Annotated in this window: 45 protein-coding genes and 2 pseudogenes (2 of these 47 cut by a window edge); 30 read left to right on the forward strand and 17 right to left on the reverse strand. The window is 59.9% G+C overall.

What is annotated here, in order from left to right; translation table 11 throughout:
• The 10 genes from BLP65_RS06200 to truD form a co-directional block, all read left to right on the forward strand.
• On the forward strand, nucleotides 1-299 hold the 3' portion of the coding sequence (locus BLP65_RS06200) for a hypothetical protein (protein WP_092994065.1). Its footprint begins 643 nt before the window's first position; the window shows 299 of its 942 coding nt (coding positions 644-942); its start codon lies beyond the left edge, outside the window; its stop codon occupies nucleotides 297-299.
• Between the two features lie 181 nt (nucleotides 300-480).
• Nucleotides 481-1,443 (forward strand): acetyl-CoA carboxylase carboxyltransferase subunit alpha, encoded by a 963-nt coding sequence (locus BLP65_RS06205; RefSeq protein ID WP_092994068.1) that lies wholly within the window; start codon nucleotides 481-483, stop codon nucleotides 1,441-1,443.
• Between the two features lie 135 nt (nucleotides 1,444-1,578).
• Nucleotides 1,579-2,925 (forward strand): tRNA lysidine(34) synthetase TilS, encoded by a 1,347-nt coding sequence (gene tilS, locus BLP65_RS06210; RefSeq protein WP_175452465.1) that lies wholly within the window; start codon nucleotides 1,579-1,581, stop codon nucleotides 2,923-2,925.
• Nucleotides 2,926-2,995: 70 nt separating this feature from the next.
• Nucleotides 2,996-4,630 (forward strand): CTP synthase, encoded by a 1,635-nt coding sequence (locus tag BLP65_RS06215; RefSeq protein WP_092994371.1) that lies wholly within the window; start codon nucleotides 2,996-2,998, stop codon nucleotides 4,628-4,630.
• The gene (kdsA, locus tag BLP65_RS06220) at nucleotides 4,630-5,466 is read left to right on the forward strand and encodes a 3-deoxy-8-phosphooctulonate synthase (RefSeq protein WP_092994374.1); all 837 of its coding nucleotides are present in this window, start codon (nucleotides 4,630-4,632) and stop codon (nucleotides 5,464-5,466) included. Before BLP65_RS06215 ends, kdsA begins: the two co-directional genes overlap by 1 nt.
• 161 nt (nucleotides 5,467-5,627) lie before the next feature.
• Nucleotides 5,628-6,923, forward strand: a complete 1,296-nt coding sequence (eno, locus tag BLP65_RS06225; protein ID WP_092994074.1) for a phosphopyruvate hydratase — start codon at nucleotides 5,628-5,630, stop codon at nucleotides 6,921-6,923.
• A 244-nt stretch (nucleotides 6,924-7,167) separates the two neighbouring features.
• Nucleotides 7,168-7,440 (forward strand): cell division protein FtsB, encoded by a 273-nt coding sequence (gene ftsB / locus BLP65_RS06230; RefSeq protein ID WP_092994077.1) that lies wholly within the window; start codon nucleotides 7,168-7,170, stop codon nucleotides 7,438-7,440.
• A gap of 31 nt (nucleotides 7,441-7,471) precedes the next feature.
• On the forward strand, nucleotides 7,472-8,182 hold the full coding sequence (ispD, locus tag BLP65_RS06235) for a 2-C-methyl-D-erythritol 4-phosphate cytidylyltransferase (protein ID WP_092994080.1): 711 nt from the start codon (nucleotides 7,472-7,474) through the stop codon (nucleotides 8,180-8,182).
• Nucleotides 8,179-8,655, forward strand: a complete 477-nt coding sequence (gene ispF, locus BLP65_RS06240) for a 2-C-methyl-D-erythritol 2,4-cyclodiphosphate synthase (RefSeq protein ID WP_092994082.1) — start codon at nucleotides 8,179-8,181, stop codon at nucleotides 8,653-8,655. Before ispD ends, ispF begins: the two co-directional genes overlap by 4 nt.
• Nucleotides 8,652-9,677: a tRNA pseudouridine(13) synthase TruD gene (gene truD, locus BLP65_RS06245; RefSeq protein WP_092994085.1), complete on the forward strand. Its 1,026-nt coding sequence runs from the start codon at nucleotides 8,652-8,654 to the stop codon at nucleotides 9,675-9,677. The genes ispF and truD overlap by 4 nt, the downstream gene beginning before the upstream one ends.
• 44 nt (nucleotides 9,678-9,721) lie before the next feature.
• On the opposite strand, the gene BLP65_RS06250 is transcribed toward truD, so the two are convergent.
• Nucleotides 9,722-10,630, reverse strand: a complete 909-nt coding sequence (locus tag BLP65_RS06250; protein ID WP_092994088.1) for a hypothetical protein — start codon at nucleotides 10,628-10,630, stop codon at nucleotides 9,722-9,724.
• Between the two features lie 421 nt (nucleotides 10,631-11,051).
• Here BLP65_RS06250 and BLP65_RS06255 point away from each other — a divergent pair, with 421 nt between their 5' ends.
• Nucleotides 11,052-12,473 carry a mannose-1-phosphate guanylyltransferase/mannose-6-phosphate isomerase gene (locus BLP65_RS06255; protein ID WP_175452466.1) on the forward strand — a complete coding sequence of 474 codons (1,422 nt, stop codon included), beginning with the start codon at nucleotides 11,052-11,054 and terminating at the stop codon, nucleotides 12,471-12,473.
• A complete protein-coding gene (locus tag BLP65_RS06260; protein ID WP_245688249.1) occupies nucleotides 12,433-14,046 on the forward strand; it encodes a phosphomannomutase in 1,614 nt (537 codons plus the stop codon). The genes BLP65_RS06255 and BLP65_RS06260 overlap by 41 nt, the downstream gene beginning before the upstream one ends.
• Here BLP65_RS06260 and BLP65_RS06265 read toward each other — a convergent pair.
• Nucleotides 14,019-14,564, reverse strand: a complete 546-nt coding sequence (locus tag BLP65_RS06265; protein ID WP_092994097.1) for a Smr/MutS family protein — start codon at nucleotides 14,562-14,564, stop codon at nucleotides 14,019-14,021. The two genes, BLP65_RS06260 and BLP65_RS06265, sit on opposite strands and share 28 nt — an antisense overlap.
• Before the next feature lie 105 nt (nucleotides 14,565-14,669).
• On the opposite strand from BLP65_RS06265, the gene surE reads away from it, so the two are divergent.
• The 5 genes from surE to rpoS all read left to right on the forward strand — a co-directional run bounded on the left by surE (nucleotide 14,670) and on the right by rpoS (nucleotide 18,729).
• On the forward strand, nucleotides 14,670-15,428 hold the full coding sequence (gene surE, locus BLP65_RS06270; protein WP_092994100.1) for a 5'/3'-nucleotidase SurE: 759 nt from the start codon (nucleotides 14,670-14,672) through the stop codon (nucleotides 15,426-15,428).
• The gene (locus tag BLP65_RS06275) at nucleotides 15,425-16,099 is read left to right on the forward strand and encodes a protein-L-isoaspartate(D-aspartate) O-methyltransferase (protein ID WP_092994103.1); all 675 of its coding nucleotides are present in this window, start codon (nucleotides 15,425-15,427) and stop codon (nucleotides 16,097-16,099) included. The genes surE and BLP65_RS06275 overlap by 4 nt, the downstream gene beginning before the upstream one ends.
• A complete protein-coding gene (locus BLP65_RS06280; protein ID WP_092994106.1) occupies nucleotides 16,099-16,680 on the forward strand; it encodes a YqaA family protein in 582 nt (193 codons plus the stop codon). Before BLP65_RS06275 ends, BLP65_RS06280 begins: the two co-directional genes overlap by 1 nt.
• A 487-nt stretch (nucleotides 16,681-17,167) precedes the next feature.
• Complete coding sequence (locus BLP65_RS06285) at nucleotides 17,168-17,764, forward strand: peptidoglycan DD-metalloendopeptidase family protein (protein WP_245688250.1); 597 nt, start codon at nucleotides 17,168-17,170, stop codon at nucleotides 17,762-17,764.
• Between the two features lie 8 nt (nucleotides 17,765-17,772).
• Entirely contained in the window at nucleotides 17,773-18,729 is a 957-nt protein-coding gene (gene rpoS, locus BLP65_RS06290; protein ID WP_092994112.1) for an RNA polymerase sigma factor RpoS, read from the forward strand.
• Nucleotides 18,730-18,973: 244 nt separating this feature from the next.
• Here the strand turns inward: rpoS and BLP65_RS06295 are convergent, their stop codons facing one another.
• Nucleotides 18,974-19,381, reverse strand: a complete 408-nt coding sequence (locus BLP65_RS06295) for an Mth938-like domain-containing protein (protein ID WP_092994377.1) — start codon at nucleotides 19,379-19,381, stop codon at nucleotides 18,974-18,976.
• Nucleotides 19,382-19,625: 244 nt separating this feature from the next.
• Here BLP65_RS06295 and alaC point away from each other — a divergent pair, with 244 nt between their 5' ends.
• From alaC to lysS, 7 genes are all read left to right on the forward strand, one after another.
• On the forward strand, nucleotides 19,626-20,813 hold the full coding sequence (gene alaC, locus BLP65_RS06300; RefSeq protein ID WP_092994115.1) for an alanine transaminase: 1,188 nt from the start codon (nucleotides 19,626-19,628) through the stop codon (nucleotides 20,811-20,813).
• A 17-nt stretch (nucleotides 20,814-20,830) separates the two neighbouring features.
• Nucleotides 20,831-22,141: a homoserine dehydrogenase gene (locus BLP65_RS06305; protein WP_092994380.1), complete on the forward strand. Its 1,311-nt coding sequence runs from the start codon at nucleotides 20,831-20,833 to the stop codon at nucleotides 22,139-22,141.
• A gap of 92 nt (nucleotides 22,142-22,233) precedes the next feature.
• Nucleotides 22,234-23,316 (forward strand): threonine synthase, encoded by a 1,083-nt coding sequence (thrC, locus tag BLP65_RS06310; protein ID WP_092994118.1) that lies wholly within the window; start codon nucleotides 22,234-22,236, stop codon nucleotides 23,314-23,316.
• On the forward strand, nucleotides 23,313-24,290 hold the full coding sequence (locus BLP65_RS06315) for a hypothetical protein (RefSeq protein ID WP_139181434.1): 978 nt from the start codon (nucleotides 23,313-23,315) through the stop codon (nucleotides 24,288-24,290). The genes thrC and BLP65_RS06315 overlap by 4 nt, the downstream gene beginning before the upstream one ends.
• Complete coding sequence (gene recJ / locus BLP65_RS06320; RefSeq protein WP_092994124.1) at nucleotides 24,290-26,086, forward strand: single-stranded-DNA-specific exonuclease RecJ; 1,797 nt, start codon at nucleotides 24,290-24,292, stop codon at nucleotides 26,084-26,086. Before BLP65_RS06315 ends, recJ begins: the two co-directional genes overlap by 1 nt.
• Nucleotides 26,087-26,305: 219 nt before the next feature.
• Nucleotides 26,306-27,404, forward strand: a protein-coding gene (gene prfB / locus BLP65_RS06325) for a peptide chain release factor 2 (RefSeq protein ID WP_139181435.1) whose coding sequence is annotated in 2 segments (ribosomal slippage) — nucleotides 26,306-26,380 and nucleotides 26,382-27,404 — 1,098 coding nt in all. Because the reading frame shifts where the segments join, the coding sequence is not laid out codon by codon here.
• An 86-nt stretch (nucleotides 27,405-27,490) separates the two neighbouring features.
• Nucleotides 27,491-28,996 carry a lysine--tRNA ligase gene (lysS, locus tag BLP65_RS06330; RefSeq protein WP_092994130.1) on the forward strand — a complete coding sequence of 502 codons (1,506 nt, stop codon included), beginning with the start codon at nucleotides 27,491-27,493 and terminating at the stop codon, nucleotides 28,994-28,996.
• A gap of 33 nt (nucleotides 28,997-29,029) precedes the next feature.
• Here the strand turns inward: lysS and BLP65_RS06335 are convergent, their stop codons facing one another.
• Nucleotides 29,030-29,800 carry a hypothetical protein gene (locus BLP65_RS06335; RefSeq protein ID WP_139181436.1) on the reverse strand — a complete coding sequence of 257 codons (771 nt, stop codon included), beginning with the start codon at nucleotides 29,798-29,800 and terminating at the stop codon, nucleotides 29,030-29,032.
• A gap of 204 nt (nucleotides 29,801-30,004) precedes the next feature.
• Nucleotides 30,005-32,251: a CHASE2 domain-containing protein gene (locus BLP65_RS06340; protein WP_092994136.1), complete on the reverse strand. Its 2,247-nt coding sequence runs from the start codon at nucleotides 32,249-32,251 to the stop codon at nucleotides 30,005-30,007.
• Nucleotides 32,252-32,517: 266 nt separating this feature from the next.
• Between BLP65_RS06340 and BLP65_RS06345 the strand changes: the two genes are divergently transcribed.
• From BLP65_RS06345 to BLP65_RS06355, 3 genes are all read left to right on the forward strand, one after another.
• Nucleotides 32,518-34,149: a ShlB/FhaC/HecB family hemolysin secretion/activation protein gene (locus tag BLP65_RS06345; RefSeq protein ID WP_092994140.1), complete on the forward strand. Its 1,632-nt coding sequence runs from the start codon at nucleotides 32,518-32,520 to the stop codon at nucleotides 34,147-34,149.
• A 574-nt stretch (nucleotides 34,150-34,723) separates the two neighbouring features.
• Nucleotides 34,724-37,936, forward strand: a complete 3,213-nt coding sequence (locus BLP65_RS06350) for a filamentous hemagglutinin N-terminal domain-containing protein (RefSeq protein ID WP_175452468.1) — start codon at nucleotides 34,724-34,726, stop codon at nucleotides 37,934-37,936.
• Nucleotides 37,933-38,754 carry a FecR family protein gene (locus BLP65_RS06355; RefSeq protein WP_175452469.1) on the forward strand — a complete coding sequence of 274 codons (822 nt, stop codon included), beginning with the start codon at nucleotides 37,933-37,935 and terminating at the stop codon, nucleotides 38,752-38,754. The genes BLP65_RS06350 and BLP65_RS06355 overlap by 4 nt, the downstream gene beginning before the upstream one ends.
• 87 nt (nucleotides 38,755-38,841) lie before the next feature.
• Here the strand turns inward: BLP65_RS06355 and BLP65_RS06360 are convergent, their stop codons facing one another.
• Entirely contained in the window at nucleotides 38,842-40,341 is a 1,500-nt protein-coding gene (locus BLP65_RS06360) for a protein adenylyltransferase SelO (RefSeq protein WP_245688251.1), read from the reverse strand.
• A gap of 270 nt (nucleotides 40,342-40,611) precedes the next feature.
• On the opposite strand from BLP65_RS06360, the gene BLP65_RS06365 reads away from it, so the two are divergent.
• The 3 genes from BLP65_RS06365 to BLP65_RS06370 all read left to right on the forward strand — a co-directional run bounded on the left by BLP65_RS06365 (nucleotide 40,612) and on the right by BLP65_RS06370 (nucleotide 43,101).
• Nucleotides 40,612-41,865: a DEAD/DEAH box helicase gene (locus tag BLP65_RS06365; protein ID WP_092994149.1), complete on the forward strand. Its 1,254-nt coding sequence runs from the start codon at nucleotides 40,612-40,614 to the stop codon at nucleotides 41,863-41,865.
• A 123-nt stretch (nucleotides 41,866-41,988) separates the two neighbouring features.
• Nucleotides 41,989-42,138 carry a hypothetical protein gene (locus tag BLP65_RS16885; RefSeq protein WP_175452470.1) on the forward strand — a complete coding sequence of 50 codons (150 nt, stop codon included), beginning with the start codon at nucleotides 41,989-41,991 and terminating at the stop codon, nucleotides 42,136-42,138.
• Between the two features lie 111 nt (nucleotides 42,139-42,249).
• On the forward strand, nucleotides 42,250-43,101 hold the full coding sequence (locus BLP65_RS06370) for a PA4780 family RIO1-like protein kinase (RefSeq protein ID WP_092994152.1): 852 nt from the start codon (nucleotides 42,250-42,252) through the stop codon (nucleotides 43,099-43,101).
• A 42-nt stretch (nucleotides 43,102-43,143) separates the two neighbouring features.
• Here BLP65_RS06370 and BLP65_RS06375 read toward each other — a convergent pair whose 3' ends face one another.
• The 11 genes and pseudogenes from BLP65_RS06375 to BLP65_RS06430 form a co-directional block, all read right to left on the reverse strand.
• The gene (locus BLP65_RS06375; RefSeq protein ID WP_092994386.1) at nucleotides 43,144-43,680 is read right to left on the reverse strand and encodes a VIT1/CCC1 transporter family protein; all 537 of its coding nucleotides are present in this window, start codon (nucleotides 43,678-43,680) and stop codon (nucleotides 43,144-43,146) included.
• Between the two features lie 90 nt (nucleotides 43,681-43,770).
• Nucleotides 43,771-46,179 (reverse strand): glycoside hydrolase family 65 protein, encoded by a 2,409-nt coding sequence (locus tag BLP65_RS06380; RefSeq protein ID WP_092994155.1) that lies wholly within the window; start codon nucleotides 46,177-46,179, stop codon nucleotides 43,771-43,773.
• Between the two features lie 25 nt (nucleotides 46,180-46,204).
• Nucleotides 46,205-48,934: a cation-translocating P-type ATPase gene (locus tag BLP65_RS06385; RefSeq protein WP_092994158.1), complete on the reverse strand. Its 2,730-nt coding sequence runs from the start codon at nucleotides 48,932-48,934 to the stop codon at nucleotides 46,205-46,207.
• A gap of 15 nt (nucleotides 48,935-48,949) precedes the next feature.
• Nucleotides 48,950-49,723 carry a trehalose-phosphatase gene (gene otsB, locus BLP65_RS06390; RefSeq protein ID WP_092994161.1) on the reverse strand — a complete coding sequence of 258 codons (774 nt, stop codon included), beginning with the start codon at nucleotides 49,721-49,723 and terminating at the stop codon, nucleotides 48,950-48,952.
• A 6-nt stretch (nucleotides 49,724-49,729) separates the two neighbouring features.
• On the reverse strand, nucleotides 49,730-50,488 hold the full coding sequence (locus BLP65_RS06395) for an HAD family hydrolase (protein WP_092994164.1): 759 nt from the start codon (nucleotides 50,486-50,488) through the stop codon (nucleotides 49,730-49,732).
• Between the two features lie 401 nt (nucleotides 50,489-50,889).
• A pseudogene (locus BLP65_RS06400) lies at nucleotides 50,890-51,875 on the reverse strand (type I glyceraldehyde-3-phosphate dehydrogenase).
• A gap of 39 nt (nucleotides 51,876-51,914) precedes the next feature.
• Nucleotides 51,915-52,847 (reverse strand): 1-phosphofructokinase family hexose kinase, encoded by a 933-nt coding sequence (locus BLP65_RS06405; protein ID WP_092994167.1) that lies wholly within the window; start codon nucleotides 52,845-52,847, stop codon nucleotides 51,915-51,917.
• Between the two features lie 165 nt (nucleotides 52,848-53,012).
• Nucleotides 53,013-54,134, reverse strand: a complete 1,122-nt coding sequence (locus BLP65_RS06410; RefSeq protein WP_092994170.1) for a CFI-box-CTERM domain-containing protein — start codon at nucleotides 54,132-54,134, stop codon at nucleotides 53,013-53,015.
• A 236-nt stretch (nucleotides 54,135-54,370) separates the two neighbouring features.
• A pseudogene (locus tag BLP65_RS06415) lies at nucleotides 54,371-55,585 on the reverse strand (cation:proton antiporter).
• Nucleotides 55,586-55,679: 94 nt separating this feature from the next.
• Entirely contained in the window at nucleotides 55,680-56,816 is a 1,137-nt protein-coding gene (locus BLP65_RS06425) for a CgeB family protein (RefSeq protein ID WP_217631918.1), read from the reverse strand.
• Between the two features lie 36 nt (nucleotides 56,817-56,852).
• On the reverse strand, nucleotides 56,853-57,671 hold the 3' portion of the coding sequence (locus BLP65_RS06430) for a glycosyltransferase family 4 protein (protein ID WP_092994179.1). 327 nt of this gene lie beyond the right edge of the window; only the last 819 of its 1,146 coding nucleotides appear in the window; its start codon lies beyond the right edge, outside the window — the gene reads right to left on this strand; it ends in the stop codon at nucleotides 56,853-56,855.

The raw sequence follows: 57,671 nt of genomic DNA on the forward strand, positions 1-57,671 counted from the left end.
ATGAATCGGAACTGGATCTGTTGGAGAAGACGCCCACTTTCTATCAAAAGGTCGTGAAACGTCGTCTCGAGGACGAATTCGACCACGTCGATGCCTTCCTGGATGCGCACGCCAGGGTCCGCTGGGGCCAGGAGGAGGAACCTTTTCACCTGGCTATCGACCGAAACCTGCAATACCTGGAACAGATCCTGGCCACCGACAAGTCTCACTACCGAAACTGGTTACGCCGCGGCGACGTGGTGGCCTCTCTGCCACGGGAACCGCAGGATTCCGGTAAGGATGCCCCCGAGTCGCAGTAATCTCTGCCACGGTCCGCGGCAGACGATGCAGGGAGTATCGGATTCCCTCAATCTCTTCGCCTTTACCCGGCTTTTTCGGGCCCTTTTGCCCTCTTTGTGACGAGCGGTTTGTATGCGATTCGTGTAAGCCGGTAAACTACGCCGAATCCCGATAGCAGGTCGGCCTCGAAGAACTACATCTATGAATCTGAATTTTCTGGAATTTGAACAACCGATAGCCGAGCTGGAGGCGAAGATCGAAGAGCTTCGCTATGTCGGCGATGATAATGAAGTCAATCTGTCGGAAGAGATCGACAAGTTGCGCTCAAAGAGTCGCAATCTCACTGAGCAGATCTTCTCCAATCTCAACGCCTGGCAGGTCTCCCAGCTGGCCCGACACCCGCAACGACCCTATACACAGGATTACGTGGAACGCATTTTCACGGAATTCGAGGAATTGCACGGGGATCGCGCCTATGCCGATGATGCTGCGATCATCGGTGGTGTGGCTCGTCTGGAAGGTCGGCCGGTGATGGTAATCGGTCACCAGAAGGGGCGCGACACTACGGAAAAAGTGCGCCGCAACTTCGGCATGCCGCGTCCGGAGGGCTATCGGAAGGCGCTTCGCCTGATGGAGATGGCCGAGCGCTTCAAGATGCCGGTTCTCACCTTTATCGATACACCGGGAGCATACCCCGGGGTCGGGGCCGAGGAGCGCGGGCAGAGCGAGGCGATTGCCCGGAATCTGTTTGCCATGTCCAGGCTCAAGACGCCGATTATTTGTACGGTTGTTGGTGAGGGCGGCTCTGGCGGGGCGCTTGCCGTCGGCGTCGGCGATCGGGTGATGATGTTGGAGTACAGCACCTACTCCGTTATTTCTCCGGAGGGATGCGCCTCGATTCTGTGGAAGAGTGCCGAACGGGCTTCCGATGCGGCAGAAGCGCTTGGGGTCACCTCCGAGCGTCTCAAGCAGCTGGGGCTTATCGATCAGATCATCAGCGAACCGCTGGGTGGGGCGCATCGTGACGTAAATACGATGGCGACCCGCCTTCGCACCGCGCTGGTCGAGAGTCTGGATGTATTGACGGGTATTCCTATCGACAAACTGCTGGAGCAACGCTACGAGCGGCTGATGGGCTTCGGTAATTACGAAGACAAAGGCTGATTGCCAGTGCTGTCACAATCAGGTTCCTGCGGGAATCGGGTGACGGTGGCGAGTCTGGAACCTCGCGGATTTTCGTCCGTTTCCCGGTCAGCGCGTGCCGCCATCGAGGGCGGTGAATAGACGATGTATGGAGCAGTGCCTGGTTCCGACAGACTGACAAATCCTGATTGGCTGCTCGAGCGGCTGGGTAAGCTGCCAGTCCCGTCCCGCTACCGGGTCGCTTTTAGCGGTGGCCTGGATTCCACTGTACTTCTTCACCTGATGGCTTCGGTCCGGGAGCGGCTGACAGTCCCCCTGGATGCTGTTCACGTTGATCATGGACTGCATCCCCATTCCGGCGAATGGGCCCGGCAGTGTGAGGCCGTCTGCCGTCGGTTGGGCGTCCCGCTGGAGCAGGTCAAGGTCGATGCCCGCCCCCGATTGGGTGAAGGGCCGGAGGCGGCCGCCCGGGAGGCGCGCTATCGGGCCTTTGTCGAAGGGCTGGAACCGGATGCCTTTCTGTTGACTGCACACCATGAAGACGATCAGGCGGAGACCCTCCTGCTGCAAATGCTTCGCGGCGCCGGACCCCGGGGGTTGGCGGGCATGCCGGAGTACCGACCGCTCGGTAAGGGATGGCTGGTTCGTCCCCTGCTTGCGCTCTCCCGCTCGGAACTCAGGGGGTGGGCCGAAGCGGTCGGGTTGGTCTGGATAGAGGACCCGGGTAATTTCGACACCGGTTTTGATCGAAACCGCATCCGACACGATATCCTTCCCGGCTTGACACAGTGCCGGTCCGGCGCAGCACATGCCATAGCCCGCAGCGCCATGCATTGTGCCGAGGCCTCCGAACTGCTCGATGAACTGGCGACCGCGGACCTGGAGGGCAGCGAAGCCGCTCCGGGGATTTTGGCTGCCGAGCCGTTACGGACCTTGTCGCCGGCGCGCCTGCGTAACGTCTTGAGGGTCTGGATCCGTCTTCAGGGCCTTCCCGTCCCCGACACGGCCAACCTGAACCGGATCTCCGAAGAAGTGATGTCGGCACGGGGTGATTCGGAGCCGCTGGTCCATTGGCCAGGTGCGGAGGTGCGCGGTTACCGCGGCCATCTCTACGCCATGGCCCCGCTGGAACCCGTTCCGAAGGGTTGGCAGATGGAATGGTCGGGAGCAGGGAAACTGGTCCTCCCGGCGGGTTTGGGTGAATTGAGCCTGCGTCCCGTGCAGGGACGTGGACTGAAGGCTGAACTGTTTGCCAGAGGTAGTGTTTCCGTCCATTTCAGAAAGGGCGGTGAGCACTGCCGGCCCGCCGGACGGGGCCACAGTCACTTGCTCAAAAAGCTTTTTCAGGAAGCCGGTATCCCACCGTGGGAGCGGGGCCGGATACCGATTCTTGGCGTGCGCGGGGAATCGGCAGCGGTGGCCGGTCTCTGTTATGGAGAGGCGTTTGTCGCTGCGGTCGGGGAAGCCGGACTCGAACTGCTCTGGAATCGTGGACGCCATTGAAAAGCATTCCAAAAAAAACGACAATGATTGCGGCCTTGAGCCCCCCTTTCACCTAAGACCCCGAATCTTCATGACGAAGTATATTTTTGTTACGGGCGGTGTCGTATCTTCCCTCGGGAAGGGCATCGCTGCCGCGTCTCTTGCGGCCATTCTCGAAGCACGCGGCCTGAAGGTCACACTTCTCAAGCTGGATCCGTACATCAATGTCGACCCGGGCACCATGAGCCCGTTTCAGCATGGCGAGGTCTACGTGACCGAAGATGGCGCGGAAACCGACCTGGATCTGGGCCACTATGAGCGCTTCGTCCGTACGACGATGGGCCGGCGCAACAACTTCACCTCCGGGCGGATCTACGAGAACGTCATCCGCAAGGAGCGCCGCGGGGATTATCTGGGCGGGACGGTCCAGGTCATCCCGCACATCACCGACGAGATCAAGCAGTCGATCGTCAGGGGTGCCGAAGGGGCCGATGTGGCCATGGTGGAGATCGGCGGTACCGTGGGCGACATCGAATCGCTACCATTCCTGGAGGCCATTCGTCAGATGAGCGTCGAGGAGGGGCATGACAATGTACTGTTCATGCACCTGACGCTGCTGCCCTATATCCCTACCGCCGGCGAGCTGAAGACCAAGCCGACCCAGCACTCGGTCAAGGAATTGCGATCGATCGGGATACAGCCCGACATTTTGATCTGTCGCGCTGATCGCATGGTTCCCGAAGAGGAGCGGCGCAAGATTGCGCTGTTTACCAATGTCGAGGAGCGGGCCGTTATTTCCTCCATCGACGTGGACAGCATCTACAAGATCCCGCTGTTCCTGCATCAGCAGAAGCTGGACAGTATCGTGGTCGACAAACTGCGTCTGGATTGTCCGGAGGCGAACCTGTCGGAGTGGCAGGAAGTGGCCGATGCCATGGATCATCCGGAGAAGGAAACCACCATCGCCATGGTGGGCAAATACGTGGACCTCACCGAGGCCTACAAGTCGCTCTCCGAGTCGCTGCTGCACGCCGGCATCAAGACCCGCACCAGAGTCAAAATTGTCTATATCGATTCCGAAGAAATTGAGCGCTCCGGTACCGCCTGTCTGGAAAGGATGGATGCGATTCTGGTCCCGGGCGGTTTTGGCGAGCGTGGGGTCGAGGGCAAGATCGAGGCAGTCCGCTTCGCCCGTGAACGGCGGGTGCCGTACCTGGGTATTTGCCTGGGCATGCAGGTCGCGTGTATCGAATTTGCACGGAATGTGGCCGGTATTTCCGATGCCCACAGCACCGAGTTCGACCGAAAGGCGAAGCAGCCGGTTATCGCCCTGATTACCGAATGGATGGAAGCCGACGGCACTATCGAAACCCGCAGCGAATCCTCTGACCTGGGAGGTACGATGCGCCTGGGTGGACAGGATTGCCGGCTCGAGCATGGCAGCCGCGTTCGGGAAGTCTACGGCCGGGACGTGATTCACGAGCGACATCGTCACCGGTACGAGTTCAATAACAATTACCGTGAACGACTCATCGGAGCCGGTTTACAGGTGACCGGCATCTCCGGCCACGGCAACCTGGTGGAAGTGGTTGAGCTGGTGGATCATCCCTGGTTCATTGCCTGCCAGTTCCACCCCGAATTCACCTCCACGCCCCGCGACGGCCATCCGCTGTTCTCCGGTTTCGTGCGCGCGGCCATCGAATACCGGGAGCGGAACGTCGTTTGATAGACCTGTGTGGATTTGAGGCCGGAATTGACCGGCCACTGTTTCTGATTGCCGGGCCCTGCATGATCGAGAGCGAAGCGCTGGTGCTGGAATCGGCCACCGAACTCAAGGCGATAACCGAGCGGCTCGGGATTCCCCTGATTTTCAAGTCGTCCTTCGACAAGGCCAACCGCACTTCGGCGGATAGCCCGCGCGGACCGGGTCTGGAGGAGGGCCTTCGGATCCTCGAGAGGGTGCAGCGGGAGCTCCAGTTGCCGGTGCTGACCGATGTCCATGAGTTCACGCCGCTGGATGAAGTGGCCGAGGTCGTGGATGTACTGCAGACGCCGGCGTTTCTCTGCCGCCAGACGGACTTCATCCAGGCGGTGGCGCGACAGGGTCGCCCCGTGAATATCAAAAAGGGCCAGTTTCTTGCCCCCGGGGATATGGCCCACGTGGTGGAGAAGGCCCGTGTCACCGGCAATGACCGGATTATGATCTGCGAGCGCGGCGTGTCGTTTGGCTACAATACCCTTATCTCCGATATGCGGGGGTTGGCGAGCATGCGTGAGACTGGCGCACCCGTAGTCTTCGACGCCACGCATTCGGTGCAGCAGCCGGGCGGGCAGGGCGGCCGTTCGGGTGGCCAGCGCCAGTTTGTTCCGGTACTGGCCCGGGCAGCCGTGGCCGCCGGGGTTTCCGGCCTGTTTATGGAGACCCATCCGCATCCGGACAGCGCCCTGAGCGATGGGCCCAACATGTGGCCCCTGGGAGAGATCGAGCGGCTGCTCGGCACCCTCAAGGCGCTCGATGACACGGTAAAACAACACGGTTTTATCGAACAGCCATTGATGTAGGAGCGGCGGAAGCCGCGAAGAACTGCAAAATCAGTCTGGGGCGACTTCCGTTCGATTGAGCCGCCGCCTGTTGGCTCCGCCCTCGCGGCTTCTGCCGCTCCTGCACGAATCATCAGATTTGCGATGAATTTCATCTAACAAAAACGAAAACGGGAAGGACGATGAGCACACTGAAGACTCAGATTCGTGATATCAGGGGCCGGGAAATCCTCGACTCCCGCGGCAACCCGACCGTGGAAGCGGACGTTTTCCTGGTCGACGGGACGCTTGGCCGCGCGGCCGTACCTTCCGGAGCCTCTACGGGATCACGTGAAGCCATCGAGCTGCGGGATGGCGATAGCAATCGCTACCTCGGGAAGGGTGTTCGCCAGGCTGTGGATAATATCAACGGTGAAATCCGCCAGAAGCTGGTCGGCTTCGATGCCAATGATCAGGAGGCCCTCGATCGCCTGCTGATCGACCTGGACGGCACGCCCAACAAGGCGCGCCTCGGGGCGAACGCTCTGTTGGCCGTCTCCCTGGCCGCCGCCAAGGCGACTGCTGCCGCCCACGAACTGCCGCTTTATCGCAACCTGTCTCTGGCACAGGAGTTCACGATGCCGGTGCCGATGATGAATATCGTCAATGGCGGCGCCCACGCGGACAACAGCGTGGACCTGCAGGAGTTCATGATCATGCCGGTTGGTGCTCCCAGCATGGCGGAGGCGGTGCGTTACGGTGCCGAAATCTTCCATGCCCTCAAGAAGGTACTGGCGGAAAAGGGCATGAGTACGGCGGTCGGCGATGAGGGCGGGTTTGCCCCCGACCTGCCTTCCAACGAGGCGGCGATCGAGGTGATCCTCGAGGCCATCAAACAGGCAGGCTACACGGCGGGTGAAGACATCATGCTGGCCGTGGACGCCGCTGCCTCCGAGTTCTACAAGGATGGCAAATATGTCCTCGAATCCGAAGGCAAAAGCCTCAGCTCCGAAGAGTTCGTCGATTATCTGGCCGCCTGGGTCGACAAGTACCCGATCATCTCCATCGAAGACGCCATGGATGAGAGCGACTGGGAAGGCTGGAAGATCCTGACCGAACGGCTCGGCGACAGGGTGCAGCTGGTCGGCGACGACCTGTTCGTTACCAATACCGAGATTCTGAAGGAGGGCATCGACAAGGGGGTCGGTAACTCCATTCTGATCAAGGTGAACCAGATCGGCACTTTGACCGAGACACTGGCAGCCATCAAAATGGCCAAAGAGGCAAACTACACGGCGGTCATCTCCCATCGCTCCGGCGAGACGGAAGACACCACCATTGCCGACCTGGCGGTGGCCACCAATGCGGGTCAGATCAAGACCGGCTCGCTCTCCCGCTCCGATCGCGTGGCCAAGTACAATCGCCTGCTGCGCATCGAAGAGGCACTGGGCAAAAAAACCAGTTATCCCGGTCGCGGTGCTTTCTACAACCTGAAGTGATTCGAATGTGACGGCTGGGGTTGCCCGGACAGGTCTCTCCGGGCATCCTTGGATGCACCCACCCGATGGATGGGAACACCGCAAAGGCGCTGCGGGTGTCGAGGTTCGCTGATGAAGACGCTTGTCGATGGATTTCCTGTCTGTCGCACCCTAATCAGCAATTTTGTAAACCTCGGCATGTTCGGCGTCTCTGCGATGCAAATACCGCTATCTTCGGTGTATCTGCTGAGTATCTGGTCCCGTCATGAGACTGCTTGCCACAACCCTCATCCTCTTGCTGGCGCTCCTGCAGTACAAGCTGTGGTTGGGAGACGGCGGATTGCTCAAGGTTCGCCAACTCAATGCCGCTATCGAATCCCAGAGTGCGGAAAACGCCGGATTACGCGAGCGCAACCGGGCGCTGGAGGCGGAGGTTCGTGACCTGAAGAAGGGCCGAGAGGCCATCGAGGAGCGGGCGCGCACCGAGCTGGGAATGATCAGAGAGGGTGAGACTTTCTATCAGGTGGTGGAAGAGTGAACGAACCCTTCTTGCGGCATCGCGAGGCGCGATGAACTCCCCATATTCTATTGCCGATTGGTGGGCAGTGGTGCCCGCGGCCGGTGTCGGCCGGCGCATGAATGGCGAAAGGCCCAAGCAGTACCTGGAACTCAATGGCCATCGAGTGATTGACCATACCCTGCATCGCCTGGGGTCTCATCGGGGCTTGCGCGGCCTGGTGGTTGCCATCAACACCGAGGATGAATATTGGTCGGCACCAAAGGTGCCCGTGGCGTTGGAAACGGTACCGGGAGGCGAGGAACGCTGCCATTCCGTCCTTAACGGTCTGGAACAGCTGGCCGGACGGGCCGATGATGATGACTGGGTGTTGGTGCACGATGCGGCACGTCCCTGTCTGAGGGCCGAGGACCTCGATGCCCTGCTGTCCGAGCTGGCGGGACATCCGGTGGGTGGCCTGTTGGGGCTGCCGATTGCGGATACGGTGAAGCGGACCGATAGCCGGGGGGATGTCCTGGAGACCATATCCCGGGAAGGGCTCTGGCGCGCTTTGACACCGCAGATGTTTCGCTTTGGTTTGCTACGGCAAGCCCTTTGGGCGGCCCTGGAAGCCGGCGAATGGGTCACCGACGAAGCGGCAGCCATCGAACGGGCCGGATATCGACCGAAGATGGTCGAAGGTCACGGCGACAACATCAAGATCACCCGTCCCCAGGATCTACCCCTGGCGGCACTCTATCTGGCTCAGCAGGAGGAGGCATGAGGATTGGCCACGGTTATGATGCGCACCGCTTTGCTCCGGAGCGCCAGCTGGTGCTGGGGGGCGTTCGGGTCGAGTTCGAGAAGGGCATGGCGGCGCACTCCGACGGGGATGTGGTTCTGCACGCCCTGTGTGATGCATTGCTGGGTGCGGCCGGGCTCGGCGATATCGGCAAACATTTCCCCGATACCAGTGACGATTTCAAGGATATCGATAGTCGCATTCTGTTACGGCGGGTGGTTGCAACCCTCACCACCAGGGGGTTCAGCGTCGGCAATGTCGATCTGACCATCATTGCCCAGACCCCCAGACTCTCGGAATACATCGAGAACATGCGCGTGAACATTGCCGCGGACCTCGACATCGAACCGGGTCGGGTGAACGTCAAGGCAACCACTACCGAAAAAATGGGTTTTACGGGCCGTGCCGAAGGGATCGCCACCCACGCCGTGGCCTTGCTCGAGGAGCGCCCATGACCTCCTGGCCCATGGAGTGGGCCTTCGCGCACGGCGGTCCCGCCGGAACCGGTGTGATTCGCACAGCGCCGGAGGATTTTCGCGTCGATGAAATCCCCCTGGTCACGCCTGATGGCGCTGGCGAACACGTCCTGCTGCATGTCGAAAAGCGTGGTGCGAATACCGACTTCGTTGCCCGTTTGCTGACCCGGCTCGCCGGTGTACGGCCGGTGGATGTCAGTTTCGCCGGGATGAAGGATCGCCATGCCGTCACCACCCAGTGGTTCAGCGTGCGGCTGGGTGGCAGCGATGAGCCGGACTGGTCCGCACTGGAGAGTGATGAAGTCCGGATCCTGGATAGCATTAGGCATGGACGCAAATTGCGCCGCGGTGCGCTGAAGGGCAACCGTTTCTCCCTGGTGGTACGCGAGGTCGAAGCCGACCGGGGTGAGTTGCAGGAGCGCCTCGAAATCATTAAAGCGCAGGGTGTCCCGAACTACTTTGGACCCCAGCGGTTCGGGCGAGGTGCCGGGAACCTGGACCGGGCCGAAGCCCTGTTTCGCGGCGAGTTTCGCGAACGTAACCGTACGAAACGGGGGCTCTATCTCTCGGCCGCCCGCTCCTGGCTGTTCAATCGCGTACTCTCGGAGCGGGTCCTGACCAACACCTGGAATCGCCCGCTCACCGGCGAGGTACTGATGCTGGACGGACGTAGTGCCGTCTTTCCCGGCGAGGCCGACGACAGTGCGCTTCCCGGCCGCGTGGGAGCGGGAGAGATCCATCCCACCGGACCTCTCTGGGGAGAAGGACACCGTATGCCTGCAGAGGATGCGCTGCGGCTGGAAGACCAGGTGTTGACCGGCCTGGATAGCTTCAAGGAGGGTTTGGAAGCTGCGCGACTGAAGCAGGAGCGCCGGGCACTCCGCCTTCCGGTCCGCCATCTTGAGTGGAATCTGCAGACCGACACCTTGGAAATCGCCTTTCAGCTGGACCCCGGCACCTACGCCACCACGGTGCTTCGGGAACTGCTTGAGGTCGAATAGAAGCCGGTCCGAAGGGCTCCCGCTTCCGGGCGGGAGCCCCAGGCTTACTGTACGGATACGTTTGTCGGAGGGTTCGGGGCCACGGAGACACAGCCGATCGGTTGGGTAGAGATCACAAAGGCGTCCAGATAGCGCTTCTGATCCGCGGGTGAACTGCTGTTCCAGTAGTTTTCGAGCATGACGGAGTTGATCCCGTAATCATCCCAACGGCCCACCCAGTTCAGGTCGGTGCGGCTGGCCTGCAGTTTGCCGTCGATCCGGTACTCGAATATCCCATCCGCCTTCCCCGGGCTATTCAGCTTGATACGTGATTCGACGCAGTGCCACTTCCCGGCCTGCAACGGTGTGGTTCCTTTTCGCGCGCCCAGCCAGGTGAGATTGCTGAAGTCATTCCATTTTGTCGTGACAAGGCGGTCGTCCTCGATGCCGGAGGCCGGGTCCATCTTCAGATAGGCGCGATCACTGGAGTCCGACCAGATATGCCCGATCATCGCCTGGGCCCGGTTACCATTGGCAAAGATGGTGACCCGGGAACTCTTGTCCGGGTATCCGATAAACCCGTCCTGCAATTTGGTGTAGTAGCGCCAGTAGATTTCCCTGAAATCGGAACTCCCGTGGCTTTGGCTGCCCAGCGGGTTGCGCCCGAAATGCCTGTAGAGCCATCCGGCGCTCACTTCTCCGGACTGAAAGCGCGCTTGCAGCGCATATTTTCCATGGGCGTTCTGGGAGGTCGTCCGCCGGAAGTCACCGTCATCGTCGTTATATTCGGCATAGTTTTCGGCGACAGTTCCCTTGGGCCCCAGATCCTCATCCTCGAAGCTGTCGCACCAGAGGACAGCCGGATCCGGGTCACTCCCCTTCGGGCAGAAGCTTTCCGCGGCTGAAACGGCGCTACTGGACAGGGCCAGACCCACAGCAAGCAGCAGTGGGGAAACTGTGCGGTGTATTAACATCAAACCTTCTCCGCTAGTCAATGTTGGATCGTTCCAAAGAAGAATCGGCCTAGTGGGTCTGTCCGAGAATAGCAATGGGCTCCAAAATGCAGGTTGGCGCTGAGGAACGAAGCCCAACAAAATCAGCGTCGGGGTTCGCATAACTCATCCCAACCTGCAAAAACGATGTTCTCGAACAGGCTCCTGCCAAATCTGCAGTGGGAAGATAACGGTATCCAGTTCCCGGTGTTGCCGCATGGTTCGCAAAAAGAGGGTGCATTCCCTACCAGAAACGGGCTTGTTAGTCGTTTCTTGAACCGTGAATGCTTTTTGTCTGTCTTCGCCGAAGGGAATATTCAATCTATACTGGAAGAAGATAGCGTCAGCAGAAAAAATTTCGTGCTAACGCCACATTCAGGAAGAAAAACATGGATTGTTTGTCATGGTTCCGGTAATTCTCGCAGGCGGTGCAGGAAGCCGTCTCTGGCCCCTGTCGCGTTCGTCACACCCCAAACAGTTCCTGCCCCTTGTCGGCAACAAGACCATGTTGCAGACAACAGTGGAGCGGCTGGAGGGGATCGATGGCGGGCGGCTCCCGACGGTCATCTGCAATGAACAGCATCGGTTTCTGGTGGCTGAACAGTTGCGGGAACTCGGTATCGAGGAGGGCGAGATTATCCTCGAGCCCTTCGGACGCAATACAGCACCCGCCATCGCCATTGCAGCCATGGCTGCCCGTGAAAAGGATCCCGACGAACTGCTCATCGTGCTCCCGGCCGATCACTTGCTGGTGGATACAGCTGCATTTCGTAAAGCGGTCGCCCAGGCGGCGACGGCAGCTGAAGAGGGTGCCCTGGCGACTTTCGGAATCGTGCCCACCCGGCCGGAGACCGGTTACGGCTATATCCGGGCGGTCGAGGGCGGCCGCGTGTCGCAGGTTTCCCGATTTGTCGAGAAGCCCGATGCGTTGACGGCTGAAGCATACCTGGACTCGGGTGACTACTACTGGAACGGCGGTATGTTTCTATTTCGTGCCGATCGCATTCTCGAGGAACTCGAGTTGTGGGCCCCGGAGATCGTGAGGGCCTGTTCCGAGGCCTACCAATCGGGAACCCGTGACCTGGTTTTCACGAGGCTGGACCCGGCCGCCTTCACCACCTGCCCCAATGTCTCGATCGATTATGCCGTCATGGAGCACACCGATTCGGCGGTAGTGGTTCCCCTCGAAGCTGGATGGAGCGACATCGGTTCCTGGTCGGCACTCTGCGATGCCGAAGAGAGCGACGGGCACGGCAATGTGATCAAGGGTGATGCTCTGACCGTAGATACCACAGGGAGCTACATCCGTGCCGAAGATCGGCTGGTGGCAACGATTGGCCTGAAAGACTGTATCGTCATTGAAACCCCCGATGCGATTCTGGTTGCCGACAAGCATCGTAGCCAGGAGGTCAAGCTGATTGTCGAACAATTGAAAGCGGCCGGGCGTGACGAGTGCGATTTTCACCGTCGGGTACATCGACCGTGGGGCTTCTATGAAGGAGTAAGCCGCGCTGATCGTTTTCAGGTGAAAAAGATCATCGTCAATCCGGGCGCCGCCCTTTCACTGCAGATGCACCACCATCGGGCTGAGCACTGGATTGTCGTGCGAGGTACGGCCAGAGTCATTTGTAATGAGGAGACTCACCTGATCAGCGAGGATCAGTCGACCTATATTCCGTTGGGCACACTCCACCGCCTGGAGAATCCGGGCAAGATTCCGTTGGAGCTTATTGAAGTCCAGACCGGTAGTTATTTGGGTGAAGACGACATCGTCCGTTTTCAGGATGACTACCAGCGTATGTCTGAAACCGGCGACCGGGCTTGAGGGAATGATGGAGCGGCACTGGGAAATCGAGCAACTCATGGTCCGCAGCGGGGTCGGGTTCGGGACGAGTGGCGCCCGCGGGACTGTTGCAGCTATGACCGACGAAGTCTGCTACGCCTATACCCTGGCCTTCCTCCAGCATCTGGAGCAGCAGGGACAAACCGGCCCCGGCAAGCTTGCGATTGCCGGTGACCTGCGTTCCAGCACGGTTCGCATCATGGCGGCTGTAGCGACGGCTGCCCGGTCCAGAGGGTACCAGGTGATCAACAGCGGCTTCGTACCTTCGCCGGCCCTGGCGCTTTACGGTATGTCCAACGGACTACCCGCCATCATGGTCACCGGAAGCCATATCCCGGATGATCGAAACGGCCTGAAGTTCAATACACCCTCGGGCGAGATCCTGAAATCCGACGAAACCGCGATCCGGGCGCAGATGGTTGCGATACCGGCAAGCCGCTTCGACAGAGCTGGCAGTCTGTCGGTGCCCCCTGAACTGCCGAAGGTCGATCCCGCCGCATTCGAACGCTATGTCCGGCGCTATCTGGATTTCTTTCCGGCCGGGTGTCTTGACGGCTTTAGGGTCGGGATTTATGAACACTCGAGCGTGGCGAGTAAAGTTCTGAAACGGGTGCTGACGACCCTGGGTGCCGAGGTCATTGCCTTGGGCTATTCAGAGCGCTTTGTGCCGGTTGATACCGAGGCCATCAGGGCCGAAGATCGGGTACTGGCCCGGCGTTGGTCGACCGAGTACCGCCTCGATAGTGTCGTATCGACCGATGGCGATGGCGACCGCCCCATGGTCAGTGATGAAAATGGCGACTGGATACGGGGAGATGTTGCCGGAATCCTTTGTGCCCGCTACCTCGGCGCGGATACGGTGGTCACTCCGGTCAGCTCCAACACCGCTGTGGAGAAAACCGGGGCATTCAGCGAGGTGCTGCGAACGCGGATTGGTTCGCCGTTTGTCATCGAGGCAATGAATCGTGCATGCCGCGAAGGTGCCAAAACCGTCGTCGGCTACGAGGCTAACGGTGGATTTCTGACTGCAACCCGGATTGATCGTGAAGAGCGCTCGTTGTCGCCATTACCGACGCGGGACGCGGTGATCGTGGTGCTGATCCTGCTTCGCCTGGCCCGGGAGAGCGGTGGTGTATCCCGACTGGTCGCCTCACTGCCAGACCGTCATACGGCCAGCGATCGGATCCAGGGGTTTCCTGCAGAGTGGGCGAGGCTAAAGCTGGACTCCCTTTCCCCTAACGGGGCAGATGACCCGGGAGGGTTTGTAGAAATATTCGGGATTGGCGGTTCGCCGGTCGGGTCGGATATCACCGACGGTCTGCGGGTTACCTTCGAAAATGGCGAGATCATTCATCTCCGCCCGTCAGGCAACGCCCCGGAAATTCGCTGCTATGTGGAGTCGGATTCCGAACAGCGCAGTGCCCGTCTCCTGGCCCACTGCCTGCGGACGTTGGAGAGCTGGAAAGAGGATTTTATGCATCGGTCGCCGCCCGGGGCGGAGGATCGTGTAGCCGGTCAACCCGTTGATCAGCGGGGCCTGCGTAGCAGGACGTAGACGGCACCCGTGCCGCCGTCCGTCGGAGTGGCCGATGCGTAGGCCAGAACATCCTCCCGCTGCCGCAGCCAGTGGGCCACCTTTCGCTTGAGGATCGGCTCCCGATTCATGGAGCCGTTGCCCTTTCCGTGAATGATGCGTACGCACCGGATATCCTGTCGGTGACAATCGGCGAGAAATTCCACCACGGCCTGCCGCGCCTCTTTGGAGGTCAGACCGTGCAGGTCCAGTTCGGCCCGGATACTGTAATGGCCACGGCGGAGCTTGCGGGTTACCGTGTGCTGCAGGCCGGCACGGGCGAAAAGCAGCTCATCGCCGGTTTCCAGATCGGCGGGATCCAGCGGATCGGAAAGCAGGTCACGAAGCACTTCCCGGTCATCGCGCTCCTGTTGCTGGGGGTGAGGTCGAGGGCGCTGGCGATAGGGCGACACACGGTCGTCGCAAAGCGGTACTGCATCGCGTACCGTCTCGCGGAACAGGGCCTGCTCCTCTTCGGTTATTTGATATTTGCTCGCCATGACATGAACCTTAAAGTCGGAGTCTATCACGACCGCTCTCCGGCTGCTTCCGCCCCTCTGTTCGGGTATAGTACGCGTCTTCGAAGAAGCGTAAGTCAGCAAGGAATGAAGATTCTCGTCAGCAATGATGATGGCTACCAGGCACCGGGTCTGCGTTGTCTCGCCGAGTCGCTAAAGCAGTTGGGAGATGTCACTGTCGTGGCCCCGGAACGGGATCGTAGCGGGGCCAGCAATTCGCTGACCCTGGAAAGGCCATTGCGGGCTCACCGGGTAGCGCCCGACGTGATTCGTGTCGACGGCACCCCGACGGACTGTGTTCACCTGGCGGTCACCGGCTTCCTCGATGAGGAGCCGGATATGGTGGTGTCGGGGATAAATGCCGGGGCCAACATGGGTGACGACGTGCTCTATTCCGGCACCGTTGCTGCGGCCATGGAAGGGCGCTTCCTCGGCCTCCCTGCCATCGCGGTCTCCCTGACCAGTCACCAGCCGCAGCACTTCGAGACTGCCGCCCGGGTGGCGGTCGAGCTTATCAAGCGCCTGCGCGAGGCGCCGCTTCCGGCGGATACGATCCTGAACGTGAATGTCCCCGACCTGCCTTGGGATGCGCTGCAGGGTATCGAGGCAACTCGACTGGGCCGACGGCACAAGTCCGAACCGGTCATTCGCGACACCGACCCGCGTGATCGGACCATATACTGGATTGGTCCGGCCGGTGCGGAGCAGGACGCGGGTCCGGGGACCGACTTTCACGCTACTCGAAGCGGCCGCGCTTCCGTTACGCCCATTCAGGTGGACCTCACTCGCTACAATGCCATCGAGGCCATTGCGCGCTGGCTGCCACCGATAGGAACTCTTCGATGAATCGTCACGTGGGCATTGGCATGACCTCACAGCGTACCCGCGAACGGCTGGCGCAAAGGTTGTCCGAACAGGGCGTGACCGATAAACGTGTGCTCGATGTGATGCGAAGCCTTCCCCGGCATATCTTCGTCGATGAGGCCCTGGAGACCCGCGCCTATGAGGACACGGCATTGCCGATTGGCAGTGGTCAGACTATCTCGCAGCCCTACATCGTTGCGCGCATGACCGAACTGGTCATGCAGGGGGCGCCCCGAACGGTGCTGGAGGTGGGCTCCGGCTGCGGTTATCAGACGGCGGTCCTCGCCCAACTGGTCGAGAAGGTGTACGGCGTGGAACGCATCGAGGCTCTCTACCACAAGGCCAGGCGCCATCTTCGTGAACTTTCCATTTACAACGTCTCATTGCGTTTGGGTGACGGTTACGATGGCTGGACTCAGCATGCGCCGTTTGATGCCATTCTGGTCGCCGCGGCGCCAGCCGAGATTCCGGAAGCACTGCTATATCAGTTGGCCGATGGCGGACGGATGGTTCTGCCGGTAGGGGAGGGTGAGCAGCAGGAGCTGGTGGTGATTACCCGTCACGGCGACGTCTGCGAGCAGGAGGTGGTCGAATCGGTGAGTTTCGTCCCGATGCTGAAGGGCCTGGTAGGTCGCTCACAGGTGGTCAGCTGATGTTTTCCGCCATCTACAGCAGGGTCATGCGCTGGGCAGTTCACCCGTATGCACCTCGCTATCTGGCGGGGATGAGCTTTGCCGAGTCCTCCTTTTTTCCGATTCCACCGGACATGATGCTGGCGCCCATGGCGCTGGCCAATCCCTCCAAGGCATGGCGGTATGCCGGTATCACCACCATTGCGTCGGTGATCGGGGGGCTGTTTGGATATCTTATCGGCCACTTCCTGTTCGAATTGATTGAACCGATGCTGCATCAGGCGGGATACTGGAGCAAATATCAGGAGGTGCGAGGCTGGTTCGCCGAGTGGGGTTTCTGGGCGGTTTTCCTGGCCGGTTTTTCCCCGGTTCCCTACAAAGTGTTTACCATCGCCGCGGGAGTAACAGGCATGCCCCCACTGGCTTTTGCGCTTGCTTCGCTGATTAGCCGCGGGGGTCGATTTTATCTGGTGTCCGCACTCATGGTGTGGGGAGGGGCGCGCATGGAGCGTACCCTGAGGCTCTATATTGATCGCATCGGCTGGGTGACTGTCGCATTGGCGATTATCGCGTATCTGGTCTTGAACGGTACTGATGTCTAGTGTACTGCTGCATGCTTGGCGATACTTTCAGAGCCCCCCAAAAACGTCAGGACAAGGCGCAGCGCGCAGGCAATGGTTATTCCCTTGTCAAGCGCTGCAACGCCGTCATTGCGTTTTTTGGGGGGCTCCCTTCGGGCAAGCCGCTGGCCGGCCATCTGCGGCGTTGCGCTTGCTTGAAAGGGCCCGCCATTCCTGTGCAAGCGCGCCTAGCAGCTGGCCGGCCAGCGGCTCGCTGAAAGCACCGCCAAGCATGCAACAGTACACTGGCGGGTGGTTTCGGATTTTCGTAGTCGGTAGTGTCCTGCTGGGCCTTTCCGCTTGCAGCATGCCCCAGATGCGGGACACGGGGTATCACCAAGTCCGACCCGGGGATACCCTCTATTCCATCGCGTTTAACTACGGGCTGGACTATCGTGAAATCGCCCGCTGGAATCGGATCACCTCTCCCTATCGCATCTATCCCGGGCAGCAACTCTCACTGAGTCCGGTGGACCCGCAGGCCCTGAAGCCACTGGCGTATTATTCGAAACCGGTTGTAGAAAAATCCATCAGTGCCAGGAAACCGGAACAGCGGCCCGACCCTCCGAAACCAAAGAAACCAAAGGCCGAAACCACAGCCGCTAAACAGCAAGCCCCCGCTGCCAGGCGTTCTACTGTCAAGACAAAACCCATCGAACAAAACAGCCCCTCCGGCAATCAAAACGTTACCGCCTCCAGCAAATGGCGGTGGCCGGCGGCGGGCAAGGTGGTGACACGTTTTGCGCTTCAGCAAGGGAAAAAAGGCATCGATATCCGGGGCCGGGTCGGTCAGCCAATCCTGGCAACGGCTGGAGGTGAGGTGGTTTATAGCGGTAAGGGGTTGATCGGGTACGGAAATATGGTGATCATCAAACACAGTGACACTTATCTGAGTGCCTATGGCCATAACCGTCGGTTGTTGGTCGGGGAGGGTGAACGGGTCGGGGCTGGACAAAAAATCGCCGAAATGGGGCAAAGGTCCAAATCAGGGTCTATACTTCATTTTGAGATCCGTAAAAATGGACGTCCTGTTGATCCCATGCGTTATTTACCCACAAAAAACTAGGATTTTCTATGGCCAAGAAAAGTCTCAATGAAGTCACGGTCTTTGAAGCCTACGTGGAGGAGAGTTCAGACCGGGAGGAAGCGGTTGTGGATGCCGAGGAGGCGAAAAGCCAGTTCACTGCCGGTGATGTGCCGGATGGGCAGATGGATGCTACCCGTCTGTACTTGAGCGAAATCGGTTTCTCGCCGCTATTGTCGGCGGAAGAAGAGGTTTTTTATGCGCGCCTGGCCCAAAAGGGTGACGAGAGCGCGCGTAAGCGAATGATCGAATCCAACCTGCGGCTGGTGGTGAAAATCGCCAGGCGCTACCTGAATCGGGGGCTGGCACTGCTCGACCTGATTGAAGAGGGCAATCTCGGGCTCATCCGCGCGGTGGAAAAGTTCGATCCGGAGCGCGGATTCCGTTTTTCCACCTATGCGACCTGGTGGATCCGTCAAACTATCGAACGGGCCATCATGAATCAGACCCGCACCATCCGCCTACCGATCCATGTGGTCAAGGAGATCAACGTCTATCTGCGGGCGGCGCGCCAGTTGGCGCAGAAGCTCGACCACGATCCCACTCCCGAGGAGATTTCGGAGGTCCTCGACAAGCCGGTCGAGGACGTCAAGCGGATGCTGAGCCTCAATGAGCGGGTTACATCGGTGGATGTGCCGCTCGGGCGTGATGCTGATAAATCGGTGCTGGACTCCATTCCGGACGACAACAATATTGACCCGTCGGACCTGCTTCAGGACAGTAACCTCAAGACCAACATTAGCGCCTGGCTCACCAAACTCTCTGACAAACAGAGGGAAGTGGTGGAAAGACGCTTCGGTCTTCACGGGCACGATGTGAGTACACTGGAGGACGTTGGCAACCAGATCGGCGTCACCCGTGAACGGGTTCGCCAAATCCAGATTGAAGCCCTGCGGCGCATGCGCGAGATCATGGAGAAAGAGGGCTACAGCGGCGAAGCGCTCTAGGAGCCTGTCCGAAAATAGGCGGACCTACTCGGCTCTGGCATCCTGCTTCGCTCTAACTCCTCCATCCATGGAGTCGTGCGGCCAAGCCTGATTGGCCACGGTCGCTATCCTCGGACAGGCTCCTAGGAGCCCTGTCCGAGAACATCGTTTTTTTGTAGGTTGGGGTGAGTTATGCGAACCCCAACGCTGATTTGGTTGGGCTTCGTTCCTCAGCGCCAACCTGCATTTTGGAGCCGTCAGCTCCTCAGGGAATCAGCAGTGCGGCCGCGACACGGCGACCTTCGGCGGCAAGGATGTTGTAGGTTCGGCAAGCGGCGCGCGAGTCCATAACCTCCAATCCCACCCCACGTTCGGCAAATACAGCGGATATCTCCGGTCGCGGGAAACGCAATGACGGCCCCGTACCGAAGATGACCACCTCCGGCTCCAGAGCCGCTACCTGCTCGAAATGTTCGACCTCGAGTTCCTCAAGTCTCTCCGGGGGCCAGTCTTCCAACAGGACTTCGTGGGTAATCACAAAACTGTGGGTCAGGTGTTTACGGCCGCGGTTTTCCCGGTCTGCCTCCGAAGCGGGCAGAGCCACGACAATCTCGCCTTCGCTATATCCGTGGATGGCGTAACCGCTGGCAGTAAGGTCCTGGGAAAATTTCATCGGTTTTTGGGTGATTTTTGGGTAGGCTGTGCGATTCAGGCTTGAGGACCGGGACGTATTTGCCGTGCCCGATACAACGAATTGCATCGCTCGCTGGCACGGAACCGGAGTATGCGCGGCTCCTCTATTTGCCGTACTGTCAATTGACAGGAAACGCACACGTTCAGTAATGTTAGCAGCTTTCCATTCGCCGTCGCGAATTCCGCGGACGTCGTCCATTAATCCCATATCCGGTGCGCCAGACTTGATTGAAGAATTCCACAGGATCAAGCGTTTACCTCCATATGTCTTCAATATCGTTAATGACCTGAAGGCCAAGGCCCGAGCGTGCGGGGAAGATATTATCGATTTCGGGATGGGTAATCCCGACCAGCCCACGCCGAAACACATCGTCGACAAGCTGGTGGAGGTCGCACAACGCAACGATACCCACCGCTATTCGGTCTCGCGGGGCATTCCCCGCCTGCGGCGCGCCATCACCCGTTGGTACAAGGATCGCTACGATGTCGATTTGGACCCGGATAACGAAGCGATCGTTACCATCGGCTCCAAAGAGGGACTTGCCCATCTGGCATTGGCGACGGTAGGCCCCGGAGACGCGGTTCTCGTCCCCAACCCGGCCTATCCGATTCACCCCTACGGCTTTGTCATTGCCGGGGCGGATATCCGGCATGTGCCGCTTGTCCCCGGGGGCGACTTCTTTGCTGAGCTCGATAAGGCAATCAAAGATTCATGGCCTCGGCCGAAGATGCTGATACTGAACTTTCCCGGCAACCCGACCACGCAGTGTGTGGATCTGGAATTCTTCGAGAAGGTTGTCGAGGTGGCACGTGAACACCAAATCTGGGTGGTGCATGATATCGCCTATGCCGATTTGGTTTTCGATGGCTACAAGGCCCCCTCGATCCTGGAAGTTCCCGGGGCGAAAGAGGTGGCGGTGGAGTTCTTTTCTCTCTCCAAGAGTTACAGCATGCCGGGCTGGCGGGTTGGCTTTATGTGTGGCAACAGTACGCTGGTCGCGGCGCTGGCGCGTATGAAATCCTATCTGGACTACGGCATGTTTACCCCCATCCAGGTCGCCGCCATTGCCGCACTGGAGGGGCCGCAGGATTGCGTGAAGGAGATCCGTGAAATGTACTGCAGCCGTCGGGATACGCTTTGTGACGGCCTTAACAACCTGGGTTGGGAAGTGGAGAAGCCAAAGGCGACCATGTTCGTTTGGGCGCCCATTCCGAAACCTTACCGCCATCTGGGCTCGCTGGAGTTCTCCAAAAAGCTGCTGCAGGAGGCCAAGGTGGCGGTTTCCCCGGGTATCGGGTTTGGCGAATACGGTGATGACCACGTCCGTTTCGGACTTATCGAAAATGAACACCGCACACGCCAAGCCGTGCGGGGCATCCGTGAGATGTTCCGTAAGGATGGCCTGCTGTGAAAGAGGGGGAAGAGAACATGGAACCGGTCAAGGTTGGCCTGCTGGGCCTCGGTACCGTCGGCGGTGGCACGATCAATCTCCTGCAAGAGAATGCTGAAGAGATCATGCGGCGTGCCGGGCGGGGCATCGAAGTGATTCATGCCTGCGCCCGCGATTTGAACAAACCGCGCATCTGCGATACCGAAGGTATCTCGTTGTCCACCGATCCGAATGAGGTGGTGGACAATCCGGATGTGGATGTGATTCTGGAGCTGATCGGGGGCGAGGGAATGGCCCGTGATGTGATGCTGCGGGCGATCGAGAACGGCAAGCATATCGTGACGGCCAACAAGGCGCTGATCGCCAAGCACGGCAACGAGATCTTTGCGGCTGCGGAGGCCCGGGGAGTAATAGTCGCCTTCGAGGCGGCGGTGGCCGGGGGTATCCCCATTATCAAGGGCCTGCGCGAAGGACTTGCCGCCAACCGAATCGAGTGGCTGGCCGGAATTATCAACGGCACCGGCAACTTTATCCTCACCGAAATGCGGGATGAGGATCGCGATTTTGCCGATGTTCTCGCCGAGGCGCAGCGGCTCGGTTACGCCGAAGCGGACCCCACCTTCGACGTGGAAGGCATCGATGCCGCCCACAAGCTGGCCATCATGGCCTCCATCGCCTTCGGTATGCCGCTGAAATTTGATCGCGTCTACACCGAGGGTATTACCCACGTGACCCGCGACGATGTTACCTTCGCCGAAGAACTTGGCTACCGTATCAAGCACCTGGGTATTGCCCGACGCACCTGGAATGGCATCGAGCTGCGGGTCCATCCGACGTTAATTCCGGAGCGGCAGTTGATCGCCAATGTGGACGGGGTAATGAATGCGGTGGTGGTGAAGGGCAACATGGTCGGCCCGACGCTCTATTATGGTGCCGGTGCCGGTGCCGAGCCCACGGCCTCCGCCGTGGTGGCGGACCTCATCGATGTGGTTCGCGCCCTTTCGTGCGCCCCGGAAAGCCGGGTGCCGCATCTTGGTGTCCATCCGCATGCGCTTGCCGATGAATCGATCCTGGCCATGGATGAAGTGGAGACCGCCTATTACCTGCGTATGCAGGTGGTGGATCGCCCGGGTGTTCTGGCGGATCTTACCCGGACCTTCGCAGACCTGGAGATCTCCATCGAGGCGGTGGTCCAGAAGGAGCCGCCGCCGGGCGAGAGTCTGGTTACCATCATCCTGCTGACACGCACCGTGCAGGAGAGACAGATGGTCAAGGCGATGGAAATGCTCGGCAAAATGGACGCCATTTTTGGCGACGTGACCCGTATCCGCCTCGAATATTTGCAGTGATTTTCTGAAAACCACCGAGGGCACGGAGTCAGGAATTTTTTCGGAGCGGCCCTCTGTGTGCTCTGTGGTTAATTTCATAGGAACGAAACAACATGCCTTTTCGCACCCGCTATACCGGATTGATCGACCGTTACCGTGACCGCCTGCCGGTCCATGATGATACCCGTATTATCAGTTTGGGAGAGGGCAACACCCCGCTGATCCGGCTGAACAATATTCCCCGCGAACTGGGCAAGGACGTGGACATCTACGTCAAGTACGAGGGACTCAATCCGACGGGTTCTTTCAAGGACCGGGGCATGACGATGGCGGTCACCAAGGCGGTGGAAGAGGGCTCGAAGGCCATCATCTGCGCCTCTACCGGCAATACCTCGGCGGCTGCGGCGGCCTATGCCTCACGCGCCGGCATCACCGCCTTTGTCCTCATCCCCGATGGCAAGATCGCCATGGGCAAGCTGGCCCAGGCGATGATGCATGGTTCGACCGTGATTCAGATCAAGGGCAACTTCGATGACGGCATGCGGTTGGTCAAGGAGGTCGCAACCGAGGCACCCGTGACCATCGTCAACTCTATCAACCCGTACCGGATTCAGGGGCAGAAGACGGCCGCCTTCGAAATTGTCGAAGAGCTTGGCGGTGCACCGGACTTCCACTGCATCCCGGTGGGCAATGCCGGCAACATCACTGCCCACTGGATGGGATACAGCGAGTACAAGGATCACGGCATCGTCAATACGACCCCGACCATGGTCGGCTACCAGGCCGCCGGCGCGGCACCGTTCATGCGCGGCGAGATGGTGGACGAACCGGAAACCGTCGCCACCGCCATTCGTATCGGTCATCCGCAAAGCTGGGACAAGGCCTGGAACGTGAAGAAGGAGTCCGGCGGCTGGTTCGATGAATGCACTGATGAACTGATTCTGGAAGCGCAAAAATGGCTTGCCCGCAAGGAGGGAGTCTTCTGCGAGCCAGCATCCGCGACCTCGCTGGCCGGGGCCATGCGTGACATCAAATCGGGCAAGATCCCCGAAGGCAGCAAGATCGTTTGTACGCTGACGGGGCACGGCCTCAAGGATCCCGACACTGCCATCGCCCAGAGCCAGGGCGGCTTGATGACGGTCGAGGCCAACCTCGACTCGGTCAAGCGCGCCATTCTCGATAACATGGCGGAGTGACCGACTCCTCCCCTGTGCTCGCCGTGGTGGCGCCGTGGCTTCTCGAAGCCGCGGCGGTCGCGGGCCGGGCGCCTGCGCTGGAGACCCTTTTCTGGCGCGGCCGTCGCCGCAAGCATCTCCCCGAGTCGGCATCACGGCTCTACTGGCACCTTTTCGACCGAACGCCGGTCGATGGCGACCTTCCTGTAGGTGCGCTGTGCCGGTACGCCGATACCGGAGAAGCGTTCGAGGGCTGCTGGCTGAAGGCGGACCCAGTTCACCTTGTGGCCGATCGCGACAGGGTGATGCTGACCGGCACCGTAACCGGCCTGGAGTTCCGCGAAATTCAGTCGCTGGTAAAGTCTTTCAATGATCTTTTCGGAGAAGACGGCTGGCAGCTGGAAGCGGGAACCGACGGCTTGCGGATGCGTACGCCGTTGAGTTGTGCCGCCAATACCACGCCCGTGGATGAGGTGGTCGGCCGCGATATTCACCCCCTGCTCCCCGATGGTCCCGATCGGCTGGAGTGGCATCGATTTCTTACCGAGTTACAGATGTTGCTGCACGGTAGCCCGATCAACGAGGAACGGGACGCAAGCGGGTGTGTTCCCGTCAATAGCCTTTGGCCGTGGGGGGCGGGTGAACTCCCGCGTTCGGTAGCAAGTCCCTGGGGTTCGGTGCATACGCGGGATGGCTTCGTTACCGGTTTGACTCGCCGGGGTGGCGGTTCGGTTGAAGCCGTCCCCGACTCCTTCGATAGGTTACCGAACTTCGGTCACCGGCTGCTGGCTTTGCCGGCGCCCAACAGTGAGGGGTGGGAATTATCAATGTCTTTCTGGGAAGAGCAGTGGTTTCTGCCCCTGGTGAAGGCTGTACGGGCGCAGCGACTGGGACGATTGCTCCTCTATCCGGGTAACGGCTGGGAAGTGACCATCACCAGCGGCCGATTGCGCCGCTTCTGGCGGCGACCGCGCCCCTTGAAAGGGGCGGTCTGATGCCGCTCTCGGGCCGCAAACGCATTGTCCGCCGGGAAACCGGAACCATTCCGGCAGCACTTGCCGACCTGAACCCGGTGCTGGCGCGGGTTTGTGCCGGGCGGCGGGTGCGATCGATGGAGGAGCTGGAGCACGGCCTGGAGCGGCTTCTGCCGTTTGATGCGCTGAAGGGCATCGGCGGCGCCGTACGCCTGCTGGAGAGGGCCCTGCGGGAGGGGTGGTCGATTACCGTCGTAGGAGATTTCGATGCCGACGGGGCCACCAGTACGGCAGTTGCCGTGCGTGCACTTCGATCGATGGGCGTCGAGCGGGTGGATTTTCTGGTTCCGAATCGCTTCGAGTACGGCTATGGCCTGACTCCGGAGATCGTAGCCGTGGTCGCCGCGCGGCGCCCGGACCTCATCGTTACCGTGGACAACGGCATCTCTTCACTCGATGGAGTGGCGGCCGCGAAGGCCGCAGGGATGCGCGTCCTGGTGACCGATCACCACCTGCCGGGTGAACACCTCCCCGAAGCCGATGCCATGGTCAACCCCAATCAGCCGGGTGACCGCTTTGCCTCGAAAGCGCTGGCCGGCGTGGGCGTCATCTTTTACGTCATGCTGGCCCTGCGTGCCCATCTGCGCGAGCAGGGCTGGTTCGAACAGCAGGGTGTTCAGCTGCCCAATCTGGCCCATCTGCTGGACCTGGTTGCCCTGGGAACAGTGGCTGATGTGGTCCCGCTGGAACATAACAACCGCATCCTGGTGGCGCAGGGACTGGGCCGAATACGGGCCGGCAAGGGCAGCCCCGGCATCCAGGCGCTGATCGAGATCGCCAACCGAAAGCCGGAACGGCTGGTATCCAGCGATTTTGGCTTTGCCATCGGCCCGCGCCTCAATGCCGCCGGTCGGATGGACGACATGAGCGTGGGTATCCGCTGTCTGCTCAGCGATGATCTGCACGAGGCGCGCGAACTCGCGGCCGAACTGGAAGGTCTCAACCGGGCGCGGCGCGAAACCGAACAATCCATGCGCGAAGAGGCGATGCAAGAGCTGCAGCGGATGCACCTGGAAAGCGATGGTGAACTGCCGTTCGGGCTCTGCCTCTATGAACCCGCCTGGCATGAAGGGGTAATCGGGATCCTGGCCTCGCGGATCAAGGAGCGTGTCCATCGTCCGGTCATCGTCTTCACCGATGCCGGTACGGGCGATATCAAGGGTTCGGCACGCTCGGTGCCGGGGGTACATATCCGTGATGCCCTCAATGCCATCGCCGCACGCACCCCGGCAATGCTGAAACGCTTCGGTGGGCACGCCATGGCGGCCGGTCTGACCCTCGATGCCGATGCCCTCGAGGAGTTCCGACGACTCTTCGACAGCGAAGTGCGCCGTCATCTGAATGCCGATGATCTCAACGGTGTGGTGGCGAGCGATGGACCGCTGGAGGCGGAGGCCATCGACCTTGACCTGGCCGACACGTTGCGGATGGCCGTGCCCTGGGGGCAGGGTTTTCCCGAACCGGTCTTCGATGATCGCTTCGAAGTGGTCTCCCAACGCATCGTCGGTGAGCGCCACATGAAGCTGCTGCTGAAAAAAAACGGTTCCGAAGGGCACCTGTTCGACGCCATCGCCTTCAATGCCGACCTGGCGATGTGGGAAACGGCGCCGAAGATGGTCGATGCCGCCTTCCGACTCGACGTCAACGAATACCGTGGCCGCCGTAGTGTGCAGTTCATTATCGAACATATCGAACCGGCGGCTGAAGGGACAACAACTGCGGAAATCACCGAGAACGCCGAATTCACCGAAGGCTAAATACGTCTCCAAACTGTTGTCCGTGCATGTAGGAGCGACGGAAGTCGCGATAGCGCCGAATCGCGGCTTCCGCCGCTCTACATGTACCTCGGTATGTCACCGAAGGAGCGTGTCCGATCCGGTAATTCCTCGAGAGCACGCCACCGGTTCACCCCGAAGCGGGCCGTGGTGTATGATACCCGGCTGTTTTTCCGCACCTTTTCGGAGCATGAGTTTCTGATGATCGAAATCAACCCCATTGTTACCCGCATCAAGGAAATGCAAGGGCGGACGGATGCCCTTAGGGGGTATCTTTGACTTCGATACCAAGCGTGAACGGCTGGTAGAGGTCAACCGCGAACTGGAGGACCCTTCCGTCTGGGAGAAGCCCGAGCGGGCCCAGGAGTTGGGCCGCGAGCGGGCCCAGCTGGAGCGTGTGGTCGGCACCATCGACTCTCTCGTTGCGGTACTCGTCGACGCCGGGGAACTGGTGGAGATGGCCGCCGAGGAGGATGATGAGGCGACCGTCGAGTCGGTAGTCGCCGATCTGGAAGGGGCCGACCGCAAACTGGCTGATCTCGAGTTCCGTCGCATGTTCTCCGGGGATCATGACGAAAAAAGCGCCTACCTGGATATCCAGGCGGGCTCCGGCGGTACCGAGGCCCAGGACTGGGCCAACATGCTCCTGCGCATGTACCTGCGCTGGGGTGAGCGCCACGGCTTCAAAACGGAATTGCTCGAGGTCTCCGAAGGGGATGTGGCCGGGATCAAAAGCGCCACCATTCATTTCGACGGTGAATACGCCTTCGGCTGGCTGCGGACTGAGATCGGCGTCCACCGTCTGGTGCGAAAATCCCCGTTCGATTCCGGCAACCGGCGGCACACTTCCTTCGCCTCGGTCTTCGTCTCTCCGGAAGTGGACGAAGATATCGACATCGAAATCAATCCGGCCGATCTGCGCATTGATGTCTACCGCGCCTCCGGTGCCGGTGGACAGCATGTCAACCGGACCGAATCGGCAGTACGTATCACCCACCAACCGACCGGCACGGTGGTGCAGTGTCAGAGTGAGCGCTCCCAGCACCAGAACAAGGATCGTTCCATGAAACAGCTCAAGGCGAAGCTCTACGAAATGGAGCTCCAGAAGCGCAACGCCGAGGCTCAGGCACTGGAAGACTCCAAGTCCGATATCGGATGGGGTAGCCAGATCCGCTCCTACGTACTCGATCAGTCCCGTATCAAGGACCTGCGAACCGGTGTGGAGACGGGCAATACCCAGGCCGTTCTCGATGGCGAACTCGACCAGTTCATCGAGGCGAGCCTGAAAAGTGGACTGTGAAACTGAATTGAACCACAGAGCGCACAGAGATTTTCTCAGTGTCCTCTGTGACCTTTGTGACCTCTGTGGTTAAACCCGAGTGAAAGATGGCTGAAGAACAGAAGAACCAGGATGAACACAAGCTGATTGCCGAGCGCCGCGCGAAGCTCGCGATACTGCGCGAGCAGGGCATGGCGTTTCCCAACGACTTTCGGCGCAATGTCATGGCGGGCGAGCTGCATGCACGCTACGGCGATATGGATGAAGAGACGCTCGAATCGGAGCACATCCGTGTCGCCATCGCCGGGCGGATGATGAGTCGGCGCATCATGGGCAAGGCGTCGTTTGCCCATGTGAAGGACATGTCCGGTCAGATTCAGCTGTTCGTGCAGCGCGATGCCCTTCCGGAAGGCTTGTACAACGAACAGTTCAAGAAGTGGGACGTCGGCGATATCGTCGGTGCCGAGGGTGTGTTGTTCCGCACCAAGACCGGTGAACTTTCGGTCAAGGTGGATAGCGTGAAGCTGTTGACCAAGTCCCTGCGCCCGCTCCCGGAGAAATGGCACGGTCTGACCGATCAGGAGGCCCGCTACCGTCAGCGCTATCTGGATCTCATCATCAACGATGTGACCCGCGATACTTTCCGGATCCGTTCGCAGGTCGTGCACCATATTCGCGAATTCCTGGTGCATCGGGGCTTTCTGGAAGTAGAGACGCCGATGATGCAGGCGATTCCGGGTGGTGCCGCCGCACGGCCGTTCGTCACCTTCCACAACGCTCTCGACATGGAGCTCTACCTGCGTATCGCACCCGAGCTGTATCTGAAGCGGCTGGTGGTGGGCGGCTTCGAAAAGGTCTTCGAAATCAATCGCAACTTCCGCAACGAGGGGCTCTCCACCCGGCATAATCCCGAGTTCACGATGCTGGAGTTCTACCAGGCCTACGCCGATCACCACGAACTGATGGACCTGACCGAGGCGATGCTGCGGGATGTGGCGCAGCAGGTGCTTGGTACGACGACGGTGGAATACCAGGGCGAGAACTATCACTTCGGCGAACCGTTCCGACGCATCACAGTCAAGGAGTCGATCCTCCAGTTCAACCCGAATCTCACCGAAGCACAGATCGATGACTTGGAATCAGCGCGTCAGGTTGCAAGGCAGCTGGACGTACCGCTCAAGGAGACCTGGGGCCTAGGCAAGGTACAGATCGAAATCTTCGAAAAGACCGTGGAGCACCGGTTGAAGGAGCCCACCTTTATTACCCGTTATCCGACGGAAGTATCGCCTCTGGCGAGGCCCTGTGACGACGATCCCTTTGTGACCGATCGCTTCGAGTTTTTCGTCGGCGGCCGCGAGATCGCCAACGGCTTTTCGGAGCTCAACGACCCGGAAGACCAGGCCGAACGCTTCCGCAAACAGGTGGAAGAGAAAGCGGCCGGAGACGAAGAGGCCATGCATTTCGATGAGGATTACATCGTCGCCCTCGAACACGGCCTGCCGCCTACCGCGGGGGAGGGCATCGGGATCGACCGGCTGGTGATGCTGTTTACGAACTCACCCTCCATCCGGGATGTGCTGCTGTTTCCGCATATGCGGCCTGAATCCGACTAACGCTGTTTTGCGAAAAAGCCGTTTCCTGTTCGGTTACTGGTTCTGTTCGCGTTCTGCCAGTTTTCGTTTTAGCTGTTCGGGCGTACGGGCAATATTGGAGCTGGCTCGGGTGGCGAAATGGGCCTCGGACAGATCGCGGGTGACGAAACGGGCGAGTGAAGGTGGCAACCCCGGGCTGTGAGTGATACGGGGAAGTGCCTCGCCCGGTTTGATGAGGTGGAGTCGATCCTCTTCCATCAGGTAGTGCAAGCCCATCGTTCGCCTCACGTTCTTGGCCGGGAAGTCCTTCGATGGTGCTGCGGAATTTGCATTCGACGCGGTGTTTTTTTTGGTGCGGATCCCGGAAGCTGTGGCTTTTTGCTGAAAGAAGCTTCCGAGTAGCGGAACGCTGCTGAGCAGGCGCCTGAGAATCCCGTCCTTGGGTTCCGGTCGTCGCGGCGTGTATCGTTCGGCCGGGTGTGTGCGGATACTCAAAGTGGACTCCGGATCGATGATTTCGGTCAGGGCGCGCTCAAGGTAGATGAGGGGTACCTCCCGCTCCAGCAGATTGCGGAGCACCATGACCCGAACCCGGAGCTCATCGTGCAATTCCGTGACCAGTTGCAGGTTGTGGGTATCGGTGGTTCCTTGCAGTCTTTCGTAGAGTGGTCTCAATCGGGCGAGGTAGTGTTCAGTTCGTTTCCGCGGCAGGAGGATATACACCAGCCCTATTGCCGAATCCTCTCTTAAACGGGCGTATTCCTCGAGAAGGCTCTCTTCCAGCTGGGTCAATTCAAGGTCGATCGGCAGGAGGGTAGTGTCCATGGCCATTGGGTTCCGATCAGGTTTCGCCTGATGATACCGAAAACGGCGCCAGAACCGGAAATCTTCCTTCTTGTGAACGTGCATCAGTTCCTATGACGAGCAGCTGATTGCCAGCCGCTGTTTCCACTGCGGGCTTTTCCGCATACGCCTTCATACGAGGGACTCACAGTCATCAGCCTTAAGCAGTCTCACATGTGATAAGTACTACTTGTTCGTGTGGGTGAAAGCACCATCCCAGTTCGTGGGTGGAGGTTGTTTTTGATAGAGACGGATTCGCTCGCGATAGAGCGGATAGAGCTGGCGTTGCGGGTGGTCGTGTTGGAGTTGCTCAAATAGCGCGTCGGCAGCGGTGAAATCCCGGTTCCGATAGAGGTCCAGGGCCCGGTGATGCTGTTTCAGCTCGTCTGTCGTTTCGGCGTCCAGCTGTTCGGCCCGACCCATGGGCTCGAAGATGGCAACGACTTTGTCTTTGCCCTTGACCCGTACCCGGTCCAGTTCGCGAAAGACGTGGCCGGGCACCTGGTTGCGGGTGGCTTCGCTGACCAGGATATCCACTCCATACTGTTTGGTCAGTCCTTCCAGGCGCGAGCCAAGGTTGACGGCATCCCCGAGCACGGTATAGGCCATGCGGAATTCCGAGCCCATATTGCCGACATTCATGGGGCCGCTGTTAAGTCCCACCCCGATACGGATGTGTGGCCAGCCCCTGGCTGCAAACTGTTTCTGGATGCGGGGGATGGCCGCCACCATGTCCAAGCTGGCCTCCAGGGCATGGCGGGCGTGCTCCTGGTCGGACAGGGGGGCACCCCAGAAGGCCATGATCGCGTCTCCCATGTACTTGTCGATGGTGCCCCGGTGCTGGTGGATGATTTGCGTCATGGGGGTGAGCATCGCGTTCATCAGTTCGGTCAGTTCGGTGGCATCCAGTCCTTCGGAGATGGTGGTGAAGCCCCGCACATCGGAAAAGAGCACGGTCATTTCCCGGGTCTCGCCGCCAAGGGAGAACTCTTCGGGACGGGCCGCCATCTCTTCCACCAACTCCGGTGGGACGTATTGGCCGAAGGCCTTGCTGATAAAGCGCTTCTGGCGTCCTTCGAAGAAGTAGTTGAAGAGGGTGACCACCATGAACAGCACCACCATGACGGTCACGGGATAGACCACGCCCACGATCAGGTGATTGAGGAAGAACAGGTGGTAGTTGCCGAACACCGCCCCCGCGATCAGCAGCATCGCACCCAAGCCGCCGGCCAGGGCACCGCTGTAGGCTAGCAGGGCCGTCACCATCAGACCGCCGCCGATGATCGTCAAATAGGTGAAGCCGATTTCGGTGTAGGTGTCATGGAGCAACGGATCACCGGCCAGCAGGTTGTCGATGACATTGGCATGGATCTCGACCCCGGGGACGACTTGGGCGAAGGGAGTGGCCCGGAGGTCCTGCAGGCCGGCGGCGGAGGTGCCGATGAGCACGATTTTATCCTGGAAAATCTCCAGGTCGTTGCCCGCCAGCACCTCCACCGCCGAGACGTAGGGGAAGGTGCGGGAGGGGCCGCGGTAATTGACGTTCAGTTGCCCGTATTCATCGGTAGGGATGAAGGTTTCCCCCACCGAGACGCCGAGTAGTCCGCGACGCTGGCTGTATGCGGTGGTGTCGGCATGGAGCAGCAGCTCCTGCTCGTTCAGGCCTATACGGGCCAGTTCGAGGGCCAGGGAGGGATAGGGCATCCCGTCCAGCGCCATGAGCAGGGGCACCCGCCGGACATAGCCGTCCACATCGGGGAAGACGTTGAAGAAACCTTCACTCCGGGCCAGGGATATCTCCTCGACGTTGAGGATCGCCCGGCGGGCCGGGATCAAGGTCAATTCGGCCAGATCAATCCCACTGGGATTGAGACGGACAGTGGCGGCGGGAAAAGGCGTGCGCTGGACATCGCCGGTCGTCTCGGTGGCCCCGGTCTGCATGACATAGCCCAGGACCGAGGGCAGTGCGGCGAGGGTCTCTCCCAGGATTCGGTCGTTGCTCAATTCTTCATCGCTTAGCAACGCCGCCAACTCCGTTTCGGCAAACACGGCGGGGTAGCGCCGGCGCATTTCGGCGAGTACCCGGTCCGGGGAGCTGCGATCCGGCTCGGCAAAGACGATATCCAGCCCAATGGCCGATGGCCTGCCGGCACCGATGTTGGCCAGCATGGTCGCCACCGTGTCACGGGGCCAGGGCCATTGACCCAGGGCCTGGAGGCTCTTTTCGTCGATGTCGACAATCACCACCTGCCCGCCGGCGGGCTCCTCGCCCCGCCAATGGAACATGGTGTCCAGGACCCGTTGGTCGAGGGCCTGCAGCAGCCGAGGTTTGTCGGCTCCAAAGGAGTAGAACAGGGATACGGCAGCCAGGATAACCAGCAAGCCGATCCTGAAGGGGGTGGGCCGGTTCCACTTTTTTTTGTGATGGTTCATCTGTCTTACCCCAAAACCTGAGCTCAACTTCTTTTCTAAAACGCCGCCCCCAGAGGATGGGTTAGGTGCGCCAGACACCAACCGCCCGGTTTGCCCGTACCCTGACGCACACCGTAACCCATCGCCAACGCCGAGACCCAAGATCCCATACGAAATAACCAGGAATGTACAGAAAGCCCCAACGGCAGTACTATAAAACCTCTATTCGGCTGCGCCATGCCCTGAATGGACATTTTTTAACTTGAAATCTGTCGGATTATCGATTGATGGTACCGGCCCGATTCACAGCTCTATTGCTCGGCTTTCTGCTACTGGGGATCCCGGTCTGGGCGGCGGCCCAGACGCCTACCCCGGGCGTAGTGCAGGAAACCCTGCGCCCCGGGACAACGCCTCCCGCAACGGAAGCACCGCTGCCCGAACTGGACCCGCCCTCGGCCCCCGGCCCCGCGGCACCGGATGATGAACGGCGGATCCCCATTCAGCGTTTTACCTTTAGCGGCAACACCCGCCACAGCGACGAAGAGCTGCGGGAGGTGGTGGCCGAAATGGAAGGCCGGGAATTGACCCTCCGGGAAATCTACCAAGTGGCCGATCGGCTTACCGACTTCTATCAGAAGGAGGGATACAGTCTGACCACCGTCACCGTCCCGGCCCAGCGGATGCGCGACGGAATCCTGAGGCTGGAAGTGGTGGAGGGCCGGGTGGGCGAGCTGGTTTTGAGGGACAATCAGCTATATTCCGATGCCTTCCTTAAACGTCGTTTGCAGAGGGTCGCTCCTGGCAGCATCGTGCGTTTTTCCGACCTGGAGAGAGAGATCCTGCTGCTCAACGACCTGCCCGGGCTGGTGGCCCGTTCGGTGATGCAGCCCGGCGATGATTACGGTACCACCGATCTGCACCTCACCATGGAAGAAAACCGTTTCGCCGGCCTGGCGACTTTCGATAACCACGGTCGGGAGGTGGTCGGCAAGTGGAGGGCCGGGGCTGATTTCTACATTAACAGTCCGCTCGGGATCGGCGATCGGCTCAATGTGGGCTACACGCATACCGAGTCCAATCTGCTGTGGCAGGGGCGTATAGGCTACGGCCTGCCCCTGTCGGTCAATGGCAGTCGACTCAACCTTAGCTACTCCCGGGCCGAATATGATGTGGGCGGCGAATTTTCCGAACTGGAGATCGAAGGCATCAGTGAGACAGCGCGGGTGCAGGTCGTTTTACCCCAAATTCGCAGTCGCCGCACCAATCTCAACTGGGTGATCGGTGGTGCCCGCATCAAGGGTCGTTCCGATCTGGAGGATGTGCCGCTCAGTGACGATGCCGTTCGCTTTGTGGAGGCGGGTTTCGACTTCAGTTACCTTCATGCAGATGGAGCCAGCAGTAATCTTTCGGCCATGTTGGCCACCAACTTCGACTCCAATTCCGATGGCCTCGATAACGAGGCCCTGCCCCCCCGCCTGGAGCTCAGGGGCGGCTACGAACACTCCTGGAGCGGCGGCTGGAGCCTGTTGGTGCGTGGGGAGGCGGTGCTGAGCGATGACGTTATGCCGGACTCCAATAAATACGCTATAGGCGGCCCCGCCAGTGTCCGGGGATTTGTAAGTTCCCGGCAACGGGGGGATCGGGGGGGAACGGCCTCCCTTGAGCTGCGCCGCTTCATCAAGCTGGTTTTTGCTAGCCTCCAGGCGCGGAGCTTCGTCGATGTGGGGACAGTACGCCGGCAGGCCACCCCCGACGTCCCGAGTAGTTCAGATTCCCTCGCAGGGGCGGGATTGGGACTGGCTGCCCTGTTTGGCGAAGGCTACGTCATAGACCTGCAATGGGCTGCCCCTATTGACGGCAAAGATTCAGGAGAGGGGCGAAATTCCCAGTTCTGGGTTTCCCTGTCCGCTTCATTTTGACACTCGTCATTGCGCGAGGGCGGTGGAGTGACGCAGGAGGAAAAAGCCGAACCTAAGCGATACCGTCATTGCGAGGAGCCTCGGCGACGCGGCAATCTCGGTTGGGTAGAGATTACTTTGTAGCTTAGGCTCCTCGCAATGACAGGAGGTAAGTTCTTCAGGAAGAGGACGCCTACAGAGCGACGCATGTCGCCATGGATGGCGGCAGTAGAGAAGGTCTGGAACCTATTCTCGAGGATGCCAAAGCCGAGCCTCGGCGACGCGGCAAGCTCGGGTGTTGGGAGTAGAGATGACTTCGTGGTGGAGCTCCAGGCAAGGAGAGCGGGGCAGGTTTATCAAGAGTAATATTGACTAGTAGTTGTCCGGAATCCCGGGCAGGGGGAGCAAGGCCGTGAGTAGAAATAGGTCAGCCAAAAGGCGCATCTTGCCGGACCCGGTAATTCGCCGCAAAAAGGCCAAGCGTCCGGTGGTCGGGTGCGAAGGAACTGGTCGGTCGGGTATTACGGGTCTGGCCGCGAACCTTGGGGGACTTCACCGTATCTGTTCCTTTCCGCTCAGTTCGATAACAGTTTGCTTGCTGTTACCCGTTTCAACTCTGGCTGGGCCGACAGGGGAGCAGCTTGCGGCCGGTCAGGCTGCCATCAGCCGGCCCGATGCCGTCACCACCCTGGTCGAGCAGCAGAGTGATACAGCCATTATCAACTGGCAGGATTTCTCCATCGGCCAGTCGGAATTGGTGCGTTTTCTACAATCCGGTAGTGGCGACATAGCCCTGAACCGGGTGGTCGGCGGCAACCCCAGCGCGATCCTCGGCCGCCTGGAGGCCGACGGCCAGGTATTTCTGGTCAACCCGCACGGAGTGCTGTTCGGCACCGGTGCCGAGGTCAGCGTTCACGGCCTGGTCGCAACCACCCATGCCATCACCGATGAGGATTTCCTCGCCGGCAACTATCAATTCTCCCGGCCGGATACCTTCATGGTGAATGCCGAGGTCATCAACCAGGGTCTGCTCAAGGCCGCCGATCAAGGCTATATCGTGCTGGCCGGCAACTACGCCTCCAATGAGGGGGTCGTCCAGGCCCGTCTGGGCACGGCAGCGCTGGCGGCGGGGGAGCGCTTCACTCTGGATCTGGCCGGCGACCAACTGATCAGTCTGGTGGTGGACGAGGCCACGCTGGCCGAGAAGGCGGGGGTGGAGAACCTCGGCGAGCTCAACGCCGACGGCGGCAAGGTACTGATGACCGCCCGGGTAGCCGGGGATCTGGCGGGCACGGTGGTCAACAACGAAGGGCTGGTGCGGGCCCGGAGTATCAGCGAGGAGAGCGGCGAAATCATCCTCCATGGCGGTGACAACGGCATCGTTGCCCAGCGCGGGACTCTCGATGCCGCCGGCCGGACACCCGGTGGGCGCGGCGGCGACATTCAGGTCCTGGGTGAAAAGATCGGACTCTTCGATGCCGCACACATCGATGCCTCCGGGGACGCCGGCGGCGGCACCGCTCGCGTGGGCGGCGATTACCAGGGCAACAACCCCGACGTACAGAACGCCACTGCCACCTTCGTCGGCGCGGAGACCACCATCCAGGCCGACGCCCTTGATGAGGGTGATGGCGGCCAGGTGATCGTCTGGGCGGACAACACCACCCGGGCTTATGGCGAGATCAGCGCCCGGGGCGGCGAGCGCGGTGGTGACGGCGGCTTCGTCGAGGTCTCGGGGGATTCACTGGTGTTCAAGGGGGCGGTCGACACCAGCGCGCCCGAGGGAAAAATGGGCACCCTGCTGCTGGACCCCGAAAGTATCCAAATCACCGGTGGTACGGGGGATGGCAGTGATGATTTCGATACCAGCACGGACTTGATCAATAGCACGGGCAGCTACACCAGTGGAACAATCCTGTTCGCAGAGGAGGGCACATCAACTCCCTTCATCGTCACCGAACAGGAAATCGAGTCCCAGAGCGTCACCGCCAACATTATTCTGGAAGCTAGAAGTGGGATCTTTGTCAGCGGCACATTCGACAACGCCTCCGCTGGTGAAGCCGACGGTGTCGTGCTGCTGGCCGAAGACAGTAGCCTCACGCTACGTACCCGCAATGATTCCCTGCTCGAAGACGGGGCCACCGGCATTGATCTTACTGGCTCGGCGCATTGGGACGCCCTCGAATTCAGGACCCAGGGAGTCACGGGGCACATCACCATGGAAACGGGCGTGGGCGCTCCCATCACGGTAGGCAAACTGGCCGCTGGTGGTGATATAGCTTTATCGGCGGGTGGCTTGCTGAAGATAAACAACAGCGTAACCGCAGACTCCGTTAACGCAAGAGGATCAAACATTGCCGCCGTTTCCGAAATGAGCCACACCATCTCGGGTAGCCATGTCTCGTTAATCGCCGAGGAGGCCGAGATGGGTTATATCGATGTGGTAGGTTTCTCCATAGAAGCGGTAGACAGCGTCCTGTTGCTGGCCGATTCCCGCATTTATTTCTCTCCCGACTACTCATCGATCGCTGCTACAAGCTCAACGAGTGGAACCGTGGACCTGGGCAATTACACTTCCGGGCGCTCCTTGCAGATTGGAGAACCAGTGACTGGATATTGCTATGAAGCCTCTTGTCTGACAATAACCCTGCCCACCACACTGACGGCCACTCACCTTGCCTTCGGCACCGAGTCCGGTGGAATGCTTTATCTGAACGACGACATCAACCTGGCAGCCGGCACCAAGCTCGGGCTCTTCAGCGGGGAAGGTATAGAACAGGACTGGAATACTTCCATCACGGCCGACGGTCTCGCCTTCGAGGCAAATGGTCAGGTAAGTCTGTGGGGTGCTAACCTGATCGGCACCGTTAGCGGAACCACCAGCGTCGGCGGGATTTATCTCAATAATGCCCAGGGGTTGAACATCGGCACCGTCACCGGACCCGGTGGCGGTGCCGATGAAGAGTTTACGGGGCTTTTTGCACCGACAGAGATATTCTTGAGTGCGGATGGTGCTATCACCGACACGGTGGTAGATATTCCCGCCATCGAGGCATCACACCTGAGTGTGTCGGCGGCAACCGGGATCGGGAGTGGGGTTGGAGGTAGCGGTAGTCCGCTGAAAACCAGGGTTTCTTCACTCTCCGCCGAGAACACGGGTACAGCCGGCGATATCAACATTCGCAACAGCGGTGGGCTGAGCACTGCCGGGATCAGCAACAATAACCCTGATAATACCGACGGCAATATCACCATTGTTGCTCTAAGCCCACTGACCGTGGCCACTGAAAGTAGTGTTTCCGCTCGCAACGATATCTGGTTGGAGGCGAGTCCCACGGGAACCGACGCAACCACGGATAAGCTGACTCTCAACGGCGATCTTTCCACAGATGCTGGAACGATTACCTTGCGCGCCGGCAACGATATCGTCGAGAACGGTACGATCACTACCGGTGGCAGCATCGTGCGCGAAGCCAACTTGAATCTGGTAGCGTCAGAACCCGAACCCGAACCCGAACCCGAACCTGAACCTGAACCTGAACCTGAACCTGAACCTGAACCTGAACCTGAACCAGTCAACGAAGCTGTGGAAACCGTGACAGAGTTGGTAACTGACCCGGCCCTGGCTTCAGGTTCTGATGGGACGGGTGATGCAGGAGTGAGGACAGCAGATACAAACGACGAAGATGAGGAGCAGGACGAGAAACTGGCAGTCGGCGAGTCTCGGGAAGAGGTCTCCTTGAAGACGAAGCCGCTGGTTGAGCTTGTCGGCGGTGGCGTTGCCGGTCAGGCCATGGTATGCAAATGATGAAAAAGCTAACCATTGCATGGAGCCCCGTTTCTCTTCTGGGATGGATGCTTTTATTCGCTTTCCCGGTACAGGCGGAGGAGCCGGCCGGTAAAGCAGCCGCAGTGGTCGGCGAGGTTACTGTGGTGGGTTCCTCCGGGGATATACGGGAGATTCGCCGCAATACCCCGTTTTTCGCGGGCGACATCATAAGCACCGGACCCAACTCACGAGTCAGACTCGTTTTCAGCGATAACAGTATTGTCGCCTTGCGACCCTCTTCCCGGCTGGTGATCGATGAATTTATGCACACTGGTGATTCCCAGGTGGATAAAAGCTCACTCTCCCTGTTGCGCGGTGGCTTCCGGGCGGTCACCGGGGCAATCGGCCAGGCACGAAAGGCAAATCACCAAATCGCGACGCCGGTGGCCACTATCGGTATTCGCGGAACCGACCACGAAGCCCGCTACTGTGCCGGAGATTGCGTGGACCTTATCGATATCGGAGTAGATGCGCCGCCGGATGGTCTCTATACCGGCACTAACGCGGGCCAGACCGTGGTTGGGGATCAGTACTTCAGTGCCGGTGAATACGGTTACACGGACCCTGGAGGCTCCACAATCCCACTCTTGGAAGCGCCGCAGATCCTGGCTGCCGACCCGGAGTTGCGTATCGATCTGAAAGAGCCGGCAGAAGTGCCCGGAGAAAGGGCCCCGGGTCCAACGGACAAAACCGACCAGTCCGAGCCGACCTCAGAATCGGCACCGAGTCCCACGAAAGATGATCTGCTGGAGATTCCGGCCCAACCTCAAAGCGTTAGAGCCGTGCCTTGTTTATAACTCATTCGGGGTCTTCGCAGGATTTGCCTGTAAATGACAACCCGAAACGGCACAGTCCGGTGGTTATGATAGGAGATCGATATTCCTTCATGACGAGCAGCTGATCGCCAGCCGCTGCCCCCATTCGGGGGGCTCTTCCGTATAGGACTCCATACCGGGGCGTTCGGTAAACGGGTCCTTCAAGAGCATCTGCAGGGCTTCGATCTCCGAGTAATCCCGGTTCTGTTCCGCCTTTTCGATGGCGTTTTGTGCCAGGTAGTTGCGAAGTATGTAACGGGGATTGGTCCCGTTCATGCGAACTGCCCGTTCGCTGTCGCGGCTGTCTTCTATCTGAAGACGGTGACGGTAGCGCATCGCCCACGTGTCGAATGCCTCACGGTCGACGAACAGATCGCGGAGCCGGTCGTTGCGGGCGTCGGCGCGGCTGTCGAAGTGGGCGAGGGTGCGGAATGTGTTGGTGTAGTCGGCGCCGGTGTCGGCCATCAGCTTCAGCAGATCGGTGGCGAGCGCTCCGTCCTCGGGGCGCTCATCGCGAAGACCGAGTTTGCGGCGCATGCCGGCCGCATAGTGGGCGGCGAAGTCGCCGTCGTACTCCTCGAGCACGGCGTTGGCTTTCTCCGCCGCTTCGCCCGGTTCACCCGCCATGAGCGGCAGCAGCGCCTGCCCCAGACAGCTGAGGTTCCATTGGCCAATCTTGGGCTGGCGGTCGAAGGCGTAACGGCCGCTGTGGTCGGAGTGGTTGCAGACAAACCCCGGCTCATAGGCATCGAGGAAGCCGAAAGGGCCGTAATCCAGCGTCAATCCCAGCAGGGACATATTGTCGGTGTTCATTACACCGTGTGCGAATCCGACCAATTGCCATTGGGCCATGAGTCGGGCGGTGCGCTCTGTGACTTCCCGGAACAGGGCCGTGACCCGGTCGGACTCCTCCTGCAAGTGTGGGAAGTGGTGGTGAATGGCGTAGTCGGCGAGCCTTTCCAGATGGTGGAATTGACTCCGGTAATAGAATACCTCGAATGAACCGAAGCGCAGGTGGCTGGGAGCGACACGAAGCAGCAGTGCGCCGCGTTCCACTTTCTCCCGATAAACGGACTCTGCGCTGTCGAGCAGGCACAAGGCACGGGTGGTGGGAATGCCAAGGCCGTGCATCGCCTCACCACAGAGGTATTCGCGAATGGTCGAACGCAGCACCGCCCGGCCGTCGCCGCTTCGGGAGTAGGGCGTTTCACCGGCCCCTTTTAGGTGCAGGTCCCAGCGTGCACCGCGTGGGTCGATTACCTCACCCAACAGGACTGCCCGCCCGTCTCCCAATTGCGGCACGTAATGACCGAATTGATGGCCCGAGTAGAGCATGGCAATGGGTTGGCTGCCCGCCAGCGGGTACTCGCTGTTGAGGGTGCCGATGAAACCGGGGCGCAGAGCCTCTTCCGGGTCAAGGCCCAGCAGCGTCGCTACATCGGGGTTGAATGCCGCCAGTCGCGGCTTCTCCAGTGGCATGGGTACCTGTCGGGAGTAAAAACCGTCCGGCAGCCGGGCGTAACTGTTGTCGAAGGGAAGCGTATCCAGGGTATGCATGACCGAGAGCATGGCCTTTTTTAAACCTGAGTGCAACCGTAGGGTATCGAGGGTGTCCTACATGATGGCGCCGGAAGGGATGCGCCGGAACCCTTGAGGACGGCGAGCAGTGCCCCGAATTCCATGCTATACTCCTCCTGTTCTACCAACCATCGCGTCACTCTCCCCTGTCCAGCTCATTCCTGGCCCACCGGTTTGCGACGTCCCGCGGTATCACCGCTACGTGCTCGCTTCTGCACGTCCACACGCCACGTCGCCATGCCGGCGGCTGAGGATATTTATTTGTCTTTTGAACAACTTGCACTGAATCCCACCCTGCTGCGTGCCATCGAACGCTGCGGTTTCAAAACCCCCAGTGAGATCCAGCGCCAGGCCATTCCATTGGCTCTGGAAGGGCGCGATCTGATGGCGTCGGCCCAGACCGGAACCGGAAAAACTGCCGCTTTCGTACTGCCCGCCCTTGAACGTCTACTCACTCCAGCTGCAAAAGGCGGCATCGGACCTCGGGTTTTGGTGTTGACGCCGACCCGTGAGCTGGCGACCCAGGTTTCGGAGGCGATTGCCAGTCTCGGTCATTTCACGCGCCTGAGTAGTGGCGCGGTCGTCGGCGGCATGCCGTACCCGCCGCAGCAGAAACTGCTGCGCCAGCCGCTGGACCTGCTGGTCGCAACCCCGGGACGCCTGATGGACCACATGGAGCGCGGCCGCGTGGATTTCTCGCGACTGGAGCTGCTGGTGTTAGACGAGGCGGATCGCATGCTCGACATGGGCTTTGTCGATGCCGTCGAGCGTATCGCCGCTGCCACGCCGAACGATCGCCAGACCCTGCTGTTTTCCGCCACCTTCGAAGGTTCGGTGCAGCGGGTAGTGAAGCGCTTGCTGAAGGATCCGGTCCGGGTCGAGATTGATCAGGTCACGACGCGTCACGAATCGATCACCCAGCGTCTGCATCAGGCGGATCACTTTGACCACAAGCAGGAACTGCTGGATCGGGTGCTGCGCGACGATAGTGGCGAACAGGCACTGGTCTTCACGTCGACCAAGAAGGGTGCCGATGTCCTGGCGCAGCAGTTGCGCGAGCGCGGTCATCGCAGTACATCGCTGCATGGTGATATGAGCCAGCACGAACGGCGCCGGTCTGTGGAGAAGCTGCGTAATCGTCGGGTTCAGGTCATGGTGGCCACCGATGTGGCGGCCCGCGGACTGGACATTCGAGGTCTTTCGCTGGTGGTGAACTTTGATCTGCCCAATTCGCCGGAAGACTACGTCCATCGCATTGGCCGTACCGGACGCGGCGGCGATCTCGGCACGGCGGTATCGTTAATCGGTCGCCAGGACTGGCCGAAGCTCTCGCGTATCGAGCGCTTGACGGGACAGAAGATCGAGCGGGCGGTGATCTCCGGGTTGGAGCCTCGCTATCCCGAGCCGCGATATCAGGACGCGCGACCGACGGGTCACCGCCCGGGTGGTAAAGGCCGGGGTGGCCCTCGTCGTGGCGGTCCCGGTGCTGGACGGAGGCGTTCGCTGAGCGCCTAGACCAAGGCCCGCTAACGGCCGTCGGGCTGCAATCCAGGAAGCCCGACACCGACTAAGCTTGTCTGTGGGCAGAGGCAAGGCGCCTCTGCCCCCCGACAACGAATCACTGACAGTGAGGTATGCATGGCAAAACCCAATTTTCAATTCGCAAAACGCCAGCGCGAGCTGGAGAAAAAGAAGAAAAAAGAGGAAAAGCTGCAACGCAAGGTTGAAAAGAACAAACCTTCCGATGCAGAGGGCGAAGAGCAATCATCCGAGAATGCCGACGAGTAGCACCGGGCCGGCCGGGTTGTCGTACCCGGATTTTAGTACCGGTTTCCGCACCTTTTTATCCTGCAGTACTGCGAACATTCGCAGTCATCTCCCCAAATCATTCGGAGCACCATGAAGACCCCCAAGCGGATCGCACCCCTGATCGAGGACGGACTCGTCGACGAAGTGGTTTATCAGCTCAAAAGCGGTAAGGAAGCCTCGGTCTTCGTGGTCCGCTGTGACGATGAAATCCGCTGTGCCAAGGTTTACAAGGAGGCGAACAAGCGCGGCTTCAAAAGTCATACCCAATATCAGGAGGGGCGCAAGGTGCGTAACAGTCGGCGCGCACGGGCAATGGCCAAGGGCAGCCGTTTCGGGCGCGGGGAGCAGGAGACCGACTGGCAGAATGCCGAGGTCGATGCGCTATACCGCCTGGCTGACGCGGGCGTGCGCGTGCCGAAGCCGCATCTGTTCATCGATGGTGTACTGCTCATGGAGTTGGTCACGGACGGCGACGGCAGTGCGGCGCCAAGGCTCGACGATATCATGTTCACCCATGCCGAGGCAGTGGAGTACCATCGCAACCTCATGGGGCAGGTAGTGCGCATGCTTTGCGCCGGCGTGATTCATGGTGACCTCTCCGAGTACAACGTGCTCGTCGATGCGGATGGGCCGGTTATTATCGATCTTCCACAGGCGGTCGATGCCGCTGGCAATAACAACGCGTTTCGAATGCTGGTGCGTGATGTGGACAAGATTACCGCCCACTTTGCCCGGTATGCACCGGAGTTGATGGCCACCGACTACGCCCACGAGATCTGGGCCCTCTATGAGAACGGCGAGCTGCACGCCGATATCCGGTTGACGGGAGAGTTTCAACGCGATGAGCGTCCCGCGGATGTAGATGGCGTCCTCGAGGGTATTGAAGCTGCCCGCGAGGAAGCGGTCCTGCGCCAGCTGCACGCGGATATCGAAGACCACTGATTGGGTTCGCAGAAACCGTCAGCCGCGAATGGGCTGACTGGCTTACACGGCGATCAGGGCATTGATCTGATAACCCACAGCATACGCGAGTACGGCTGCAAAGCCGCCAATCGCCAGCATTTCCAGTGCAGACCAGGTCAGGGAGCGTTTTGTCACCAGGGCGCGCAGCGCACCGACCCCGGCCAGGGCGGCGGCAGTAGCCAGTGCAGCATAAAAGAACAGTGGCGAATCGCGATGAGCCAATAGATAGGGGAGCAGGGGCACGGCGCCGGCCAGCAAGAATGCCGTGAAGGTAAGCGCAGCTCCAGTAAGGGCGCTTCGGTTTTCCTCCAGCATCGCCCCCTGGGCTTCGCGTGCGTGCTGTTCCGACCGGCTGCCGAGGAAGTCCGATGCGGCCATGGAAAATCCGTCTGCAAACAGTGAAGCCAGTCCAATGGTGAGCACTGCATTTAGAGACAGCTGCCCTCCGGTGACCCCCGCGACGACGGCGAAAGTGGTGATAATGCCATCATTGGCGCCGTAGACCATGTCTTTGATATAACGCCCGGAACGATTCAGTGACGGTTGCGGATTGCTCATGGACTCCATCCCATTATTTGAAGTCCCGAAACGAGTGTTTCCGGGATGCCTATAGGAATAGTCGCCAATGAGCGGCTGTGGAATGATGGGCTATCGCCGCATTTGCACCGGGAAATAGTGTCGTTCATCCGGCCGTATAGCTTCCATCCGTCCTTCCACGCCGACTGAAATCGGTGCGGCACGGGATGGCCCGGAATGTATCTCGACCCCTTCCCTCGAGATCTTCAGATCCAGATAGTGGCCTCTATAGCGCAGAGACAGGCGAATGCTGGCCACCTCACGAGGCAGGGTCGGGTTGAGCCACAGTACATCCTCGCGAGTGACCAGCCCGGTATAGCAGCGCTGCACCATATCGACAGTTCCCGCCATGGCCCCCAGGTGGATGCCTTCAGGGGTGGTGCCCCCCTGCACATCCGATATGTCACTCTGCAGTGCCTCGTTGAACAGGTGCCAGGAGCGAGGCCGGTCTTCACGAGCCAGAACCCAGCCGTGGACAACGCGACTCAGAGTGGACCCGTGCGACGTTCGATGCAGATAGTAGTCAATGTTTCGGCGCAGCATGTTGGCATCGAAGTGAACTCCGAGTCGTGTGAACAGTTCCTCCAGTTCTTCGCGGGAGAGGAGATAGAACAGCATCAACACGTCGGCCTGCTTGGAGGCCTGATACCGATTGGGCGTATCCCCTTCGGCCTTGAGGATACGATCGAGACGCTGAATGTTTCCGTACTTCTTCCGGTAGCCCTCCCAGTCAAAGGGCTCCAACTGCTCGTAACCCTCGAATTGGCTGACGATTCCATCTCCATGAAAGGGAACGAACAGCTTGCGGCTGACGTTATCCCAATGTGTCAGCTCATCCTTCCCCAGTTTCAGTGTTTCGTGGACCTCGGCGCAGCGCTCGGTAGGCAGACGGGAGAGCAATTCCGGGGCGCTGGCCAGTATCCAGGCCGCCATGATGTTGGTATAGGCGTTGTTGTCGATACCCGGCCGATCGGCACCGGGGTAGGCTTCATGATATTCGTCAGGCCCCATGACACCGCGGATTTCAAAGCGTTCCCGAGCGGGGTTCCATTGAGCGATACTGGCCCAGAAGCGGGCAATCTCCAGGAACATTTCCGCTCCGTAGAAGGAGAGGAATTCCAGGTCCCGGGTGACTTGATAGTACTGCCAGATGTTGTAGGCGATCGCGATGCCGACGTGATGTTGCAGGTGCGAGTGATCGGGCCCCCAGCGACCGGAACGGGGGTTCAGATGCAGACGCTGGCTCTCCTCGCGACCGTTGCTGCCACTCTGCCAGGGATACATGGCCCCGCGAAAACCTGCCGCGCGGGCATTGGCCCGGGCCTCCGGCAGTCGGCGGTAACGGTAACGCAACAGAGAGTGGGTGAGTTCCGGTAGCCGCAGGTTGAGGATGGGAAAGACGAACAATTCATCCCAGAAAATGTGCCCGCGGTAGGCCTCGCCATGGAACCCGCGAGCGGGGACGCCCACGTCGAGATCCATGCTGTTCAGCGAAGCGGTCTGGATGGTGTGAAAAAGGTGCAGCCGCAGTATACATTGGGCGTCATTGCCACTGTTGCCGGAGGCGAACTCCAGCCCTATATCGAAGTGCTTCCAGAGTTGCCGCCAGAGTCGTTGATGAGTCGCGAACGAAGCGTCGAACCCGGGGCAACGCCGCACCGCTTTGCGGGCCTCGAGTGCCGGCGTGTAGATCGCCCGATCGCGGGAACTGTACAGGGCGGTGATTTTCTCGATGCGCAGGGCTTGGCCGCTCTCCAGATGGGCACTGAAGCTGACCCTGGCGTACCCGTTTTCCGTATGTGCAGTTGCCTTTCCCGGCAAGGCTTTACCATCGACACTCAGTATCAGGCGGGCCGCCTGTGCTACCTCCAGACGGGAATCGGTCGTTCGTACCTGAAGGAACAGTCCGCCTTCGGCATCGGCAACCTGTTCCAGGTAGGTAAGGTGCTTGTTGGCCAAGCCACGGTAGCGCAGCACCCCTTCGTTGCGCACCCGGCCCTCTATGGCGGCAACCACTTCAACCTGCCCACTCCAGTTTTCGGCAGTGAGGGTCACTTCCTGGGCTGCCAGGTGGGGTTCATCGATATGCACAAAGCGCCGCTCCTGGTAACGGAGCACACCATCGCCGATGCGGAAATGCATCTCCCTTACCAGCAGGCCGGAGTCCATGGCCAGACGCTGATGATACACGTAGGCATTTCGGGCAGAGAGCCATTCGCCTCCCTCGGGTCGAAGCTCCAGCAGCAGCCAGTTGGGTAGCCTTACCAGGGATTCGTTTTCGATCGCGTGGCCGGCGATACGCGTGGTGAGACGGTTGTATCCGCCGGCCAGGTAAGTGGCAGGATAGTGGTACTCATCATATTTCGCCTCAGCCGCGGCCCCACGGCAGGCGAAGTAGCCATTTCCGAGTGTGCACAGTGCCTCGCGCAAACGCTCGTGGTCCGGTTCATATTGGTTGTACTGCAATACCCAATCGTTCACGTGGACCGTCTCCTGGATTCAGGATTTATCTCTTGCGCATCTTCCGCCAGATGGCCTTTTCGAGCTCGACAAACAGAAAAATAGCCAGAGCCACCGCTAAAATGATGCCCCAGTGCAAAGGTCCCAGAGGCGCACTGGCGAACAGAAACTGCATCGGCCCGGTATAGGTCCATAGTAGTTGGAAAACAATGACCAGGGCCGTGGCCACAAGCGCTGCACGGCTGCCGAGCAACCCTTTGCGGGAAAGAGAACTTCCCGTTAGCCGTCGCACATTGAACAGATAAACGATCTCTCCGGCTACCAGCATGTTGACGGCCAGGGTGCGGGCCACTTCAACACTCTCTCCCTGTCCGGTCTCCCAAAGGAAGAGACCGAACACCGCGCCGACCAACAGCAGGGAGACGAAAATCACGCGCCAACCGAGGAACCGATCGAGTATAGGCGCCGCCGGGTCGCGTGGGGCGCGTGCCATGACGTCCGACTCCGCCGGTTCGAAGGCCAGCGCCAGTCCGAGCGTCACGGCGGTCACCATGTTTACCCAGAGGATTTGTACCGGTGTGATTGGCAACGCAGTGGCGAACAGCACCGCTCCGAGGATCGACATCGCTTCGCCGCCGTTGGAGGGCAGCAGAAAGGTGATGGCCTTTTTGACATTGTCATAGATGGTGCGGCCTTCCTCGACCGCATTGGCAATCGTGGCGAAGTTATCGTCGGCCAGAACCATTTCGGCTGCCTCTTTGGCCGCCTCGGTACCTTGAATTCCCATGGCTATCCCGACATCGGCCCGCTTCAGAGCCGGGGCATCGTTGACCCCGTCACCGGTCATGGCGCAGACGGCACCGCGGGATTGAATGGCCTCGACCAGACGCAGCTTGTGTTCGGGAGCCGCGCGGGCAAAGACGTCGATTTCATCGACACGCTGTGGCAGCTCACTGTCGGAAAGGTCTGCGATATCCGCACCGGTGAGGGCGCTTCCGGTGTGCTGTAATCCCAGTTGCCCGCCGATAGCGCGTGCCGTGAGGGCGTGGTCTCCGGTCACCATTTTTACCCGAATGCCGGCACTGCGACATTTTTTGACCGCCTCTATGGCGGATTCACGCGGCGGGTCAAGCAGACCCGCCAGGCCGAGCAGCACCAGTCCGCTTTCGGCGTCTTTGTCCTCCAGTGAGTCACGTCCTTCATCCGGTTTTTCCGCTACTGCAAGGACACGGAAGCCGCGCTCTGAAAGGGTCCGAATCTTCGCTTTCCAGGCATTGCGGTCGAGCTCGCTATCGCCTTCGGGCGATGCCAGCCATTCGCAACGGGACAGGACGACCTCGGGTGCTCCCTTGACGTGGATGACGGCCTTCCCGCCGGGCTCCCGGTCAAGGGTGGCCATGTACTTGCGCTCCGAGTCGAAAGGAATGGAATCGATGCGTTCAGACTGGCGGCGTACCGCATCCGGATCCCAGCTGGCCTTTGCGGCAGCGACAATGAAGGCTCCTTCGGTCGGGTCGCCGTTGATGATCCACTCCCCGCTGCGTTGCTCCAGCGTGGAATCGTTGCAGAGTGTCCCGGCGTGCAAGAGCCGGCTTAGCAGGGGATTGTGTTCCGGATCGATTGGCTCTCCTTTTTGTTCCGGTTCACCGGATTCGCCGGTATGCCGAAATCCCCCCTCCGGTGCGAAGCCGACACCGTCAATTTCGATTTCACTGTCGGCGAGCACAACCGCCTTCAGGGTCATCTCGTTACGTGTCAAAGTGCCGGTCTTGTCAGAGAAGATGGTTGATACCGCACCCAGAGTCTCCACGGCCGGCAATCGCCGAATAATCGCATTGCGCTGCGCCATGCGTTGCACGCCAAGTGCAAAGGTGATCGTCACCAGTGCCGGCAGGCCCTGGGGGATCGCAGCGACGGCCAGGCCGACGGAAGCGAGGAACATCTCCTCCAGGTCATAGCCATGCACCAGGACACCGTAGAGTGCCATCGCCGTTGCGATGACGACAATCACCACTGCGAGGACTTTGGCGAAGCGGTCGATTTGGCGCAGCAGCGGCGTTTGCACCTGCTCGACCTCCTCGAGCATCTCTGAAATCCTTCCGATTTCGGTACGCCGGCCGGTCTCCACTACGACTCCCCGAGCACTGCCATCGGCTACCATGGTGCCGGCGAAGGCGAGTGAACTGCGATCGGCGAGGTCGGTTTTCTCGCCGACTGGTTCGGGACGCTTGCTGACTGCCTCGGACTCGCCGGTCAGTGCAGCCTCCTGAATGCGTAGCCGCTTGGCTTTCAAAAGCCGAAGATCGGCAGGCGCCCGATCGCCCGCCGAAAGAGCGACAATGTCGCCCGGAACCAGCTCCTCGGCTGCTATCGTCGTGCGTCGGCCGTTGCGGAATACAGTGGCCTGGGGCGACAGCATCCCCTTGATGCTCTCCAGCGCCTTCTCCGCCTTGCCCTCCTGAAAAAAACCGATCGCGGCGTTGATGATCACCACCGCAAAGATGGCGCCGGCATCGACCCATTGCCCAAGCATGGAGGTGATGGCCCAGGCGATGAGCAGAATGATGATGAGAACGTTAGTGAACTGATCCAGGAGTCGGCGCCACCAGGGCCTTGGATGCTTTTCACGCAGATAATTGGGGCCGTATTCCTCCAGACGGCGGCGGGCCTCCTGGTCATCCAGTCCTCGCTGATTGCTGTCGACGCGCTGCAGTGCCTCCTCGCCGGAAAGCGCATGCCACGGAATACGCTGTTCTTTGTCGTGGGGTTGGGACATGTCTCTCCGGTTCGTTCAGTAGGTATTTGCCAGCAGTCGGTCGAACCAGTGTGCCACTGCACCGGGATCGGCCAGCCGGTATCGGGCGACACTGGGACCCTCGTGCGTTCCAACCAGGATGCCTACCCCATGCGCTGGTAACACCTTGAAGGCGTCTTCGTCGGTGATATCATCGCCGAGGTAGACGGGCGTTACGGCGTCGGGGTCGATTGCGAGTGCTTCCATCAGCCAGAGCAGGGCATGGCCCTTGTCCCATGCCACCGGAGGCTGCAGTTCAATCACCTTTTTGCCGTGTGTTACGCGCAGGTGTTTGTGGTCGGCGAGCGCATTCACGCTTTCTCTGATGGCCGCCTGCTCCCCTTCGGGGACCCGACGGTAGTGCACGGCAATGGAGAAGTGTTTGCGCTCGATCAGAACGCCCGGTTCTTTGTCCAGATCCTCGTGCAATTGGCGTTCGGCGGCATCCAGCGCCGGCAAATAACCACGTGCCCGCGGTTGCTCCAGGCGTATCTCCGGGCTTTGGATATCGAAGCCGTGGCTGCCGGCATAAATGAGCTTTTCGATACGGACCCGCTCTCGCACATCGACCAGATCGCGCCCGGAAATCACGGCTACCCGGAAGCGCACCGCCAGTCGTTCCAGCCTGTCTCGCATGGCCGGTGCCAGGATGGCGGCTTCCGGGTGGTCGACAATGGGTGTAAGGGTTCCGTCATAGTCAAGGAACAGCACAGGAGGACGGCGGTCGAGACCGGCGGCTATTGCATCGAAATTTGCCAGGGCATCCCGCATTCAGGCTCACCGTTTCAACAGGTCATCGACTTTCAGCTCGTCCAGATCGCTGACCACCCGATCTGCCCCGCTGGTGGAAAGCATCTCCCGGTTCCCGCCACGATCGACCCCGATAACCAGACCGAAACGGCCCTCCCTGCCGGCCTTGACTCCGGAGACCGCATCCTCGACCACGACGGCTTCGGCGGGATTGCACTTCAGGCGCTTTGCCGCTTCGGTGAACAGATCCGGTGAGGGCTTTCCGGCCAGACCGCGCTGTTCGATATCATTGCCATCCACCACAGTCTCGAATCGATCCAGCAGATCGCAGCGCTCCAGAATATACCGACAGTTTTTGCTGGATGAGACTACCGCTTGTGAAACACCGTAACCACGCAGAGAACGGATGAGTGCCAGTGTGCTGTCGTAGAGCTGAACACCCTCGTTCTCGACCAATTCCCGGAAGCGGGCGTTCTTGGCCTTGCCGAGTCCGTGAATGGTCCAGTCTTGAGAGCCATCGGTACCGGATCCTTCAGGTAGTGCTATACCCCGCGTGGCCAGGAAATCACGCACTCCATCGAGGCGCGGCTTCCCGTCCACATGCTCGAGGTAATCGTCAGGAAGCGCGAACGGCGCCAATTGGGGCCCATGCCGCTCGCTCCAGGCCCGTAGAAAAGGGTCGAATGTCGCTTTCCAGGCACGGGCGTGTGTGTCTGCCGTGCGGGTAATGACCCCGTCCAGATCCCATATGACAGCGCAGGTAGGCAAGCCCTGCCCATTATCCATAAGTCACCCCTCAGAACCCCGCAAATGGCCCAAGGCACGGCGCGGCCGCAGGGAGCGGCTCCGGGCCTCCTGCCCTCCCGCCGCATACCGGCCGTCCTGGCCATAATGGCCCGGCCCTTTTCAAGGGGCGCAACCCCGCATTGGGCTATTTGCGGGGTTCCCTTCGGGCGAGCCGCTGGCCGGCCATCTGCGGCGTTGCGCCCTCTTGACCGCTCCTGGGCATCCTTGCCCTCGCGGCATTAGCGCATCCCTGCGCGTCAAAGGGAACAACCCTTCCTGTGAGGGCGCGCCTTGCATGATGTGCATGGATGCACGAATGCCGCGGGCGCAGGATGCGCAGGAGCGGTCTGGCCGGCCAGTGACTCGCTGAGGGGCGACTTATGGATAATGGGCAGGGCACCTCAGCGTGCGAGCCGCGCCGCCTCACGCACCATTTGCCCGGCGTAGCCCCACTCGTTGTCGTACCAGGCCAGCACCTTGACCAGGTCACCATCCACTACCCGGGTCATCCGCAGGTCGACAATCGCGGCGTGCGGATCCTGAATGATGTCGGAAGAGACTATGGGTTCGTCCGCCAGTCCAAGCACATAGTTGTAGCGATCGGAGATGTTTCCTCACGGAAGATGTTGTTGACCTCATCGACACTGGTCTCGCGTTCGGCAATGAAGGTGATATCGGCTACCGAACCGACCACGATCGGTGCGCGTACTGCGAGCCCGTCGAATTTGCCCTCAAACTGGGTCAGAACCTTGGTCGTGGCCTTCGCCGCGCCGGTGCTGGTAGGTACCAGATTGGCGGCCCCGGCCCGGCCCCGCTCGAGCTTTTTGGAGGGGCCATCGACGATGGATTGTGAGCTGGTGTAGGCGTGTATGGTATTGAGGATTGCCTTTTTGATACCGATACGCCGCCCCATGATCTCCATAACCGGAGTAATGCAGTTGGTGGTGCAACTCGCCGTGGAGAAAACATCTTCGCTGGATTCATTGACACCCGGTACCACGAATTGCATCTCCCCGCCTTTAACCGGGGCCGAAAGGATTGCCTTTTTGGCTCCCGCCTTGAGATGCTTTTCCGTACCTTCGCGGTTGGTGAAGACACCGGTGCATTCGAACACGATGTCGATCCCCAGATCACCCCAGGGCAGCTGTTCGGGATCTTTCTGATTGAATACCCGAATAGTGTGGCCCTCGATCACCAATTCATCTTCGCGGCTGGCGACCTCCTTTGGGTAGCGGCCATAGGCAGTGTCGTAGCGCAACAGGTAGGCGAGTTGCTCGGGTTGTCCCAGATCGTTGACTGCGACCAGCTCCAGATCAGGATTGTCCATGATGAGCTTCAGGGTGGCGCGTCCGATGCGCCCCAGTCCGTTGATTGCCACATTAGCCATGACGAGATCTCCTTGTATTGAATGAGCAACCGATCAAATTCACTCGATCATGCGGCGATACATCTGTTCTATGGCATCGGAACTGTACAGTTGCGTACCGGGAGTCAAGACTGCGGCGGCGGCAGCGGCAATGCCGTATCGGAATGCCTCGACCAGGCTATTGCCACGGGCCAGCTGATGGGTAAGTACGGCAACGAAACTGTCTCCAGCCCCAACCGGACTGATGCCTTCGACCGGTGGAGGGCGTAGATGCAGGCGGTCCCCGGCGCGGCTGACCAGCAGGGCCCCGTCAGACCCCAGGGTGACGATCACGACTTGGGCGAGGCCATCGTTCACCATCTCCTGCATGGCATCCAGATAGATCTCATGGCCGGCGTCTTCGGGGACTCCGAACTGGCCGAACTCCTTGCGGTTCGGCTTGACCAGAAAGACCCCCGCTTCCAGGGTAGGGCGCAGGGCGGGCCCGGAGCTGTCCAGTATCACCCGAGTGCCACGCTCGGTCGCGGCGCGTGCGGCATAGGCATAGAAGTCCGCCGGCACGCCCGGGGGGAGGCTTCCGCTCAGCACCAGGTAATCCGGCACCGGCTCGACCGTGTTGACGGATTCCAGACAGTGTTGCCACTCCCTCTCAGAGAGCGACGGGCCGGAAAAGACAAAGTGAAACAGCTTACCGGTGGCCTTTTCCTGTATTGCCAAATCGTTTCGTGTATCGCCCTCGATGGCGATGCGTTGCTGTTTTAGTCCGCGGTCTTTCAACAGCCGTTCCAGTTCGTTCCCGTTCGGACCGCCGGCAGCGTATAACGCCAGGGCATCGCCTCCGAGTGCATGGATGCCTCCGGCCACATTGATGCCGCCTCCGCCTGGCTCGCGGACTTGCGTCCCGCAGCGGGTTTTGTGGCCTACCAGCAGCCGTTCGGCGGTCCCGGAGAGATCAACGGCGGGATTCATGGTCACTGTGACGATCGCACTCACGGAATGCCCCCTGTTCAGACGAGCACTGGATTGCCGGTCGTATATGAGTCGAATGCGTGACTCTCACCGCTCCCCTGCAGACAACCGTAGACGACAAAGTTAAAGGACGGTAGAGAGCGTCACTTCGCTCCTACGTCGGGAAACTTTCCATGCACAAGAGCGGGTTCAGAGGCGGCGTGCAATGAAGATAACCGGTTTGAGTAGAATACGGGCAAACACCGCCAGGTGAGGGTGCCGACCGATATAGCGCGACAGTGCCGGACTGGAATGATAATAGGCAGCAACAAAGCGGCGTCCCCAGGCGAAGCGCTTCATGCGATCACGAGCACGGCGTAAATGGTTCAGGTCCCGCTCAATTGGTCGCCCGGCCGCCAGCCTGGAGGCGATACACCCGCCGCTGATTTGGTCCAGGGCGATAGTGATGCCAGTCCGGTCGGTGATCTCGGTATCGCTATTGTTGTCGAGGTTGGGGTCGGCACGGTCTCCACTTACCTCGGCGGTGGCGCTCAAGGATTCGGAGCTCTGCCTGAAAACGGTGATGAAGGCGCGTTCGGTTGCGGTCGCGGTCAGTGTACCCAGGTTGCAAATCACCTCGATCGGTTCATTCTCGATCCCCTCGCACTCTTCACCGATACAGGTATCCCGTGGCGTCAGGCAACTGCCCCGGGTGGAACTGATTTCAGAAAGTTCCGAAAGCGCCAGTTCATCCATTCGAAAAATCGTGGTCACGTTATCGACACCAAGCGCGCTGTTGTTGAATACCTCCAACGTGAATTGAACGTCGCCGTTGTCGATGATACGGCTACTGAGATTCAGACTCAGATCGGCAGCGTCCTCCTCCGGCACGACAACAACGTCGACTTCATCCGCATCGTTATCGAAAAACGGATCATCCTCCCGCGGTTCAATGCCGGCACGATTGGTGATGATTCGCTGTACCGGCGGCAGTTCGGTAATCGCGTCTGCCCTTGTCTGTATCTCTATTATGCGGTTTTCGTTTTCGGCGATGTTTCCGAGTAGGCAACGGAGCCTGGTAGGGGTTTCGACGATGCAACGGCTGTCAATCTGGAGCAACCCGACCTCTTCGGGCAAATCATCCACCAGTTCGACGCGTTGGGCCACATCGGGGCCGAGGTTGGTGATGACAATCCGGTAGTCGATGGAGCGATTCTCGACGGCTATTTCCGGCGTTGCTGTTTTTGTGACGGAAACGTCCGCCTCGGCACGCGCCAAACCGGGACCCAGACTTATGATGCCAACGAGAGCAGCTTGCGTGGTGGTTTTCATCGCCTTTCCCTGGCTAATCAATTACTGAAACGTGTTTGGAAGCACCGAGCAACAGTGCAGATGGCCGACCGCTTGATCGTCGGTTGGTCGATTCAGCCCGTACCTTTGCTCATCAACAGACTGTCTGCTTTTCAACGAGGTTGCGCGCTTTGCCGGCCAGAAATCCATTGATATTGCTGCATCCTGTCCGATAAACGTAGAACAACGTGCGAATAGTGGCGATATCCACTTTTGTATCAAAGATGTCGGCGCCAACGGCCGATCAACGGCCGTAGTGCCAGTGGAGCGAGGAGCGATGTGGCAGCAGTGACCAGTACCATGCCGGCATACAGCGAATCCGGCACCACCTCGGGGCCTATCGCTTTTCCGTGGTGCATGATCACCATCGCGATCTCCGCTCGCGGTACCATACTGATGCCGATGAGTATCGCCCCAGTGCCTGAAAGAAACGGCCACGCCAGTAGACCGGCACCCAATAGTTTGCCGGCGATAGCTGCGAGCAACAGCACCAATCCCAGCTGCAGCCCTCCAGTTAACGCGGCCGGATTAATGTCCAGGCCGATACCGATGAAGAAAAACGGTGAAAAGAAAGTATAAAGGTCGTTGAAGGAGGCCTCGGTCTGGATAGCTTTCGGATCGCGGCTGAAGACCAGTCCGGCAAAGAGGGCGCCGATGGCCAGGGAGAAACCGAGCCAGCCGGCGACGGCGGCGATCACGAATCCGAATCCCAGTACCAGAAGCATCAGGCCGGTGTCCGGCTCGAACCGTGCACTCCAGCTGGTAAGGCGTTTCTCCAGATATCGTGCGAACAGCAGACATCCGACCGCGAACAGAAAGAACTTGATAAAGAACAGCAGGGCGCCGCTGCCGACGGTGCCCCAAAGATCACCGTTGTTGGTGTTGCCCAATAGAATGGGAAGGACGGAAAGCAACAGGCCCATGAGGATGATGCCGACGATATCGTCGAGCTCGGCAATGTCTAGCAAAAGGCGGCCGTGAGTCGTGTCGAGTGTGCCCGCCTCACGCCATATTCCCAATGACACTCCCACACTGGTGGCAACGAGGGCCGCAGCCGCGACCAGTGAAGGGACAAGCTCGAAACGCAGCCACAGGCGGGCCGCCTAGAAGCCCACCAGGCCTGAAACCGCAAGGTTGCCGATGCCGATGATGCTTGCCAGCGGGAGTTCGCGCATCAGCTTGCGGGGATTGCTATCCAGACCGACCCGAAACAGCAGGGTGACAATCCCGATGCTGGCGAGTAGAGAGAACGCGTGCTCCACCGGCGGAGATAGCAGCGGCCAGCGCTGGTCGACCACGCGTATGGTGAAGCCGATCAGGATGTAACCTACCAGCGCCGGTAGCCGCAACTTCCGAAGCAGTCCATTGACCAGCGCGACGCACACAATCGCCAAGCCGATCAGGGTCAGCCATAGTGCTGGCGTTGTTTCCATGTTGAGACTCTCATGCGGATGCTTTCGGACGGTGAGAAAGCTCGTGAGAAAGTGACGTCCCCCGAAAGTTGTTTGCTGAGAGACTGCTGGCAATCTATACCGGCTTTGCTCCGGGTTGTGCGGCGGTTGTATTGCGCTCCGGAGCAATCAATCCTCTGCTGGAAATCAGGGGCTCCACGTAGGTTTCCAGTTCGGCGGCACGGTGGGCGGCAGTATGCTGGGTAAGGATGCGATTGCGTCCGCGACGGCCGATGGTTTGCAGCTCCTCGGGATCGATTTTTTCGAGGATGTCCAGTACCTCTACCGGGGTGTCGGCAATCAGCAGTTCGGGTCCGAGATCGAACAGCTCATCGATGCCTTCCCAGTAGTCGCTGATGATGGGAATGCCGCAAGCGGCAGCTTCGAATAGTCGAACACTGGGCGAATAACCAAGCTGCACCATGTCGGCCCGGGTGACATTCAGGGTCACGCGCTGATTATTGTAGAACCGCCGGTGTTCGGCCGGGGGCAGGTGTTCGATGCGGGTGATATTGTCGCTCCAGCGGACTTTATCCGGGTACATCGGGCCCGCCACCACGAAACGTCCCGACGGCCAGCGCCGCGCCGGCTCGATGAGCAGACGTTCAAGCGTGGGCTGTCGATCGGCGGCATAGGTGCCCAGATAACCGAGGTCCCAGGCCGGTGCCATGGTGGCGGGATAATAGATTTCCGGGTCGACCGAGCAATACAGGGGCAGGGCTCGAGGGGCACCGTACTCTCTTTCGAGGCGCCTCAGTGTAGGGCCGCCCGTGAAGGAGAGGTAAAGATCGTATTCGGGGATCAGGTCGGGAGAAATGTACTCCCACTCATTGCGCTCGAGCTTTCCCAAAGTTACCGGTGTGTCGATATCGTAGAAAGCCGTGACACCCTGTGCCTTTTCCTGCACCCATCGACCCACTTCGACGCCATCGGGCACATAGGAGCCGACAATGACCAGGTCGGCTTCCGCAACCGCTTCTTCGCATCGCTTTTTCAGATCCGCGACATTCTCGTAAAGAATAACTCGCGCATAGGGAGGTTCCGGCATATCCCGGTTCGAGGCGTACCAGGGTGCGTTTCGCTCCAGGAAAAGGATATCGTGGCCCCGGGCGTCCAATTCACGGATAAGGCCCCGATAGGTCGTGGCGTGCCCGTTTCCCCAGGAGGAGGTGAGTGACAGGCCGAGGAATACGATGCGCATCGGGTCGTTCATGAATGTTTTCCTTTTCAGTTGTGTGGGCCCTGCCATTTACCGACGGGACCCACCGGTTTGCGGACTCTCACAGGCCGAAAGATCGGTTTGCTCCCGGCTACGGGAGCCGAGCAGTTCGGTATAGAGATTGGCGTAAGCGGCGGTGGTGGCTTCCAGTGAGTAACGGCGTGCCCGTTTTCGAGACGCGGTAGCCAGTCGACTGCGCAGGGCACCATCCCGTGTAAGCTGGAAAAATCCCTGTTGGATGGCCTCCTTATCATCCGGCCGAACGAATAGCGCGGCGCCATCCCACAATTCGCGCTGGCTGGCGATATCCCCCAGCAGCAGTGCACAGCCGGAGAGGGCCGCCTCCAGTACCGACAGCCCGAAAGGTTCGTAGCGCGCCGGAAAAGCATAGACCGCGGACTCGGAATAGAAAGGACGAAGGCGTTCGGGTGACAAGTGTCCCAGGAACTCGACATTGGGCAAACGGGTGTGCGAACCGTTCGGGTGGCGGCTTTCACCAGCAACGCGGAGTGGCCAGTGGAGTTTTTCCGCGGCCCTGGCAACGGCCCCGACATTCTTGGCTTCATCCCAGAGGCGTCCGACGGACAGTGCAACGTGCCGTTTTCGGCCCGAACGGAAAAGGGCCGGATTATGTCCGTTGTGGATGACGCAAGTACCGGGCAGTGGACCGTAGTGGGTTTGCAGGGCATTGCGCATGGCGCGCGTTGGTGCAACCACCCTGTCGGCTGAGCCCAGGCCGTGCCGTACCGCACGGTAGTACGGTTCGAACCGCCGGGGTGGAGGCTCGCCGTGAACTGCCTGCCACCATGATAATACGCAGGAGTGGCCGACAACTATGCAGGGAACCTG

The sequence above is a fragment of the Thiohalomonas denitrificans genome, from assembly GCF_900102855.1.
GTDB classification, from domain to species: domain Bacteria; phylum Pseudomonadota; class Gammaproteobacteria; order Thiohalomonadales; family Thiohalomonadaceae; genus Thiohalomonas; species Thiohalomonas denitrificans.

Bases quoted from the DNA above. Each gene is read 5' to 3' on its own strand.
- BLP65_RS06205 (WP_092994068.1), top strand. From the start codon at position 481: ATGAATCTGAATTTTCTGGAATTTGAACAACCGATAGCCGAGCTGGAG.
- BLP65_RS06215 (WP_092994371.1), top strand. From the start codon at position 2,996: ATGACGAAGTATATTTTTGTTACGGGCGGTGTCGTATCTTCCCTCGGG.
- eno (WP_092994074.1), top strand. From the start codon at position 5,628: ATGAGCACACTGAAGACTCAGATTCGTGATATCAGGGGCCGGGAAATC.
- ftsB (WP_092994077.1), top strand. From the start codon at position 7,168: ATGAGACTGCTTGCCACAACCCTCATCCTCTTGCTGGCGCTCCTGCAG.
- ispD (WP_092994080.1), top strand. From the start codon at position 7,472: ATGAACTCCCCATATTCTATTGCCGATTGGTGGGCAGTGGTGCCCGCG.
- ispF (WP_092994082.1), top strand. From the start codon at position 8,179: ATGAGGATTGGCCACGGTTATGATGCGCACCGCTTTGCTCCGGAGCGC.
- truD (WP_092994085.1), top strand. From the start codon at position 8,652: ATGACCTCCTGGCCCATGGAGTGGGCCTTCGCGCACGGCGGTCCCGCC.
- BLP65_RS06250 (WP_092994088.1), bottom strand. From the start codon at position 10,630: ATGTTAATACACCGCACAGTTTCCCCACTGCTGCTTGCTGTGGGTCTG.
- BLP65_RS06255 (WP_175452466.1), top strand. From the start codon at position 11,052: ATGGTTCCGGTAATTCTCGCAGGCGGTGCAGGAAGCCGTCTCTGGCCC.
- BLP65_RS06260 (WP_245688249.1), top strand. From the start codon at position 12,433: ATGACTACCAGCGTATGTCTGAAACCGGCGACCGGGCTTGAGGGAATG.
- BLP65_RS06265 (WP_092994097.1), bottom strand. From the start codon at position 14,564: ATGGCGAGCAAATATCAAATAACCGAAGAGGAGCAGGCCCTGTTCCGC.
- surE (WP_092994100.1), top strand. From the start codon at position 14,670: ATGAAGATTCTCGTCAGCAATGATGATGGCTACCAGGCACCGGGTCTG.
- BLP65_RS06275 (WP_092994103.1), top strand. From the start codon at position 15,425: ATGAATCGTCACGTGGGCATTGGCATGACCTCACAGCGTACCCGCGAA.
- BLP65_RS06280 (WP_092994106.1), top strand. From the start codon at position 16,099: ATGTTTTCCGCCATCTACAGCAGGGTCATGCGCTGGGCAGTTCACCCG.
- rpoS (WP_092994112.1), top strand. From the start codon at position 17,773: ATGGCCAAGAAAAGTCTCAATGAAGTCACGGTCTTTGAAGCCTACGTG.
- BLP65_RS06295 (WP_092994377.1), bottom strand. From the start codon at position 19,381: ATGAAATTTTCCCAGGACCTTACTGCCAGCGGTTACGCCATCCACGGA.
- BLP65_RS06305 (WP_092994380.1), top strand. From the start codon at position 20,831: ATGGAACCGGTCAAGGTTGGCCTGCTGGGCCTCGGTACCGTCGGCGGT.
- thrC (WP_092994118.1), top strand. From the start codon at position 22,234: ATGCCTTTTCGCACCCGCTATACCGGATTGATCGACCGTTACCGTGAC.
- recJ (WP_092994124.1), top strand. From the start codon at position 24,290: ATGCCGCTCTCGGGCCGCAAACGCATTGTCCGCCGGGAAACCGGAACC.
- lysS (WP_092994130.1), top strand. From the start codon at position 27,491: ATGGCTGAAGAACAGAAGAACCAGGATGAACACAAGCTGATTGCCGAG.
- BLP65_RS06335 (WP_139181436.1), bottom strand. From the start codon at position 29,800: ATGGACACTACCCTCCTGCCGATCGACCTTGAATTGACCCAGCTGGAA.
- BLP65_RS06340 (WP_092994136.1), bottom strand. From the start codon at position 32,251: ATGAACCATCACAAAAAAAAGTGGAACCGGCCCACCCCCTTCAGGATC.
- BLP65_RS06345 (WP_092994140.1), top strand. From the start codon at position 32,518: ATGGTACCGGCCCGATTCACAGCTCTATTGCTCGGCTTTCTGCTACTG.
- BLP65_RS06355 (WP_175452469.1), top strand. From the start codon at position 37,933: ATGATGAAAAAGCTAACCATTGCATGGAGCCCCGTTTCTCTTCTGGGA.
- BLP65_RS06360 (WP_245688251.1), bottom strand. From the start codon at position 40,341: ATGCTCTCGGTCATGCATACCCTGGATACGCTTCCCTTCGACAACAGT.
- BLP65_RS16885 (WP_175452470.1), top strand. From the start codon at position 41,989: ATGGCAAAACCCAATTTTCAATTCGCAAAACGCCAGCGCGAGCTGGAG.
- BLP65_RS06370 (WP_092994152.1), top strand. From the start codon at position 42,250: ATGAAGACCCCCAAGCGGATCGCACCCCTGATCGAGGACGGACTCGTC.
- BLP65_RS06375 (WP_092994386.1), bottom strand. From the start codon at position 43,680: ATGAGCAATCCGCAACCGTCACTGAATCGTTCCGGGCGTTATATCAAA.
- BLP65_RS06385 (WP_092994158.1), bottom strand. From the start codon at position 48,934: ATGTCCCAACCCCACGACAAAGAACAGCGTATTCCGTGGCATGCGCTT.
- otsB (WP_092994161.1), bottom strand. From the start codon at position 49,723: ATGCGGGATGCCCTGGCAAATTTCGATGCAATAGCCGCCGGTCTCGAC.
- BLP65_RS06395 (WP_092994164.1), bottom strand. From the start codon at position 50,488: ATGGATAATGGGCAGGGCTTGCCTACCTGCGCTGTCATATGGGATCTG.
- BLP65_RS06410 (WP_092994170.1), bottom strand. From the start codon at position 54,134: ATGAAAACCACCACGCAAGCTGCTCTCGTTGGCATCATAAGTCTGGGT.
- BLP65_RS06425 (WP_217631918.1), bottom strand. From the start codon at position 56,816: ATGAACGACCCGATGCGCATCGTATTCCTCGGCCTGTCACTCACCTCC.